This window comes from Mesorhizobium sp. ORM8.1, from assembly GCF_053005525.2.
The window spans coordinates 6,767,187-6,824,365 of record NZ_CM132600.1 but is presented as its reverse complement, the minus strand read 5'-3'; the positions used below and the strand labels follow the sequence as shown (position 1 = coordinate 6,824,365).

Sequence of the window (57,179 nt, the reverse complement as noted above, 5' to 3'; positions counted from 1 at the left end):
GGCTTCTACCATGCCTTTCGGGATCAATTTCAAAGCGCCTGAAATGATCTCCGCGGTGTAGGCCGCCGAATTCAGGCCCAAGGCAATAATGACACAGAAAAACGGATCGCGAAGGACAGGCCACAAGAAGGAGTCCCGAACGGTCTCCAACTGTCCCAATCCATAATAGATCAGGAACACCTGGAGCAAGGAAGGCACACCGCGCAGAACAAGAATATAGGTGTTGGCAGGGACCGACAGCCAACGTGTTTTGGAGTTTCTGGCAAAGGCCAGCGGGACCGCGAGAACCATACCGAGCAGCAGGATTAAAAGGGCCAGCTTTCCGGTCATGCCAACGCTTTTGATGAGCGACGGGAAGACGTCAGCCATTATCGAGAAATCGAGCATCGTGCCCTCACGCAAAACCGCGGTTGGCCCTGCGCTGCGCGAAGCGCAGGAGAGCCGTCGCGACCATCGTCATGACCAAATAAATCACCGCGGTGATTGAGTAGACATAGAATGGGGCGCGTGTTGACCCGGAGACGATGGCGGACGCGCGCAGCAGCTCCTCAAGGCCAATGACCGAGATCAGCGATGTCTGCTTCAGGAGGATGATCGCCAGGTTGCTGAAACCGGGCAATGCCAAACGCCAGGCTTGAGGGAGAATGACGGAGAAGAAGGCCACACGCTTCGAAAGCCCAAGCGCGTCCGCCGCCTCTTTTTGACCTCGGGCAACTTGCTGGATTCCACTTCGGAAGATGTCGGCCGCGTAGCCGCCAAAAATCAGCCCGAGCGCAAAAACGCCCGCCGTAAAGCCGTTGATGTCAATATAACTCCCGGTCAGCTTGGTCAAAGCGACCGTGCTGCCGTAATAGATCAAATAAATGACAATCAGTTCAGGAACGCCTCTGACGATCGCCGTATAGGCTTCGGCAACGTAACGGAACGGCCGCGAGCCATAGATTTTCGCGGCACCAAGACCCAACCCCAGAGCGGAGCCGAAAATCAACGCAAAGAATGTGACCGAGATCGAGACGACAGCACCCACCAGAAGCTGATAGGTGTACCCGGAAAAGAAGGTCATGTTGCCCCCCGCTCCGCCGATACCGCCCTGAGCGCTGCTTTGCTCCTGACGAACCTGGCTCCAGGGCTTTCATGCCAGGCTTGCAGCCTGCCGCCCGATGTGCGCTCCTTGCCATAGACGATCCACACATCGTCGGGCGAGCCGATGACCTGATCGACCCTCACCCGGTCAGGAAACTGTTCGGCATATTCCAGATACACGAGCGCCGAATCGTATTTGCCCTCCAGGAGGTTGTTGAAGATGATCGGAAGCGAGCGTTCCGATATTTTGGTTTCCCATTTGTTGATGTCGATGTAGCTCTCGGTGGCCGGCGCAAGCAAACCGATCGACTTCGGGTTGTCGATTTCCGAGCGCGTCAATACGGCGAGATCCTTGCTCCGCGATATAAACGTATCAATCGCGAAGACCTCATTGAAATAGGCGCCCATCGTGGTCGGAGTGGCTGGATGAACAGCGCATTGGACAACAAAGTCATAAAGGCCTGATCTCAGTCCCTCGATGGCAAGTTCGAAATTGTCAACAAGCGCGATCTCCGCGCCCTCTAACTGATTGAATTTGATATACTGCTTGGTGACAAGTTCATGGTTCGTGCCAACAGGGCCAAGTGTCGCAAAGCAAATCATGCGGTTCTTCCTAACAGGCTCTATTTATCGGTGCCCGGATCGTCCAGCGCCCGTCCAAGATCGGGGTTCACAGGTCAGGTTTGCCTCCGCTGGCAGGCAAACTTGAAATTGGAGGTCGCGATCCGAGCTTCCACCCAAGTCGCGGAACTGGCTGCGAGTCTGTTCGCAATCGGCTCTGCGGGTCAATTGCCCGGAAAATATTTTCATGAAAGGAAACCGAAAGCCTTTGCAAGGCGTCTTTGAGAAGTTACGAAGGCTTCGGCGCTGATGGCCTGGCGAAACTGTTGGCTCCAAGGCTGACAATTCACTTTTGCCCCAAGGCAAGGTCCATGTAGCACTCACGTCGCTTGAAATTGGAGGAACTTCGTTGGTTCTGAAGGCAAGTGGAAGGAAGGCTGCGGAGGCGAAGCGTGTGAAGCGTGGCGCTCTGTCCATGATGACGCGCCCTGGTCACGATAAGGCCGAACCGGGAGATGAAATATCGCCAGCAAACACAGCGGAGGTCAGGGCGAGGGAAACGGACGCCCTGGCTTTGGCAGTCGGCAAGGAAATTCGAAGCTTGAGATTGAGCCTCAGCATGGCAGGAAACGCGCTTGCTGAAGCTGCCGGCCTTTCCAACGGAATGCTGTCCAAGATCGAGACCGGCCAGGCAACACCATCCTTTGCAACACTGCTTGCCGTTGCCGGCGTTCTGAAGGTTCCCGTTGCACGGCTGTTCGCCGCCCACAATTCGCACGCCGATTATTCGATTGTTCGTGCTGGCCGCGGTATCGAGGTTCAGCGGCGGGGCTCGAAAGCGGGATTCAACTATCAACTACTGGGGCACCTGCTATCCGGGGAAAAATACGTCGAGCCCTATCTTGTGACAATCAATGATAGTGCGGCCCCGTCGCCGGGATTCCAGCATACCGGAATCGAATTCATGTACATACTGGAAGGCGCCATGGTCTACCGGTATGCAGACACGCTCGTCGAACTGCATCCGGGCGATACGATGATATTCGATGCGAACTCGATCCACGGTCACGAGCGTCTATTGGAGTCGCCAGTGCGGCACTTATCGGTGGTGTTCAACCTTCGTACGTAAGAATGCGATGAGCTCCGGGGCACTTTAGGACAACTGACCCCATCAAGTGTTCGGCGGTTGCTTGGCGCTGCTGATTTTTGAGAAGGCCGTCTCGATTGATTGAGAACCCGCCTGAAGGCAGCAGCAGCGGTTATCCCATTTTCTAGAAATGCCCTTTGGCTGCAGCGGCAATTAGATACTCGCTCGGAGGCTGGACAAATCCGGCGCGGTGCATCTCCCAAAGTGCCTCGACAATTGCCGACAGGCCTCTCGACTGGGCGAAATGCATGAGGCCACCTCGCCAGCGCGGAAACCCATAGCCATGCACTTGAACGAGGTCTATGTCCGCAGGCCGGCGGGCTACACCTTCTTCAAGGATGCGGCTCGCTTCGTCGATCATTGGAAAGACCACCATTTCTGCCAAATCGATTGCTGGCAGGCATACCGGACGTTTGGCAGCGGCAAGCTTTGCGATGGTCGAAGCGACCGCGGTTGAGGGTTTCGGAACACGAGCCCCGGGCGCGTAGTCGTACCAGCCCTTCCCGGTCTTCTGACCGAGGCGGCCATCGTTGACGAGACAGTCACTGATGGGCGCGAACGGCGTCTCGCCACGCCCGCGTGCGGCTTTGCGCTGGAAAGCTGCGATGTCCAAGCCGGAAAGGTCCTGCACCTCGAAAGGCCCCATTGCCAGGCCAAAGCTCCGCATGGCTGTATCGATCTCGGCCGGTGAAACGTTTGCGAGGAGCAAACGCTCAAGAAGTGGGCGGTTGCTCTTGAGAATTCGATTGCCAATAAAGCCGTCGCAGATGCCAGCAATGACGGGCACCTTGCCGAGGCGCTTTGCCAGGTCGAGACCGGTCGCCACGACATTCGGAGCCGTCTCGGCCGTAGCCACGATCTCCAACAGTTTCATCACGTTGGCAGGGCTGAAGAAATGCAGTCCTATCACGCGCTCAGGACGCGCGATCCCTGCCGCGATCTCGTTAGGGTCCAGATAGGACGTGTTGGTGGCAAGGACAGCGTCGTCCCGGCACGCCGAAGAAAGTGCCCTAAAGACGTCGCGCTTTACCGCAAGATCCTCGAACACAGCCTCGATGACCAGGTCAACGTCCGCCAAGTCCTCGTAGGCAGTTGTGGCTTCGATGCCCGCGAGGCGGACAGTCGCAGCTTCGGGCGCTAGCTTACCGCGCTTGATACTTGCCTCGAAGACACTTCGAACATTGTTCATACCGCGATCAAGCGCCTCTTGGTCGCGCTCGACCAGCACCACCGGCAGCCCGGCATCGCGCATTGCCGCGACGATCCCGGCCCCCATCGTGCCGCCTCCGACAACCGCCGTCTTCCCAACACGTCTTAAACTCAAGCCGTCATATTCACGCGGCTTGGCGGCGGCTCGTTCCGCGAAAAAGATATGCCGGAGGGACTGTGCCTGATTAGAATTGCGAAGCTCCAGGAACGTTTCCCGTTCGAACTTTAGCGCTTGCGCGAAATCCACCTCGCTGCTCCGGCGCAAGCACGCTAACGCCTTAAGAGGTGCAATCTCTCCGCGCGCGCGCTTGCTCAACTCCCCTTCGCGCTCGTTCCAAAAAGCGGAGCTCTCGGTCGGACAAGGGCGCTGGTGCGCGGCCGGCTGGTCGACGGGTGCCTTATCAAGGAAGGTGATTGCACCGAGCACAAGATCATCGTCGACGATTGCGTCTATCAGACCAATCTCAAGCGCTTTCTGAGCAGGCACCGGTTTGCCCCCGGTGACCATATTCACGGCATACTCCAACGGAACAAGGCGAGGCAGCCGCACCGTGCCCCCGGCGCCGGGGATGAGGCCCAGTGTGACCTCGGGGAGGCCAAACTTGGCGGAGCTAACCGCGACTCGCCAGCGGCAGCCGAGCGCGACTTCCAGGCCGCCGCCAAGCGCGCTGCCGTGGACCGCCGCGACCCAAGGTTTTGCTGCTCGCTCGAGGCGGGCGACCATGTCGGGCAGATGCGGTGGTTGCGGCGGCGTGTCGAATTCAGCAATATCGGCGCCGGCAATGAAGGTTCTGCCAGCGCAAATCAGTACGACACTCGTCACGTCAGGGTCGGCGTCCAAAGCCTCGGCGGCGGCCCATAATCCCTCACGCACGGCCTGGCTCAAGGCATTGACGGGCGCATTATCGACGGACACCACCGCACGACCGTCACTGCGTTTCTGAACGTTCACTGCCATGTTTTGCAGACCCAGATGTTTCCGGAGAAGATAAGGCGGCCAAGCTCTACGAGGCGCGGTCAGGCAGCCGATTGATCGAAGCCAGCCACGTTGTCACAGCCCAAGGTTCGAGACCGCACAGAATACTTGTGCCTACATTTATTATTGACCGACCGGTCGGATTATGCAAGACCTCTTCCACTGTCGAATGGGATGAGCCTTGGGAGGAAACCATTGAACCAGTCCGAGACAGTGCTTGTCGCGGTCAGCAACGGCGTTATGACGTTGACCCTGAACCGTCCTGACAAGCTGAATTCGTTCAATGAACATATGCACGCAGCGCTCAGAAGGCAGTTTGAGCGAGCATACGAAGACGGAGCAATCCGTGCACTGCTTCTGACAGGCGCTGGCCGCGCTTTCTGTGCCGGACAGGATTTGGGAGACCGCGACCCGCGCAAGTCGACCGAGGCTCCGGATCTAGGCTACACGATCGAGACCTTCTACAACCCTCTGCTACGGCTGATACGCAGTCTCAGCAAGCCCGTTATATGTGCCGTCAACGGGGTCGCTGCAGGGGCTGGCGCAAACATCGCACTGGCATGCGACATTGTTATCGCGGCCCGCTCTGCAAAGTTCATCCAGGCCTTCTCAAAACTGGGGCTGGTGCCCGACTCTGGTGGCACCTGGAGCCTCCCGCGGTTGCTCGGTGAGGCGCGAGCGAAGGGTCTGGCGCTGACGGCCGAACCGCTCCCGGCCGAAACTGCGGCCGCGTGGGGAATGATCTGGAAGGTGGCAGATGATGACAAGTTGATGGCCGAGGCGAACGCTCTCGCCAGGCAGCTTGCTGCTGGCCCTACATATGGCCTCGGCCTGATCAAGCACGCCATCCAGGCAGCAGCCAGCAACAGTCTGGATCAGCAGTTGGACCTCGAGCGCGACCTGCAGCGCAAGGCCGGGCAAAGCGCCGATTACGCCGAGGGCGTCGCCGCTTTCCTCGACAAGCGGCCGGCGGAGTTCAAGGGCAAATGACGGTCGACCGCAACGACCCGTTGGCGGTTGCGAAGGCATCCGGCGCAGCAATGTGGAAGAACGATCGTGCCTCGTGCCATCTCGGCATGACGCTGGAAGACGTGGCGCCAGGCAAGGCAACACTTTCCCTTACCGTTTCGGAGGTCATGACCAATGGCCATGGCATCTGTCACGGCGGCTACATATTCACGCTTGCGGACTCGGCGTTCGCATATGCCTGCAACAGCTACAACTACCACGCCGTCGCGCAACACTGTTCAGTGACATTCCTCCGCCCGGCCTTTGCCGGAGACAGGTTGCGCGCTGTCGCGCGCAAGATCTCGGCGATGGGCCGCAGCGGCATCTACGACATCCAGATCACGAACCAGAACGGGGAGCCTGTGGCTGAGTTTCGCGGCCATTCGCGAACGATCAAAGGTACGCATTTGCCCATGCCCGCCTAACGGTGGTCAAAAGAAATCTTGGAGGAGTTCAATGGAAGATCTTGCGCCGCGCCCCAGCGACCTCGAACCGATCGAACTGGCATCCCGCGACGAGATCGCGAGCTTGCAGCTCCAGCGGTTGAAGTCGACCTTGAGCCATGCCTATGCGAACTCACCGCACTACCGGGCGAAATTCGATGACGCGGGGGTACATCCAGATGATCTGAGCTCACTTGAGGATTTGGCCAAGTTTCCCTTCACGGCAAAGAAAGATTTGCGGGACACCTATCCGTTTGGCATGTTCGCCGTACCGCGCGAGAATCTGGTGCGCGTCCACGCCTCCTCCGGCACGACGGGTAAGCCGACGGTGGTTGGATACACCAGGAACGACATCGAAGTTTGGGCCTCGGTTGTAGCGCGTTCCATTCGAGCATCCGGCGGGCGGCCCGGAGACATTTGCCACATCGCGTATGGCTATGGGCTCTTCACCGGTGGCCTCGGGGCGCACTACGGCGCCGAGAAGCTTGGCTGTACGGTAGTGCCTATCTCCGGAGGCATGACCGAACGCCAGGTGACATTGATCCAGGATTTCAAACCGCGCATCATCATGGTTACCCCCTCGTACATGCTGTCGATTCTGGACGAGTATCGCCGCCTGGGCCTTGATCCGCGGGAATCGTCGTTGGCCGTGGGTATTTTCGGCGCCGAGCCCTGGACGAATGCCATGAGGCAGGAGATCGAGAAGGACTTCGACATGCATGCGGTCGATATTTACGGCCTTTCCGAGGTGATGGGACCGGGCGTGGCCAATGAATGTGTCGAGACAAAAGATGGGCTGTATGTCTGGGAAGATCATTTCTATCCCGAGATCATCAATCCCGAAACGGGAGAAGTGCTGCCGGACGGCGAATTGGGCGAGCTGGTCTTTACCTCGCTAACCAAGGAAGCTCTTCCGATTATCCGTTACCGTACGCGTGACCTGACGCGCCTGTTGCCCGGTACGGCACGCACGATGCGGCGTATGGAGAAGATTACCGGCCGCTCGGACGACATGATGATATTGCGAGGGGTCAACGTGTTCCCTACGCAGATCGAAGAACAGATACTGAAGTGCAACGGCCTTGCACCGCATTTTCAGATCGAACTGACGCGCTCAGGCAGGATGGACGATATGGTTGTGCATGTCGAAGCGATGCCGCACGCAATGGGTGAAGTCCAGCGTAACGCGTCGGCCAAGGAACTTGCGCACCACATCAAATCCGTGGTTGGGGTAAGCACCAAGGTCAAGGTTGGTGATCCAGATTCGGTCGAGCGGTCCGCGGGCAAGGCAAAGCGCGTAGTCGACAACAGGCCAAAAGGATAGGCAATGGCGAGGACGAAGGCTGCAGATTTCGATGAGAAACGCCGCAGCATTCTGGACAGCGCAGCCGCCGTCTTTGCAAAGCTCGGCATGGAACACGCCTCAATGGCGCGAATTGCCAAGGAAAACAATGTTTCCAAGGCGTTGCTCTACCACTATTATCCCAGCAAGGAACTTCTCATTTTCGACATCGGTCGCACCCACCTTGTCGAGCTCGAGGCTGCGATTGCTGGAGCGGATCTCCCCAATCAGCCGCCGGACAAGCGGCTTGGCTTACTGATCGCAGCGGTGCTTGAAAATTATCGTCACGCGGCAAACTATCAGCAGGTCTTGTTGAACGGAACAGGGTCTCTATCCGACGTCCAGAAGGGCGAGCTCAATCAGATCGAGCGACGCATCATCCGTGCCTTTTCAGCAATTGTGGAAGAAATCAATCCAGCGTTGGTTGATCGACGGGCGATGGTGATGCCCGTGACAATGTCGCTCTTTGGCATGTTGAACTGGGTGCACACCTGGTTCAAACCGAGCGGAGCGATGAGCCGCAAAGGATATGCGGAACTTGTGGCATCTCTCTTTTTGGACGGTGTGAAAGCCATTCGCTAGCCGAGGCTGGCGGCGTGGCAGGCTTACGCCAATTGTGGAATTCCGCGTAACAAGCGAAGCCAGCATACGCTCTCGCGCCACGCGCGACCGGTAAGGGCGGCTTTTTCCAATCCTAGGGCAAGCCGAGCAGCCAGAGCGGATGCAGCCGATTAACCCGCTCGATCGAAGGCGGCTTGTAGGCTGTCTCCGTGCAAGTTCGCACCGATCGCAAGCATCGCAAGGATGCGGGCCTTTTGCGGCGAAAGACATCCCGACGCGATATGCCCTTCCTTGCGGATGTCGTTACGCAGAAAAACCCGTCCGCACATTGAACGGCTGGACTGGATTATTTCGACGCCTCTCGTCTTTGCATAGGACAAGGCTTCATGCTGACGAACCGCCGAATAGCCGCCGCCAAAACCTGCCACCACAATCGCCTGTGCATTCTGATTCACGGAGGCAACGATCGCGGATCCGTCGGCGCCAGCGTACGACATCACGATATCAACCCTGGGCAAGGCCCGGAAACGGCAAATTTAGGCGAAGGCGCTGGTCGCGACGAGTAGTGCACCGAGGCATAAGCAACCTCTCCAATAGGGCCACCGACAGAAGAAGCGAAAGCCTCGAGGTTCGAGGTGTGAAATTTGGCTGCATAGCGCGCCGCGTGGATTGAACCGTTCATGGATACAAGTGTTCCCAACTCTCGACTGGCCGGATCCGACGCAACTATTGAAGCGTTGATGAGGTTAAGAGGCGCGTCCGAGCTGACGCCAGATATGGGACGCATCGCGCCAGTCAGGACAACTGGGCGGGGATCATCGATTGCGAGGTCAAGAAAGTAGGCGGTTTCCTCGAGGCTTGCACTGCCGTGCGTAACAACTACTCCCGCGATGTCCTCACTTAAAGCCGTGGAAATCACGCCCTTCAGGCGCATCCAGTCGTCGGGTGTCACGTTTGTGCTGTCGATCGCACCAAACGCTATTGGCACAGGGCGGCAATAGCGTTTGATATCGGGAGGCCGTTCCAGAAGCGACTCAGCGCCCAAAATCTCCTCGGAATCGGGATAATCAAGCAAGTCCATTGGGAACCTGCCAACCGAAGCGATCGTGCCTCCAGTCGCGATGATTGTAACCTTCGAGAGTTCCATACCTAGACCCTACTGTTACGTCGTACGCCAGCGCGGCGGCTAGTTCGGCCAAATCTTCGCCACCATGGTCAGCACATCATATTGCGCCACCACCTGCGTCTCCTGGTTGGTCACCGTGCAATCCCAGCGCACCTCGCCGTAATCCTCGGTCTCGCGCGGATTGATCTGCTTTGCGGTCAGCGTCACCTGCAGCGTGTCGCCCGGATTGACCGGGGTCAGGAAGCGCAGATTGTCGACGCCGTAATTGGCCAGCACCGGACCGGGTGCCGGATCGACGAAAAGCCCGGCGGCGAAGGAGACGATGAGATAGCCATGCGCCACGCGCCCGTCGAAGAACGGGTTGGCCTTGGCCGCCGCCTCATCCATGTGGGCGTAGAAATTGTCGCCTGTGAAGGCGGCGAAATGCTCGATGTCTTCCAGCGTCACGGTGCGCTTGGCGGTGACCAGCTGGTCGCCGATCTCCAGTTGCGCCAGCGACTTGCGGAACGGATGGACGCCGTCCACCTTCGCTTTCGCGCCCTGCATCCAGCGCCCGGTGACTTCCGACAACAGCCAGGGTGCGCCCTGCACGGCGGTGCGCTGCATATAGTGCTTGACCGAACGGATGCCACCGAGCTCCTCGCCGCCGCCGGCACGCCCCGGTCCGCCATGCACCAGCACGGGCAGCGGCGAGCCATGGCCGGTGGACGACTTGGCGCTGACGCGGTTGCCGATCATGACCCGGCCATGCCACGGCCCCAGCGCATGCACGGCGTCACGCGCGAATTTGGCATCGTTGGTGAAGACCGAGGCGACGAGGCTGCCCTTGCCGCGTCGCGCCAGTTCCGCTGCCTCCTCGACCGTCTCGTAGGGTATGATGGTGCTGACCGGGCCGAAGGCCTCGACATCGTGCACCGCCTGCGCGCTATCAGGTCTATCGCAATAGAGCAGCACCGGGTTGAGGAAGGCGCCGGCCTCGGGGTCGCCCGACACGAGTGTCGCCCGTTCCGGGTCGCCGGCGACGATCTCGGCATCGCGCTGCAAATCCTTGATGCGCTGGCGCACTTCGTCGCGCTGCGCCAGGCTGGCCAGCGGCCCCATCTTCGCTGTCTCCTCGCCCGGATTGCCAACGGCGGTTTTCGCCAGCCGCTCGCCCAGCGCCTTGATCAATGCCTCGACGCTTGCGCGCGGCACGATGACGCGACGGATCGCGGTGCATTTCTGGCCGGCCTTCGCCGTCATTTCGCGGGTGACTTCCCTGACGAAGAGATCGAATTCCTCCGTACCCTGTACCGCATCGGGACCGAGGATCGCGGCATTGAGCGAATCCGCCTCCATGGTGAAGCGCACCGATTTGTCGACGATCGAACGATGCGACTTGAGCTTGCGCCCTGTGGCCGCCGAACCGGTAAAGGTCACCACGTCCTGGCAGTCGACATGGTCGAGAAGATCACCCACGGAGCCGCTGATAAGCTGCAGCGCGCCCTGCGGCAGGATGTTCAGACCGATGATTCGCCGCACCATCAGCTCCGTCAGATAGGCTGTCTGGCTGGCCGGCTTGACGATGGCCGGCATCCCGGCGAGCAGCGTCGGCGCGAGTTTTTCCAGCATCCCCCAGCAGGGAAAGTTGAAAGCGTTGATATGCACCGCCACACCTTCCAGCGGTGTCAGAATATGTTGGCCTGAAAACGTATTGTCGCGCGACAGAGGTTCGACATTGCCATCCACCAGTGTGAGTGTGTTCGGCAGCTCGCGACGGCCCTTCGAGGCGTAGGAGAGCAGCGTGCCGATGCCGCCCTCGATGTCGATCCAGCTGTCGGTGCGGGTCGCACCGGTCGCCGTCGACAGCGCATAGAATTCTTCCTTGGCCTGCATCAGTGCCTGGCCCAGCGCCTTCAGCATCAGCGCGCGCTCGTGAAAACTCATCTTGCGCAGCGCCGGTCCACCCTTCTCGCGGCCATGGGTAAGCGCTGCCTTCATGTCGATGCCGCCGGCGTCGATCAGCGCCACCGTCTCGCCGATTGCCGCGTCGAGTAACGGCACGGCCTTGCCGGCGCCGCGCGCCCATTGCCCGGCGACATAGGATTCAAGCTGGCGAATGGATTTTACCGGTGCGTTCATGGTTGGCGTACTCGTCGTTGGGGTTCGAAGTCGAAGGGTGTCAGTCAGACCGCTCAGGTGAGCCCGACCTCGTCCAGCAGGGCGCTCACCTGCCGCTCCCATTCGCGGGCAAGGTCGGGATTGCTGGTGTGGCGCAGGCCGAATTTCTTCTGCGTCTCGAAATGCGCGGAAGTGCCGCCACCGAAACTCGCCGCCACACGCGGCCGCCAGTAGCCGATCGAGGTTTCAATTTCCGCGCGGCCAGACTTACCCGCCAGGATCTTGCGCAGGCCTTCCTCGCCGAGCTCCATATGCCGGCGTTCGCGCGGTGCAATGGCGCGGAAGACTTCCGCCAGAGGTTGGTAGGACAGGCGCGAAAACTCACCGAGCTGGATCACCACGGCACGGCCCATCAGCACATTCATCACCACCGCGTCGATCCAGCCTTGCAACGGATAATGCAGCACCGCCAGCCGCATATCCGAGCCGTGGTGCGCGGCACCGAGGTCGCTGTCGCGCGCCACGCGCCCCGTCCACGGGTGATGGTTGGCGTAGCGCGAGATGTCGGCGCCGAACTCGCCCATGATCTCCAGCACGCGCTCGGCATGGTCGAGCTTCTCCAGCACGATACGCGAGGCAGCGATGCGTGCCTTGATGCCCGGACCGAGATTGATGATGTCTGCGAAGCCCGCAGCACCCGCCAGCTCGCTGTCGACGAAGGTCGCCATCAGCCGCAGCAATTCGCCGCGATAGCGCGGCGGCGCGTTCTCCGGCGTCGTCAGCATGCCGCCCTGAGCCAGATAGGACTCCAGCGGCATAACGTCTTCGCTGTCGTCGGGCTCACTGGTCATAGGTCACCACCACCGTGTCGGAGAGCGGGAAGCACTGGCATGTCAGCACATAGCCGCGCCGCACCTCGTAGTCCTCGAGGGCGTGATTGGCCTGCATCTCGACCTCGCCCTCCAGCACCATCGCCCGGCAGGTGGAGCAGACGCCCGCCTTGCAGGCATAGGGCGCGTCGAGACGGGCGCCGAGCGCGGCCTCGAGGATCGTCTGCCCTTTCTTCGGCATGTCGATGACGCGGGTCGTGCCGTCGAGCGTGATCGAAGCCTTGCAGGTCTCGGCGGCGTCGCCGTTCACCACCGCCTTGACCACATGGGCGGCGCGGCGTGGTGCGGAGGCGAACAGCTCGAACTTGATCTGGTCGTCGCGCAGGCCATGCTCGCGCAGCGATGCAGCCACGCCCAGCATCATCGGCTCGGGGCCGCAGATGAAGGCCATGTCGATGCCGCTGATATCGATCCAGCTCTTGAACAACCGCGCGCATCTTTCGGCATCGATGCGGCCCGAAAACAGCTCGATCTCCTGCGCCTCGTTTTCCAGCACATGGATGACGTTGAAGCGGCCGAGATTGATGTTCTTGATGTCCTCCAGATCCTCGCGGAACATGATCGAGTTGATCGAGCGATTGCCGTAGATGAGTGTGAAGCGCGACCTCGGTTCGCGGGACAGCGTGGTCTTGATTAGCGACAGCACCGGCGTGATGCCGCTGCCGCCGGCAAAGCCGAGATAGTGGCGGTCGCGCTCCGGCTCCAGCGGAATATGGAAGGCGCCCATCGGCGGCATCGCCTCCAGCGTGTCGCCGGGCTTCAGCTCCTCGTTGGCCCAGGTCGAGAACGCGCCACCATCGACGCGCTTGATGCCGACCTTGAGCACGCCTTCATCCTTGCCGGCGCAGATGGAATAGGAGCGGCGCAGCTCCTCGCCATCGAACGAGCGGCGAAAGGTCAGGTACTGCCCCTGGGTGAAATCGAAGGCGGCGCGATGTTCTTCGGCAGGCATCAGCGTGACCACCACCGCATCGCGGGTTTCGCGGCGGACATCGGCGACTTCAAGCGGCAGAAAGCGGGCCATCGGTTTCTCAGAAGCTCTTGAAATAGTCGAACGGTTCGAGACACTCGGTGCAGCGGTAATGCGCCTTGCATGGGGTCGATCCGAACTGGCTGACGCGCTCGATCTTGCGCGAACCGCATTGCGGGCAGGAGACGTCGCGTGGCTGCAAAGCGCCGGCGCAGGCTGCAATTCCCTCGACCGGTGGCGCGATGCCATAGGCGCGCAATTTCTCGCGGCCTTCCGCGCCGATCCAGGCGGTCGTCCAGGCCGGCGAAAGCTGGCGTTTTAGCCGCAAGCTGGCGATGCCGCGCTCGCGCAAACGACGGTCGATCTCGAAATTGATGACGCCGGTTGCCGGGCAGCCGGAATAGGTCGGTGTCACCGTCACCTCGAGCGTGTCGTCCACCCAGGCGACGTCGCGAATGATGCCGAGATCGGTGAGCGAGATGACCGGGATTTCCGGGTCGGGTATTTCGGACAGCCAGGACCATATCACCGCCACGGACGGGCGGACGGCTCTGTCCATCGCATCCCTCAGCATGGGGCGAGGTGTCGGCGTGACCGGTGTCAGAAGGGGTTCAGCCATGACCGCGCCTCACCAGGCCGCGCCGGGATAGGCGCGCTGCAGATGCTGCATTTCGGCCAGGATGAAGCCTAGATGCTCGGAATGGACGCCGCGCCTGCCGCCCTTCTGTACATAGGGTTTTTCCGGCAGCTTCAGCGTTGCGTCGGCAAGCATGCGGCGGACATGCTGGTCCCATGCCGGGCGCAGCGTATCCGGCGCCGGCACGATGCCGGCCGCCGCCAGTTCTTCGTCGGCGGCATCGGCGAGGAACATCTCACCCGTATAAGGAGACAGGAAGTCCAGCGCCGACTGCATGCGGGCATGGCTTTCATCCGTGCCATCGCCGAGCCGCACCACCAGATCGGCGCTGCGCTCCAGATGATAGGCGACTTCCTTCGCGGCCTTCTCGGCAATTTCAGCGACTCTGACTTCGCGCGATTTTGACAGCGCCTTCAGCATCGGCAGGTGCCAGGCGTCGAAAAGATATTGCCGCATGATCGTGCGGCCGAAATCGCCATTCGGCTGCTCGACCAGCAACAAATTGCGGTATGCGGGAGCGTCGCGCAGATAGGCGAGATTGTCCGGCGTGCGGCCCTTGCCTTCGGCGTCGGCGGCCAGGCCAAGCCACAGCTGCGCCTGGCCGATCAGGTCCAGTGCCGTGTTGGCGAGCGCAATGTCTTCCTCCAGCGCCGGCGAATGCCCGCACCATTGCGAATTGCGATGCCCGAGGATCAGCGCCGTGTCGCCCATCGCGAGCGCGAATTCGGCTAGCGCCGGCATGTCGGTCGGCTGCATCACATATGCCCCACTTCTTCCGGCACATCGAAGAAGGTCGGGTGCCGGTAGACCTTCGAATTGGCCGGGTCGAAAAGCGGTCCCTTTTCTGACGGCGCGCTGGCGACGACGTCTGACGAGCGCACCACCCAGATGCTCACGCCCTCGTTGCGGCGGGTGTAGACGTCACGCGCATTGTGGATCGCCATTTCGGCATCCGGCGCATGCAGGCTGCCGACATGCCGGTGGTTCAGGCCGTGCTGGCCGCGGATGAAAACTTCCCACAGGGGCCATTCCTTGGACATTGGGTCACTCTTTCCTACGAGTTGCCTTTGCGCCGATCATTCGGCCGCCATTTTCGCGGCTTGCCGTCGCCGCGCCTGCTTGTCGGCATGGGCGCTCAAGCCGTCGCGGAACCATGCGCCGTCATTCCAGGCATTCTGGCGGGCAGTGAGGCGTTCGCGGTTGCAGGGACCGTTGCCGGCGATGATCTCGTAGAACTCGTTCCAGTCCGGCTCGCCGAAATCGTAGCCGCCCTTCTCGTCGTTCCAGGCGAGCTTGGGATCGGGCACCGTCAGGCCGAGATACTTCGCCTGCGGCACGGTCTGGTCGACGAATTTCTGGCGCAGCTCGTCGTTGGAGTCCTGCTTGATGTTCCAGGCCATCGATTGCGCTGAATGAACCGAGTCGCCGTCGGAGGGACCGAACATCATCAAGGACGGCCACCACCAGCGGTTCAGCGCATCCTGCGCCATTGCCTTCTGGTCGTCCGTGCCCCGGCACAGCACAGTCATGATGTCGAAGCCCTGGCGCTGATGAAAACTCTCCTCCTTGCAGATGCGCACCATGGCGCGCGCGTAGGGACCATAGGAGCAGCGCTGCAGCGGCACCTGGTTCATGATCGCAGCGCCGTCGACCAGCCAGCCTATGGCGCCGATGTCGGCCCAGGTCAGCGTCGGATAATTGAAGATCGACGAGTACTTGGCCTTGCCGGAATGCAGTTGCTCATACATTTCGTCGCGGCTGATGCCGAGCGTCTCGGCGGCGCTGTAGAGATAGAGCCCGTGGCCGGCCTCGTCCTGCACCTTGGCCAGCAGGATCGCCTTGCGCTCCAGCGTCGGCGCCCGGGTGATCCAGTTGCCTTCCGGCAGTTGCCCGACGATCTCGGAATGGGCGTGCTGGCTGATCTGGCGGATCAGCGTCTTGCGATAGGCCTCCGGCATCCATTCCTTGGGCTCAATTTTCTGGCCATCATTGACGCGTTCCTGAAAGGCGCGCTCGACCGGGTCCATCTCGTCGAGGCTGCGCACCCGGGCGGCATCGGTCTTGACCATCTGTGCATACATTGCCGTTCTCCTTCCTGGTCTGCGCGTCAGACGCGCTCGAGGATCAATGCCAGTCCCTGCCCTACCCCGACACACATCGTGCAGAGCGCATAACGCCCGCCGCTGCGCTGCAGTTGCCAGGTTGCCGTCGCCGCCAGACGGGCGCCGCTGGCACCGAGTGGATGGCCGATGGCGATCGCGCCGCCGTTCGGGTTCACATGCGAGGCGTCGTCCGGCAGGCCAAGCTCACGCAACACCGCCAGCGACTGGGCCGCAAAGGCCTCGTTGAGCTCGATCACGTCCATCTGGCCGACGGTCAGGCCGGCGCGATCCAGTACCTTGCGCATGGCAGGCACCGGGCCGATGCCCATGATACGCGGCGCCACGCCAGCGGCGGCCATGGCGATGACGCGCGCGCGGGGCGTCAGGCCGTTCGCCTTGGCCGAAGCTTCGCTGGCGATGATCAGTGCCGCGGCGCCGTCATTGACCCCCGACGCATTGCCGGCGGTCACTGAAAGATCAGGTCCGTTGACGCCCTTCAGCCTGCCGAGCTGCTCGATCGAGGCTTCGGTGCGCGGATGTTCGTCGCGGTCGACCACTACCGGATCGCCCTTTTTCTGCGGCACCGATACCGCGACCAGCTCATCGGCAAAGCGGCCCGCTGCTTGCGCCGTAGCCCAACGCTGCTGGCTGCGCAGCGCGAAAGAATCCTGATCGGTGCGCGAAATGTTGAAATCGGCGGCGACATTGTCGGCCGTCTCCGGCATCGAGTCGATGCCGTGGGATTTCTTCATCTTCGGATTGACGAAGCGCCAGCCGATTGTCGTGTCATAGACGGCATTGGCGCGCGAAAAGGCGGTGTCGGCCTTTGGCATGACGAAGGGTGCGCGCGACATGCTCTCAACACCGCCGGCAATCATTAGGCTGCAATCGCCGGCCTTGATCGAGCGCGCGGCAAGCCCGACCGCGTCGAGCCCGGAGCCGCACAGCCGGTTTATCGTCGTGCCGGGAACATTGACCGGCAGGCCCGACAGCAGCACCGCCATGCGGGCGACGTTGCGATTGTCTTCGCCGGCTTGGTTGGCGCAGCCCAGAATGACGTCATCGACCGCCGACCAGTTGACGCCGCCATTGCGTTGCATCAGAGCCGAGAGCGGGATCGCCGCCAGATCGTCCGCGCGCACGCTCGCCAACGCCCCGCCATAACGGCCGACGGGTGTGCGGACTGCATCGCAGATAAAGGCTTCGGACATCAACCACTCTCCCAAACCAATCACAGCATTATTTACCGACCGGCCGGTCATTGAATGGCATGTTTTGAGCCTAAGATCAACCGGGATGACTGAAATGGGCCGTGGGACTAAGCCGCTCGCGCGGCAATGGCGCTTGTAACAGGCGGTGCGCCTACTGATCGACCGTGGTTTTTTGTGACTCGGGGTTCCTGGCCTGACGATTGGGGTGTTCTCAATTATCAGACAGGAGGTTCCCGTGACGGAGGAAAGGACCACTCCACTGCGCGCGCGCATGATCGAAGACATGCGCATCCGTGGAATGGGCGACAAAGCCCAGGAGGCCCATATCCGGGCCATCAAAGACTTCGCCGGGTTTCTGAGGCGATCACCAGACACCGCGACACCCAACGACCTGCGCGCCTATCAGTTGCACATGACGAATGCCGGGGTGACGCCCTCGATGTTCAATGCCCGGATCGTCGCGCTGCGGTTTTTCTTCGGCGTCACCTGCGGGCGCGAAGAGATGAAGCGGCATATGCAGTTCCAGCGCAACCCGCGGAAGCTGCCTGTCGTCTTGAGCGTCGAGGAGATCGCCGAGCTGATGGCCGCGGTTCCCGGGCCCGGGCTGAAGTATCGCGCGGCGCTTGGCATCAGCTACGGTGCTGGCTTGCGGGCGTCAGAGGTCTGCAACCTCAGGGTCACCGATATCGACAGCGATCGCATGTTGATCCACGTCGAAGAGGGCAAGGGCGGCAAGGATCGCAAGGCCATGCTGTCGCCAGCCTTGTTGGATCTGCTGCGCGAGTACTGGCGCGAGGCGCGTCCGCAGGGATGGCTGTTTCCGGGCAAGCCGAAGATCAATCCGATCTCGCCGCGCCAGCTCAATCGGGCCTTCACCTCGGCCAGGCATACGGCGGGCATCGCCAAGCCGGCTACGTTGCACACCTTGCGCCACTCCTTCGCCACGCATCTCCTGGAGGCAAACACCGATGTGCGGGTGATTCAGGTTCTGCTCGGCCACGCCAAACTGAGCACGACCGCCCGCTATGCCCATGTCGCCACCAAGACGATCCGCAACATTGTTAGCCCGTTCGAGCGCCTGAAGCAGTTGCAGGATCAGACCCTCAGGCGGGTTGGAGTGAGGCACGGGCCGGGTGTCCCGGCCAAAGCTGGAGATCGCTGACATCTTCCGCGCCCATGGGCCTGCGTGGCGGCAGGCCAATGCCGGGCATGTCAGTCTGAGCCAGCTCAAGGTCATGTCGGCGATCGAGGCCTGCCGGACCGAGGTGCTCGGCGGGCATGTGGCTGCCTGCGCCAAATGCGGCCACCAGCATATCGCCTACAATTCCTGCAAAAATAGGCACTGCCCGAAGTGCCAAGGACCGGCTGCGCGCGACTGGATGGCCGCCCGTGCCGAAGACCTGCTGCCGGTCGAGTATTTCCATGTTGTCTTCACCATCCCCGCACAGATCGCGCAGATCGCCTATTGGAACAAGAAGGCGGTCTATGACCTCCTGTTCCAGGCTTCCGCGCAGACGCTGACCACCATCGCCGCAAATCCGCGCCATCTTGGCGCCCGCATCGGCATGACCAGCGTGCTGCATACCTGGGGCTCGGCGCTCACCCATCACCCGCACGTCCACATCATCGTGCCCGGCGGTGGGCTGTCGCCGGATGGCACGCGCTGGATTGGCTGCCGACCCGGCTTCTTTCTGCCCGTGAAGGTTCTGTCTCGTCTGTTCCGGCGATTATTCCTGGAAGGGCTGATAGCTCTGCATCGCGCAGGTGAACTGAGCTTCTTCGGGGATCTGACAGGATTGACAGAGGCGGACGCCTTCGGCGCCTGGCTTGCCCCCTTCCGCAAATCCGAATGGGTGGTCTACACCAAGCCTCCCTTCGGCGGGCCCGAGTCCGTGCTAGCCTATCTCAGCCGCTACACCCATCGCGTGGCCATCTCGAACAGCCGCCTGATCAGCGCCGATGCTGAGACGGTCACCTTCCGCTGGAAGGACTACCGCATCAAGACTGGCAACCGGCAAAAGGTCATGCGGCTCGCCACTGGTGAGTTCATCCGCCGTTTCCTGATCCACGTCCTGCCCGACGGATTCCACCGAATCCGCCATTACGGCCTGCTGGCCAGCGCGGGGCGCAAGGCCAATATCGCGAAGATCCGTACATTGCTTGGGGCGGAGACCGTCGTCCAGGATGAAGTGCCAAGCGCCGAGATCATCCCGCTCACGCTGACAGAGCCATGCCCAGCCTGCGGCGGCCCCATGCGCATCATCGAGATCTTCCGCCGCGGCCAGAGGCCCAGATCCCGTGCGCCACCGCGGGAGCAGGCAGCATGACGAACCGCCCCTCATATCGGCCAGGGCTGACCCGGAAAGACACGGCATTCCGGGAGGGCATCGGTTTGCACCACATAAGGCTGAGCACCGCAAAACGGTCGAAACCGTCAGGAAGGAGACCGTCAAATCTGCTGCCGATCAGGCCATCGCACGCTCTCAGGCCGGCCCGTTTGCTTCCGCCGTCAGCGCCGAACTCCTCAACACACACCCGCGGCCGCGCGCTTTCTCCATAGGTCCCGCGCGGCCCCCCGCGGCTTCCTCCTTCGGCCGTTTGTCAACGCGGGCCGCCAATGCCAGCGGCAAACGTTGCGCTGCGGCCCGCATCGAAAAACCTCCACGAAAGCTGCCCGTCTGATTCTCGGCGAAAAGTCGTCAGTAAGCAGCCATCCCGCTTAAGGTACCCGTCCGCTGGGCCGAACAATGGACCACCTAGCGAATAATCCTACACAGCAAGGATTGACAAATTATGAAACTGCATTCAGTTTCATAATTGGAACAGATGAGTGCTGCTGACAAGGCGGCCAACCATGGGGAACTGACATGAAGTCACTGATCGCACTGTCGACGGTTGCAGGTTTGACTCTCGCCTACTCGGGAACTGCCAAGGCGGAAGATGCAGCGCTTTCTGGCAAAACAGTCTGTGTGAACAGATATGCGTCAGCGCCAGTTATTGATGACATTCTAAAAGGGATGAACGACGGCCTGAAGGCTTCGGGTGGCGACAAGGTGGTTCAAAATATCCAGAACCCCGAAGCTGACGCCGCAACACAGCAAACCATAGCGCAGCAATTTGCCAATGGTGGTTGCGATCTGATTGTGGTCATCGGCACCGCAGCGGCTCAATCCATACAGCAGGCGACCAAGACTGTGCCTGTGGTATTCGTGGGAGTGTCGACACCCGTCGAGGCCGGCATTGTCCAGTCCCTTGAAAAGCCCGGCGGCAACATGACCGGAGTTTCGGATCCCCTCCCCGTCGAATCGGAAATTGACGGCATGCTGAGCATCCTGCCGACGATCGAGACAATCGGCCTCATCTACAAAGTTGGCGATCCTGCCGGCGATCCGCTGGCGGCGCGCGCTGTTGCGCATATCGAAAGCAGAGGTTTGAAGCACGTCACCGCGGGTATCGCAAATGCCGGTGAAACCACCCAGGCGGCGCAGTCGCTTGTCGGACGCGTTCAGGCGATCGAGTTCCCCTGCGACACGACAACAATCTCGGGCATGGCAGGAGCTCTCAAGGTCGCCAAGGATGCCAAGCTCCCGGTGTTCGGCTGCACGTCCGATGCGGTCAAAGGCGGTGCGGTTCTGGCGGGCAGCTATAGCTATGTGAATGTTGGAACGAGGGCGGCCGAGCTTGTGGTGGCGGTCCTAAAGGGCGCCAACCCCGCCACGACACCGGTCATCATTCCCAAGATTGCTGGCTTCGAGATCAACAAGACCGAAGCGGGCGCTTTGGGGCTCAAGATTCCCGAGGCTATGATGACCTCAGCAGTCAAAACCTACTGAGGCGGATTCGATGCTGATCGATGTGCTCGTGATCGGGGCCCAGATTGGGCTCCTCTATGGACCGTTGGCGCTGGGGATTTACCTCGCGATCAACGTGCTCAGCCTGCCGGATCTCACACTTGAAGGCTCGTTCGGCCTTGGTGGTGCGGCTGCAGCGAGCAGCCTTCTCATGGGGGTCGATCCGGTCAGCTCGCTGTTGCTTGGCATGTGTGCCGGCGCGCTCGCCGGACTTGTGACGGCGCTGCTGCACGTAATCCTTCAGATGAACGTTCTGCTCGCCGGCATTTTGATGACCACAGCGGCGTGGTCCGTTAGCATCGCCGTGATGGGCACAGGCAATGTGTCTCTGGTGCGGGTGGATACGCTGTTCACCTGGGCGGAGGATCTGGGGCTTCGCAACCAGTCCGCTTCAATCCTTGTGGCGGGCCTCGTGACGTTGATTTTTGCGACGTTCCTGATCTGGCTTCTGCACACCGGATATGGCTTGGCGACACGCGCAAGCGGGTTGAACATCCAGACCGCGCGCAGCCTCGGCATCCGCACGGAGATGCATCAGGTTCTTGGCCTGATGCTGGCCAATTCATTGGCCGCTGCATCAGGGGCACTGGTGGCGCAGAGCCAGGGTTTTATGGATGTCTCCATCCAGGGCGGCGTAATCGTCGTTGGCCTAGCGGCCCTGACGATCGGAACCAGTGTCATCCGTTCCGACAAGGTCGCCGTCGGGGTGGCTTCCGTGGTCGTCGGCGTGATCATCTATCGCTGTATCGTGGCGCTCAGCCTCAGAATGGGCATTCCGCCAAACTCGGTTCGACTGATCACGGCGCTCCTGGTGTTCGCCTTCATCGCCGCCCGGATCCACGGCAAGGGCACGCTCACGATCTCCGGATTCGAAGGCTGGCAGGCCCGCCGGCGCAAACATGTGCAATTCCTGGAGAATGATCGTGTCACCAGTCTTCTCTGAGCGACGCATTGGTGGCGCCCCACCGGCCATACGGCTTCGCCACGCGACGAAGCGCTTTGCCGGCCTTGGCAAGAAGGAAGTCTTCACGGCGCTCGATGATTTGACCCTTGATATCGAGCGCGGTTCCTACGTTGCATTGATCGGCTCGAACGGCGCTGGAAAGTCCACCCTGCTTTCAATCCTCATGGGGACACTGCTCCTTGATGAGGGGTCGCTCTCCATTGACGACGAGGACATGAGCGAGAAGCCCTCGTGGCAGCGGGCTTCAAAGATTGCGCTTGTTCGCCAGAACCCCGAGCACAACGTGCTTTCTTCGCTCAGCATCGAGGAGAATTTTGCACTGGCCGTCATGGGACGGCAGCGTGCCTTCCGCCTTCGCCGCTACGACCGCGATGGCGTGCGGTCGGCCGCCAGAAGCGCTCTGCAGCGCTTTGGCATGGGTCTGGAAGACCGGCTCGGTGAATCCACGGGCACGCTTTCGGGCGGGCAACGCCAGGCCGTGGCGATGGCAATGGCGGCGGTCCGCAATCCGCGCGTGCTGCTCCTGGACGAACACGTATCTGCGCTCGATCCCAAGCGTGCCAAAGTCGTGGCCGACGTCACCGAGGAGATCGTGCGCGCGCAAGACATCACGACGGTGATGGTCACGCATGATCTTGGTCATGCGCTCGCCCACACCGATCGGGTGCTGATGATGCATCGCGGCAAGGTGGTGATGGATCTGTCGGGCGAGAAAAAAGCAGCGCTCGACGTGGCCGAGCTTGCCCGCCAGTTCGAAAGACTGGTCGGCGAGGCGCTGCCGGACCGCACGCTGCTTGCGGCGGCTTCCTGATGAGAGACAAGATGATCAATCGCAACGCGCCAGACGCCTCGCCGGCTGGAACCTCATCGGGTCCGGGCCAGGCGGGTTCGGCAGGATCGCATCTGGCATTGGGGGATCGCTACGTCGCCGCGCTCAATGCACAGATTAAGGGCGCGGGTGGCGAAGGCAAGAGCGCGCACACGCGCAAAACTGAAGCGGGCGGCGTTCGACTGCCTGACAGAAAGCGATCTTGCCAGCCTCACCATCAGCTCGGTCACCGGCAAGGCAAAGGTCGCGTCAGGAACGTTCTACCTGCATTTCGACGGCATTCGTGACCTGGTGCTTGAAGTTTTTTCGGAGTTCGCTGCGGTCGATATTGCGCCGGCAATTCCCGAAGGCGACGAATTTGTCGACCTGTTCTCCCAGATGAAGGCGACATTCATCGAGATCGTCGGAGCGTTCCGCCGCCGCCGAATGTTCTTTCGCTCGCTGTTCCAGATGAAGCGGCAGGATGCGGAAGCCAACGCAGTCTGGTTGCAGCTGACGGCGCAGTGGGCCGAAATCCTTTCGGCCATTGCCAGGGATCATGCGAAGCAGCCGGTTCCAGCGGCGTTCGATCGGTTTATAGGACACGCAACGAGCGCGTTCGCCGATGAGATCATGACCCGCATCTATGTCGACGAGATTTTCGGGCCAGCGTTCCCAGACGATCCGCGCAATGACGAGCACGTGGCGGAGCTCCTGGCCTTCACGCGCCATCGGATGCTGTTCGGATGCGACCCCGACCCGAAGCTGCTGACGGCGAATTCCCCACTCAATGGTTTCTCTTACCCTGCCATGCGGTCCTGAAAAGACCCGTCCCGCAGGCAACAGTGCGAGGACTTTCATGACACTGCGCTATCAGCATTTCATCACGCCCGAAGGCACGAAAGAATTCCCGAAAGTCGTCCGTGGTGAGGGCGTCTATATCTGGGACAGCACCGGTCGCCGTCTGTTGGATGGATCGTCGGGTGCCATTTCTGTCAACGTCGGCCATGCCCATCCCAGGGTCCTGGAAGCGATGCGCGACCAGATGGGGCGCATCATCTATGCGCACAGCATGAGGTGGGACAACGACCCCAATGAGCGGCTGGCCGCCAGACTCGAGCGCTTGAGCAACTGGAACTATGGCGCCGCCTTCTTCGTCTCCGGCGGTTCGGAGGCCAATGAGGCCGCGATCAAATTCGCCCGTCAGGTGGCGGTGGCGCGAGGTCAGGCATCACGTTTCAAGATCATCAGCCGCATCCCTTCCTATCACGGGGCAACAACCGCGCTTCTGGGCATCACCGGTGACCCTGACTACGCGGCAGCCTACAGGCCGATGTTTGTCGACATGCCAAAGATCGACGCGCCGCTGATGTATCGGCGCCCGGCCGGCGAGAGCGAACAGGATGTCGTCGACCGTTGTGTGCGGCAGCTAGAAGAAACGATCCTTAAGGAAGGCCCCGAAACCATCCTCGCCTTCATGATCGAACCGGTCGGCGGCGTATCGACCGGAGCCCTGGTTTCCCCAGACAGCTATTCCACCCGCATCCGGGAAATATGCAACCGCTATGGCGTCATGCTGATCTACGACGAGATCATGAGCGGCGCTGGCAGGACAGGCAAGTTTCTCGCCGGTCATCATTGGCCGGATTGCCGGCCCGATATCGTCACGCTCGCAAAAGGTGTCAGCGGCTCCTACGCGCCACTCGGCGCGGTCCTGGCGTCGGCAGACATGGTGAGCGATGTGCGTCGATCGGGCGGCTTCAAGCACGGCCATACCTATTCAGCCAATCCCGTCAGTTGCGCTGCATCCGACATGGTTCTGAGGGTTGTCGAGGAAGATGGTCTTATGGAGCGGGCGCGGAATTTGGGCGCGCTGATCAAATCCCGATTGGAGGAAATCAAAGGCAAGACCGGCATCATCGGCGATATTCGCGGGCTTGGACTGCACATGGCCGTGGAGATCGTCGCGGATCAGGTAACCAAGCAACCGTTCCCGGCAGAGATGCGGGCGAGCGAGAGGATAGGAATGATCTGCCGCGACCACGGACTGCTCTTGTTCTCGCGGCGCACCGCCGGCGGCTCGTTTGGGGAATGGCTGATGGTCTGCCCTCCACTGACGATCAGCGAAGCGGAAATCGAGGAGCTGATCGAATCCCTCACCGCCGGCATTCGTGATTTCGAGAAGGAGATTTCGGCGAAGCCGGAACTGTGCGCGAGCGCCTGAGCGAAGTGGCGGCAGTGGATGCCGCAAGCAAAAGAACGGGCTGATTGGACGGTGCTCTTGGAGTGCCGAGAGGAACCGCTATGGCCAAAGCACAGATGATCGGTTGGGCTCACACCAATTTCGGCAAGTCCGCCGCCCCCGACACTGAGACATTGATGGCAGAGGTTGTTGGTCCGGCGCTCGACCATGCCGGCGTCCGAACGGCCGAAATCGATGGCATCTTCGTTGGCGTCTACAACAACGGCTTTTCGCGCCAGGATTTTCAGGCGGCACTTGTCGGTATGAGCAATGACGCGCTTGCCACGACACCTGCGGTGCGCTTCGAAAATGCCTGCGCGACGGGTTCTGCCGCGCTTTCTGGCGCACTCGATTTTGTCGAGGCCGGCCGTGGACGGATCGCTCTGGTGATCGGCGCCGAAAAGATGACTGGCCTGCCCAACAACGAGGTTGGCGATGTCCTGATGTCCGGCTGCTACCGCAAGGAAGAGGCAGACGTCGAAGGTGGTTTTGCAGGCGTATTCGCGCGCATCGCGCAGAATTATTTCCAACGCCATGGCGACAGATCGCAGGAATTGGCGATGATCGCGGCGAAGAACCATCGCAACGGCGTCGCCAATCCGGTTGCGCATATGCGCAAGGATCTGGGTTTCGACTTCTGCAATACGGTGTCGGAGCGCAACCCCTATGTCGCCGCCCCGCTACGACGAACGGATTGTTCTCTTGTCTCGGACGGTGCCGCAGCCATCGTAATTGCGGATGAGACCACGGCGGCGCAGATGTCTCGTGCGATCGCTTTTCGGAGCAGAGCTCACTCCAATGATTTCATGGCGCTGAGCCGGCGCGATCCGATCGCCTTTGAAGGCGCGAGGCGAGCATGGGCCACAGCGCTCGATACCGCGATGTTGACCATCAATGATCTCGACCTTGTCGAGACGCATGACTGCTTCACCATCGCGGAGCTGATCGAATACGAGGCCATGGGCCTGGCTTTGCCAGGCCAAGGTTTCCGCATCGTGCGCGAAGGCATTGCGGAACGTTCGGGGCGGCTGCCGGTCAATCCCTCTGGCGGCCTGAAGGCCAGAGGCCATCCACTCGGTGCGACCGGCGTCTCCATGCATGTGATGGCGGCACAGCAATTGATGAACGAGGCCGGTGGAATGCAGGTTCTTGATGCGAGCCTTGCCGGTGTCTTCAACATGGGCGGTGCCGCCGTCACCAACTACGTCTCAATCCTGGAGCGGGTTCGATGAACGGGGCGAGCGAAGGTTCAATCGAACCGGTGTCCAGGCGCGTGATGAACCTGTCGCATTTCGTCACCCAGGCGGCGCGCCGATTTCCTGAACAGATTGGATTTGTCTGGGGGGACAAAAGCTGGACATGGCGCGAGATTGATCGGCGTATCGATGCGATGTCTTTTGCCCTTGCTGAAACTTACGGGGTCAAGAAAGGCGATCGCGTTCTCGTGCAGTCGCAAAACTGCAACCAGATGTTTGAGTCCATGTTCGCCTGCTTCCGCATCGGTGCGGTCTGGGTGCCAACCAATTTCCGGCAGACACCTGAAGAGGTGGCCTATCAGGCACAGGTAAGCGGCGCCGTCGGGATGATCTGCGGCAACATGTTTGCACAGCACCAGGCTGCTTGTGCCGCCTCTTCCGCGGCTCTTGGCTTCTTCATATCCATCGGCGCCGCTGCCTTCGGTGCCGATTACGACGAGGTGGTTTCGCAGCACGACGGTAGCCGAGTCGAAACGGCAGCAGTTGAACGAGATGACCCCTGCTGGTTCCTGTTCACATCAGGCACGACAGGCCGGCCGAAGGCAGCCGTGCTGACACACGGCCAGATGGCGTTCGTCATCACCAACCATCTTTGCGATCTGATGCCGGGGACGACTGAAGACGATGCATCGCTCGTGGTAGCGCCACTGTCTCACGGCGCCGGCGTTCACCAGCTGACACAGGTGGCGCGAGGCGCCAAGACAGTGCTGCTGGCAACCGACCGCTTCGACATTGAAGCAGCGTGGGCTCTGATCGAAAAGTGGCGCATCACCAATGTCTTCACCGTCCCGACAATCCTCAAGATGCTCGTCGAGCATGCAGCCGTGGATCGGTATGACCACTCATCGCTTCGCCACGTCATCTACGCCGGAGCCCCGATGTATCGCACGGATCAAGAGCACGCCTTGACCAAGCTCGGGCCTGTTCTGGTCCAGTATTTCGGACTCGGCGAGGTGACAGGCAACATCACGGTGCTCCCGCCCAATCACCATCGAATGGGTGACGGTCCCGATGCGAGGATCGGCACTTGCGGCTTCGAGCGAACAGGCATGCAAATTGCCATCAAATCACCCGAGGGCAAGGAGCTAGAACTCGGCGAAACGGGAGAAATCTGCGTGATCGGCCCGGCCGTCTTTCCCGGCTACTTCGACAACCCGGAAGCGAATTCAAAGGCCTTCCGGAGCGGCTGGTTCCGCACCGGGGACATCGGGCACATGGATTCAGAAGGCTTTTTGTACATCACCGGCCGGCTATCGGACATGTATATTTCCGGTGGATCGAACATTTACCCGCGCGAAATCGAGGAGAAGATCCTCACCCATCCTGGCATCAGCGAGGTGGCGGTGCTCGGATTGCCAGATTCAGTCTGGGGCGAAATCGGGGTTGCCGTGTGTGTCGCAGCAACTGGCACCGACGTCGCAACGTTGGACATCGATGATTGGCTGGCCGACAAGATTGCACGTTACAAGCTGCCGAAGCGGTACCTGTTCTGGAGCGAGCTGCCAAAGTCCGGTTATGGAAAGGTTGCCAAAAAGGCGATTAGAGATTTGCTTGCCAGTCAAATCTAGTCGACGCCAACCATAAAAGGTTTCTGGCGAGAGGTCCGCGCTGATGGCGCCGGCATTCTCCTTCGGTCTCGATCCGACGGGGCTGCGGGTGCAACAAGCTGTTGCACAACTCTGCTATCCATAACGCCCATGCCTGACCCGAACTACCTCACCCCTGAAGAAGTCATCGCTCGCTATCGCGGACAGGTAAGCGAAGGGACTCTTCGCAACTGGCGTTGCATGCGGATCGGGCCATCGTTCCTCAAGATCGGCAAAGCAATCCTGGGACAATCGATCCTCGTCGTCTGCAGACCAACACACGAACTGCCGCGGGAAAAGGCGGCACCGCCAGAGTAGCAGAGGGTAGTTCAGTCGTTCCGAGGTCGTTGGCTAGATAGACAAGCGTTCGGAATCCGTGGTTGATCGGGACGTCGGAGTACTGAGCAAATGCGATCATGCCCAAGTGTGGAACATCATCAGTGGTCACTCGACACACGCCCCAGTTAACGGCCCCACCTCTTCAGCATTTGAATGCAAGCATTTGATAGATATGACGAATCTGATCCTGGTATTTTGATGCACAATGATCCCGCTGCATACCCGTCGGCATGCTGGATCACGCTGTGTCCAGCGGCAGTTGCACTGCAGTTTACAGGCAGGCGGTCCGACGCCGATGTAAGAATGGTACCCGCCAAACTACCTGGAGGCTTGGGTCCAAAAGGCCAACCACAATCGGCCGGCTGCAATGAAAGCCTTCAACGCAAGGCATGCAGATCAGATCGCCGCGCGCCGATCATGACGAGACAGTCGTCCGAGTAGGAAGTTTACGTCGGCGACGGTCTCGGAACTGAGCAACGGGCCGGGCGTACGCAAACTGCTGTGACCTATGGCCCCCCTTCGCGCAAGAATATGCTTGCGCACGGCCAAGCCGATCCATGGCTGTTGCTCGTATCGCAGCAGTGGCAGATGGGCGTCGTAAAGATCCTGAGCGGCCTCGCGGTTTTCCGCCCGATAATGTTCAACGACGTCTATCAGCATTTCGGGGAACGCGTACCCCGTCATCGCTCCGTCGGCGCCGCGTGTCATCTCGCGGTCGAGAAAAAGTCCCCCGTTCCCGCAGAGAATAGCCAACTCACGCATCTCCCCCGCCTTTTGCCAGCGCCGGAGTGCACTGAGCTTTTCGAGGCCCGGCCAATCCTCGTGCTTGAGCATCACGCAGGACGATGTTTCCTGCACAATGCGTCGGATCAATTGAGGGGACATGACCACTCCAGTAGCGGTTGGGTGGTCTTGCAAGACGAATGGGATGTCCGAACCAACGGCTTCCACAGCCTGACGCACGTAGCCCGCGATCTGCTCGTCGGTCCGCGCGCTCGGAGGCGGAGTGAACATGATCCCTGCCGCGCCCGCATCCATGGCTTCGTGTGCCAGTCGGCGCATGGCGAGTAACCCCAACGAGGATACACCGACTATTGTGGGACGGTTGCCGAGACCGGCAATTGCGCCCTTTATCACGCTGATCGCTTCCTCTGGGAGAAGCTTGTCCGCTTCCCCCAGAATCCCCAGAACAGTCAAGCCATCAACGCCGGCGGCAGCATAGAACTCGGCCATTCGCGAGATCGACGCTTCATCGAGCGCACCGTCAGGCAGGAAGGGCGTCGGAGCGATCGCGTAGACGCCCTTGGCTTCGGTGGTCAGCAACATCAAGCATCCCCGCGTTCGATAGCGCCGCGTTGGCGGAACTTGGCCTCATCATTCGTTGAAGAAGGCCGTATCAAAGATCCTCAGCGCGGGCGCGTACAGCGACACGTCACCACCGAGCGGAGCATCATTTCCTGAGCCTGGACCAAAACGACATCGCGCAGCTGGGTCCTAGAAGAGTTCGAGTCAGACGTTTGCGATATAGCCACCATCGATACGAATGCTGCTGCCGGTGATGTAGGATGCGCGGGTGCTTGCAAGGAATGCAACAGCATCTCCGTATTCCGCAGGATCGCCGTAGCGGCCAACGGGTATCGAGGCGATGCTTTCGCGGGAAATATCGTCGACGGTGCGCCCCTCGCGCGACGCCTTTTTCTCATCCAGGAAGGCAATCCGCTTTGTCGCGATGCGACCCGGCATGACAATGTTTGCCGTGATCCCGTAATGCCCCAATTCTCCGGCATGGCCTGCTGCCGGTTTTTCGGACACGAGGTTAAGCTAACATAGCTTGTTCCTCGAACTCCACGGGGCTCAGATAGCCCAGCGTCGAGTGCCTCCGCCGAGGGTTGTAGAAGCGCTCGATGTAGTCGAACACATCCGCCCTGGCGGCATCTCTCGTCCTGTAGACCTTGCGGGCCGTGCGCTCGGTTTTCAACGACGAGAAGAAGCTCTCCATAGCCGCATTGTCCCAGACGTTGCCCGACCGGCTCATCGAACACGTAATGCCATGATCGGCCATCAGGCGCTGGAACTGCTCGCTCGTGTATTGCGATCCCTGGTCGGAATGATGCAGCAGGCTGTCGGGCTTGCCCCTGCGCCAGATCGCCATGATGAGGGCGTCGGTGACGAGTTGTGCTGTCATCTCGGCCTTCATCGCCCAGCCGACGACCCGCCGGGAGAACAGGTCGACCACGGCGGCAACGTAGAGCCATCCTTCAGCGGTCCAGATATAGGTGAAGTCGGCGACCCATTTCTGGTTCGGCGCCGAGGCCTCGAAAGCGCGGTCAAGGAGGTTGTCCGAAACAACCGCTCGCTCGCCCATATCCTTCGAGAGTCCTCGGCGCCGAGGCCTGGCACGCAGACCGTTCTCCCGCATAAGCCTCTCGAGGCGATGCAGGCCGCAGGAAAGCCCCTCAGCCAGCACGTCGCGCCAGACGCGACGGGCGCCATAGGTTCGGTCGCTGCTCTTGAAGCTACGGTCGATCCGGGAAACGAGTATCTCGTCATGCCGGGAGCGAGCGCTGGGGTTACGGTTGAGCCAAGCATGGAAGCCCGAGCGAGAGACATCCAGCGCGTCGCACAGCCATGCCACCGGCCAGATGCTCCGGTGCCTCGCGATGAAAGCGAACCTCATGTCACTTCCCTCGCGAAGTAGGCTGCGGCCTTTTTTAGGATGTCGCGCTCCGCCTTCAGCTTCGCCACTTCCTTGCGCAGCCGGTCAATCTCCTGCTGCTCTGGCTTCATCTGCCCATGACCGGGAAACGCATGCTGCGGATCGGACGAGAGCTCGCGCACCCACTTGCGCAGCACATTCTCGTGGAGATCGAGGTCGCGGGCAGCCTGGGCCACCGCAACGCCCCGATCCTTGATCAATCTCACCGCCTCAAGCTTGAACTCGCGGCTGAATTTCCTTCTCTGCATTCCAACTCTCCAGTTCCGTTAAACACCTTATCTCGGTGTCCACGAAACCGGCAGCAGGCCAGAGGTGCGTCTTAGCAGCCCAACTTTCTGTCGGAACATCTGACAACTTCCGAGGCCACTGCGCTACAGAGCCGTTCGGTTGCAGGTGGATAGTGGCACTAGGAGATCTGCTCGCCTTCAACAGCCTGGGAAACTACTTGCAGGCCATGATTGCCGCGGTCCGGTGCCGTAGCACTGGATTTCGAGCATTGATAGAAAATCTCGAGAAAACGGGAATTCGGAGAAGAGCGGTTTGAAATAAATATGATCTCGCGATAGGGCTGGCCGCTTCCCAATGCAACCTTTGTAAGGTTGCCACTTAACTGCCTCAGCGGATACGAATTTGGTACCAGCGAGACACCCAGTCCCTTTTCAACTAGAGCAGCAATGGCATCGAGGCCATCCATTTCAAACCGCTCGTGAGGACTGATACCAAGTTCCGTTAAATAGCGGTCGGCGATTTGCCCGTCCCAATGGCGTCTATCATAGCGAATGAATGGTTCGTCACGAAGCAAGTCAACTCCGTCGTTGGATGCGATCGCCGCTGATTTCAGAACGATGAACTCTTCTTCGACCAGAAGCTGCCAGCTACAGGTCTTCGGTATGGTGAAATGGTGAGGCCGAATGATGATTGCGGCATCAAGCTCGCCTTCGACAACCTGCCGATAAAGAGCCTCCGAGATGCCGGGCGTCAGATGCACTGCGACACGCGGCAGTGTTCGGCAAAAATCCTCCAAGGCTGAGGGAATTATGCCGATCATCGCCGCCGAAATTGCTCCCAAGCGCAGTTCGCCAATGTTGGCGTCCTCCATTGCGACACATCGTATCTGCCGAACGGTGGAGAGTAGCTGCTGCGAGCGTTCGATTACTGAAAGGCCCGCCGAGGTAGGTTTTACGGTTTGACCAACGCGAGAAACGAGTGGCACTCCAATATCTCTCTCTAACGCTTTCAGGCGTTGAGCGAGGGCGGCTTGTGTCAAGTTCAAGCGCCGAGAAGCAGCCGCTATGGATCCGGTCTCAACCACCGCCAGAAAGCTCTCTATGAAGCGCGTGTCCATCGATACTCTCCAAGATGACATGAGTCCGGCATCTCTGCTTAGAGCCGAACCCGATGACACGGTTTTGCCCGTTGGGAACGTTGATGGCAATCGGCGCCACCATGGCCAGCCAGACTTCCGTTTGGATGATGTTATCCGAAGTAGGCATGAGGGTCGCGACAATGCGCAGAAGTAAGCTCCGGAATTCCTGCACAAGTGCCGCGGGAAAAGGCGGCACCGCCAGACTGCCTTGATGACGCCTTGCGAGCGCAATTCGTCGAGCGCCGGATAGGCGCCGTCCATGGCTTCCTTGAAGCGGCTCCTGGCATAGGGGTCCTCGCCGGGAGCGAAGTGAATGGCCTCGTCGGGATCGTGGATCGAGACCATGTCGACATAGTCGGTGTCCAGGCGCTTCAGCGTGCCTTCGAGCGAACGCATCACGGCGTCATGTGAATAGTCGAATTCGGCGCGGAATGAGCCGGGCTGGTCCCACAATGCCGGCTTCAACTCCTCGGGCGGGATCGGCACGAGGTCGTAGCCTATCTTGGACGAGATGACGATTTCGGCACGTGGCAGCGCTTTGATCGCCAGCCCGAGCCGGGTCTCGCTGACGCCAAAGCCATAGACGGGTGCGGTGTCGAAATAGCGGATGCCATTCTCATAGGCGGCATGCCCGCGCTTTGAAATCCCGGCTTCCGGTTGGACCCGCCGGCGCGAGTAAGCCAACCGATCGTCGTTCGCACCTCACGAATTCTCATAAGCGGTGGCCAGCGCGAGGTCTCGCCACCGCGCAACATCGTTGTCCACCGCGGCATGCTTTTCGGCGAACCGTTGCAGTGCATCCGCCCCTACGGGAAAGTGCACCGGTGGTACATCACTTCGCCGCGATGCTCTGGGCGGCGATGGAGGCGGAGCCTTCGGCTCCTCGGACGTCGACCATCTGATCGACACCGGCCTGAGGCAGATACCTAGACTGCCTGATCGCCAGGCTGATCGCCGATATCCGGGCTTGGCATAAAGCGCATTCGGATTGGCGCGATACCCGTCAGAAGATCGAGCAGCACTACGGCTATGACAAATATCCCGGCAACTGCCACGTCGTGCCGAACCATGCGCTAATGATCATGGCCGTCCTCTACGCGCCGCAGGATTTCCAGAAGGCGCAGATGATCGTCAACACATCGGGCTGGGACACGGATTGCAATGCCGGCAATGTCGGTTGCCTGCTCGGCATCATGAACGGGCTTGAAGGGCTGGACGAAGGCCCGGACTGGCGCGGGCCGATTGCCGACCGCCTGTTGTTCTCGTCCGCCGATGGCGGAAACTCGATCAACGACGCCGTTCGCCAGGCCTATTTCCTCACCAATCTTGGCTTGCAATTGGCTGGTAACCACAGGCTCGACGCACCTAAGACCGGCGCGCAGTTCCATTTCTCCCTTCCCGGCAGCCAGCAGGGTTTCCGACCGCAAACTGGACATGATGTCAGCCGCGCGGTGCGCGTCGGCAATGCTGAGTTCGAGGCAGTCGTGCTCTGACAATTGATTTTGAGTGAGATACACCGGCGCATCAGCTCATTGGGCGCCCTAGCAGGACCTTACGCCGCGATTGCCCACGGTGCATCACCAGACCTCAGACCTGAAGCCAGGCCTTGTCGAAATAGGTCTCTCCCGTCGGATGCATCCTGCGACCCTGCACGGCCGAAGCCGAGTGGCAAAACAGCTTGCGCCAGAACGGCTGGATGATGACGCCCGAATCCTGGAGGATCTTTTCGGCCTGGCCGATCAGCTCGCACCGCGCGGTGGGATCGGCGACCGACAACGCCTTGGTCACAAGCTCATCGAATGCCTTGTCGGAAAACGAACTCTCGTTCCACGCCTCGCCAGTTCGGTAAGCGATGGCCAGCGTCTGCACGCCCAGCGGGCGCATCGACCACACCGTCAGCGAGAATGGATATTTGGTCCAGTCGTTCCAGAACGTCGACCCTGGCAGCACCGTGCGCTTGATCTTGAAACCGGCTTCCCGCAGCTGGGCCGCAATCGCGTCGCCGGTGTTCTTGTGCCACTCCTCGTCGAGCGAGATCAGCTCATGCTCGAAATCCGCCTGGCCGGCCTCGGCCATGAGTGCCTTGGCTTGCGCAAGGTCGCGGGCGACCGGGGGCAGTTTGGCGTAGTCGGGCTGAATGGGGCAGACGTGATGATTTTCGGCGGCTGAGCCCAGCCCGGCATAGCCGAGAAGCAGCACCGCGGAATTGTCGACCGCCAGCTGCAGCGCCCGGCGCACCCGCACGTCGTCGTAGGGCTTCGCCAGCAACGACGTGCGCGCGACGATCGTCCCTGCGGTGAGAATCTCGGACTTCTGCAAGTCCATCCCATCCATCACGGCGACCATGTCGCCCGTCGTCTCATAGTTGGTATGGACTTCTTCCGCTTCGAAAGCGCTGACTATCGCCGTCGGGTCCGAGCCATAGTCGATGAACTCGACGCCATCCAGATAGGCTTCGCCGCCCCACCAGGAGCCCTTCTCGCGGCGTTTGAAGACCGCCTTCTGGCCAACGTCGTAGGAGACGAGCTCAAAAGGCCCGGTGCCGACGGGATGGGCCAGGAGATTGCCGCCGGACTTGTCGTAGTCGCGGTGCACGATCAAGGCCGGGTAATCCGAAAGGCTCGGGATGATCGAGATGTCGGAGGAAGCCAGTTGCAGCCGAACCGTATGGTCGTCCACTTTCGAGACGACGCCTTCGCGCAGCTTGCCGGTCTTCTCGTCGATCAACGCCCCCATGCGCCCGGCCATCGAATTGCCCGGGGCATTCTTTTCGCACCAGCGCGCAATGTTGAACATCACGTCGTCGGCGCTGAAATCGTCGTCATTGTTCCATGTCACGCCTTTGCGCAGATGAAGGACATAGTCGGTCGCGTCCGCATTGACCTCCCATCGCTCCAGCAACATCGGCTCGAAGGTGAAATCAGCTGTGTATTTCACCAGCGTTTCCAGGAACTGCCGCCCGGCATTGCCGAGTTCCGCCTCGTCGAATGTGCGCGGATCCTTCATTCCCTTGACCGCTGTCGCAACCTTCAGGACGCCGCCCTTCACCGGCTCCCCGGCGCGCGCCACCGTCGGCGCGGACAGGCCTATCATCGCGTAGGCCGCAGCCGTGGACATGCCGAAGGCACTGGCGATCGCCAGGAACTCACGACGGTCAAGTCGCCCGGCTTGCGTCTCGTCCGCGAAGGCCGTCACCTTCGTTCTGGTCTGGCAGTTGGTCTCTTCGCACGTCGACATGTGATGTTCTCCTCCCTTAACGCCTCTCAGGCCGAGAGCCGGTCGCAATATCCGTAGACGGACAGCCTCTCGACCCCGGTTTCCGTAATCAGCACCTGCTCCTCAAGCTTGACGCCCTCGCCACCGTCCTCGTGGCCAATGAAACTCTCGACGCAGACGGTCATGCCGGGGACAAACACCTCATTGTCGTCATTGCCGACATCGTCCCAGTCCGAGGCGTGCGCGATGATCGGGTACTCGCCGGTCATGCCGCAGCCATGCAGAACGGAGAGGTAGCGGTGCTTCTGGTAAGCGCCAGGGATCAGCCAGGCGCTCTCCGCGAACTCCCGGAAACCGAGCCCCGGGCGCAGCAGGCTGACATTCTTCTCGATCTGCTCCTGAGCCAGCCCATAAAGCGTCCGCTGCGCGGCGGAAGCCCTGCCGTCGCCGGTCAGGAAGGTGCGCGAGAAATCGCTGTAGTAGCCGTAGCAGCCGACCGCGTCGGTATCGAAAGCGACGAGGTCGCCGGCCTGGATGATCTTGTCCGAGGTCTCCTGGAACCAGGGGTTGGTGTGTGCGCCGGAGGTCAGAAGCCGCGTCTCGATATAGTCGCCGCCGCCGGCGATCAGCTTGCGGTGCAGCACCGACCAGAGCTCGTTCTCGGTGACGCCGGGAACCAGCGCCGCCTCCATTTCGCGCACTGCAGCCTCGGTAAGGCGCAAGGAGGCGCGGATCATGTCGACTTCGCCGGGAACCTTGAGGCCCCGCGCCTTTTCCACCGGGATCTGGGCATCGATGATGTCGAAACCTGCCGCGGCGAGCGCTAGCATCGCTCCGGTCGTCGTCGCCTCGACGCCGATGCGGCGGCCGTTGACGCCATGCCTGGCGACCAGCTCCTCGATGTCGGCGACGAATTCTCTGATGTGACCGACATGTTTGTGGCCGGAGTGCAGCGGCATGATCGGCCGCGCCGGCCGGATCTCGTCGACGGTGGGGCGGTTCTCGGCCAGATGCTCGCAGGCGCGGTACTCGAACAGAACCACCGGTCCAACCACGGGGATGAACACATAGCGCGCCGGATTGCGCGCCGAGTAGACCTGCATGTTGCGCACACCGGTGGCGTAGCGGATGTTCACGGGATCGAAGAGCAGCACTGCCGAGAGATTGTGGGCGGCGGCCTGCTGGCGAACGCGGTCGAGCCGAAGCATCTCGACGCTGCGCACGGTGTCCAGCGACAGCGTGGCGTATCGCTCGGCAGCGTCGTGTACGAGGCTAGACATGAAAAATGCTTCCCTCCCGGAGGGCGCAAACTGCGTCCGCCGTTAATTTGGTCGAATGACTTGATGCGGTGTCCGGGATGCCGGGCCCAACGCGAGGCGTTGCGGCCAGGCAAAATTGCGCTCGGGGCAGCGCGAATTCCAATTGATTATTCCTCGGCAAATCATTCTAAATTCTCATATGACCTACCTTGACCGCAGACATTACCAGTTGCTAATCGCCGTGCGCCGCCACGGCCAGCTCAGCGCCGCCGCAACATCTCTGGGCCTAACGCAGCCGGCCGCCAGCCATCAGGTCCGGGAGGCCGAGCGCCGGCTCGGCATTCGTCTTTTCGACCGGGTGGGTCGAGGGATCCGATTGACGGAAGCAGCCGAGCGGCTGCTGGAAGCCGCTGTCTATGCCGAAGATACGCTGAAGACCGCGGAAGCCGACGCCATTCAGCTGCATCGCGGCACATCGCCGGTGTTACGGATAGCCGTCGGCCACTACGATCATGTCCACTGGCTGCCAGCAGTCGCTGCCGCCATGAGCAAAGAGCAAGGCGCCCCCAAGCTTGAGCTTGTCAGGCTGGCAAACCACGATCTGCAATCGGCTGTTGTCACCGGAAGCGCCGACTTGTTTCTGTCGCCGGGCAGCCCGGAACTGGAAAGCCTGCCGTCAATACCGCTGTTCGACGACAGGCTGGTGGGCGTCGTGCCACTTTCGGATCAGACTGATGCACCTCTGTCGGCCGATTTCTTCAAGAAGCAACGCTACTTGGCCTTCTCATATCATCCGGCACATGGCTTCGAATACGAGCGGTTCTTCAGCCCGGCGGGCGTCTGGCCGAAAGAGATTGTTCGCATCGAGTCGACCAGTGCGATCATCGAACTGGTTGCCGCAGGTTTCGGGGCAAGCATTCTGCCTGCTTGGTGTGTCACGCAAGATGCGGCGCTACGGCGGGTCGCGCTCACCGATCTGGCCCCCGAGGCGCTACAGGTCACGTGGCATGTTTTCGGCAGGTCGAAACTCATGGAGGGCAATGTGAGCATCCTGAACACGCTCGCCTCGGCCATCAGGTCATTCAGGCATCCGTGAATTGCCAACAACGTGCCGGCGGACCTTCGTGTTGCTACTCCGGCACTGTCGCGCAGTGCGTGGGACTTTCAACAATATCTATCCACCCTGCGAGAGGCGCCATGCCTATTTCGCCTCAAGAATTGTCATAAGCGGTGGCCAGCGCGAGGTCTCGCCACCGCGCAACATCGTTGTCCACCGCGGCATGCTTTTCGGCGAACCGTTGCAGTGCATCCGCCCCTACGGGAAAGTGCACCGGTGGCGCATCACTTTCAGCGAGCATTACCAGCGCCTTGGCGAGTTTTTCCGGATCCCCCTGTTGCTTGTGGTTGGCGCTGGCCATGAAGCCCTTCATCGTCGCGGACGCCTCCGCATAGTCGCTGATGACCACGTCGCCAAATCGCACCGAGCTTGCGTCGGCGAAGTCGGTCCGAAAAACACCAGGCTCGACAACCGTGACTTTTATCCCAAACGGCGCGACCTCCAGAGCCAATGCTTCCGAGAAGCCAGATACCGCAAACTTTGACGCGACATAGATTGAAAGGCGCGGACGACCTATGTACCCGACGACCGACGAGATGTTGAATATCCGCCCCGCACGTTGACGTCGCATGATCGGAAGAACGGCGCGTGTCACGCCGAAAAGTCCAAAGACGTTGGTCTTGAACTGATCGTCTACATCGCGAACACTGACCTCTTCAAAAGCGCCAATCTGGCCGTAGCCAGCGTTGTTGACCAGGACATCGATCCGTCCAAAGCAGGCCTCTGCCTCCTTGACCGCTGCAGCAACCTCGGCTTCGTCGTTGACATCCATCCGAAGGAGCAACAGGTTTTCCAACGCCTTCCCCAGCGATGTCTCCAGTGCCTTCGTATTGCGGCCAGTAGCGACGATTCGGTCGCCGGCTGCCATGGCCGCTCGCGCGATGGACGCGCCGAGCCCGCGGGTCGCGCCTGTGATAAACCAAACCTTGCCGCTCGTCATTTCATCCTCACCACAGGTTGCGGTTCATTGAGGCGCTCGCGTCACTTATTGACGTGCACCAGTTAAGCTGGGAAGTTGTGTGGCGTCAGCGAAGTTGCCTGAAACGCAAAGCAGTCCTCTTCCCGGCAGCTAAGCTTCAGCTGCCGGCCAATCGGCGATATCTCTTGATTTGTTGCCGGGAGTTTTACGAGAACGCTCCTGTCGGCATCAAGCTTTCCTGTCACGCGTATGTGGTCGCCGAGATAGACCAGCTCATCCACGGTCACCTCGAACATATTCGGGCGCCCATCTTCCGCAGCCATCTGCAGGGATTCCGGCCTTACGACAAATCGCACCCGCGTCCCCGGATCGATCGATCCTTCGCATCTGGCACGAACGACCTTGCCTTCGCCAAGCTTGACCAGGCAGGAGTTCTTTTCCGAGCTCAATACATGGCCCCAGAACATGTTGTTGTCGCCAACGAACCCAGCGACGAATTCATTGCCAGGTTCGCTGTAGATCTGTCTGGGGCTGCCAACCTGCTGAACCTCGCCCTTGTCAAAGACCACAATGCGATCGGAAAGGGTGAGTGCTTCGTCCTGGTCGTGCGTGACGAACACGAACGTCATTCCCAGGGTCTTGTGAAGTCTTTTGATCTCCAGCTGCATCTGCTGGCGCAGGTTTTTGTCCAATGCGCTCAGTGGCTCATCGAGCAATACGAGATCGGGCTTGTAGACAAGGGCCCTGGCAAGCGCGACCCGTTGCTGCTGCCCACCGGAGAGCTGTGACGGGAGCCGATCGCCGAGGGTTCCCAACTCCACCATATCGAGGGCCTCACGCACCATCCGCGGGATCTCTACTCGAGGAAATCCATGGTGACGAAGTGGGAATGCGAGATTCTGATAGACATTCAGATGCGGAAACAACGCGTAGCTTTGAAAGACGACGCCAATCTTGCGCCGGTATGGGGGTACGTGATTGAGCAACTGACCATTCATGAAAATATCGCCTGACGTGGGCGATTGGAAGCCGGCCAGCATCATCAGGCAGGTCGTCTTTCCCGAGCCGGAAGGGCCAAGAAACGTCAGGAATTCGCCTCTATCGATGTCGATGTCGAGCCCTTTGACGACATCCAGCGACTTGCCATAGCGTTTGCTCACGTTGCGGAACTGGACGATCGTATCCGTCATGATTTTACCGCTTGATGCGCCGGCGCCTGAGGTACGGAAGCAAGACCTCGGCAATTACGGCAAAGAACAAGGAGATCGCGATCATGATGCAGGATGCTGCCACGATCGCGGGCGTGAGCTGAAACTTCAGATTTGAAAACAGTTGTATCGGCATGGTCTTCGTCGTCGGCGAGGCGATGAACAGAGCCACGACGACCTCGTCGAAGGAGATCACGAACGCGAACGCGGCACCGGAAGCCACGCCCGGCAGAATCAGAGGAAGCATTATCTCGAAGAATACCTTCAGAGGGCGGCCGCCCAGGCTCGCGCCAGCCTGCATCAATGTCCAATCAAAGCGTTGAAGCGACGCATGCACCGTGACCAGCACGAATGGCGCCGCCAAAAGCGTGTGTGCGGCAACCAGACCTAGATAGGTGCCCAGCAGGCCGACATGGGCAAACGCGAAATAGATACCCAGCGCGATGATGATCAACGGCACGACCATCGGCAGCAACAACATCCCGTAGACGGCTTTGAGCAGTCTCGATCTCAAGCTGCTAAGCCCGATCGCGGCCATTGTTCCCAATATGGTGGCAGCTACGGTCGTCAGAGACGCCACGATGATGCTGTTCTCAAGAGAGGCCTGCCACACAGGGGTCGACAATATTTCTGCGTACCAGCGCAGAGAAAACCCTTCCAGCGGGTAGCGGAGCGCACTCCCTCCCGAAAATGAGAGTGGAATGACGATCACGATGGGAACGATAAGAAATACGACCACCAGCAATGACGAGATGCAGAGCATCGCCTGCCAGAACCGCTGCTCGAAGTTGTATATCTTCGACATGGCCATCTAGGCGTATCGCTTCGCGCGCGAGAGTCTCAAGACGGACGCCGCGGACGTAACGACGGCGACACTGAGGATGAGCAACAGCGCCAGCGCTCCAGCCATCCCCCAATTTGCATTTTGCCCCGCGAACTGGGCAATGATGTAGCTGATCATCTGGTCCTTAGGACCTCCGAGCAAAGCCGGCGTGATGTAGAATCCAATCGACAATACGAAGACCAGGAGCGCGCCCGCGGCCACGCCGGGAAATGTCTGGGGAATGTATATCTCGATGAAGGCGAGCGTGGGCCTTGCGCCAAGACTTGCCGCCGCATGCAAATGGTCCTTCGAGATCGACCGCATGACGCTCAAAATGGGCAAGACCGCAAACGGCAGCATGATATGGATAAGGGCAAGGTAGACGCCAGTCCGGTTGAAGACGAGCTGGATGGGGGTTTCGATCAGGCCAAGCCAGGCCAGGAGCTCGTTTACAAGTCCATCCTTCTGCAGAAGGACCATCCATGCGGCTGTGCGGACCAGCAGCGACATCCAGAACGGGATCATGACCATCGCCAGGAGAACACGGGCGGTCAGGGGCGACGAATTCGCGATCAAAAAGGCGATCGGGTACGACAGCACCACGGAGACGACCGTGACAACAATGCTCATCCAGAAGGTTCGCAGCAGCGTTGAGAGGTACACGCGTTCGCTTTCAGGGACACGTTCGACGCTGCCGTCCGCAGTTCTCCTGAGGTCCAGCGCCGCGAGCAGGTAGCGGGCGGTATATTGATGCGAGGCCGACGCCGCGACCTTCCAATAAGCGGGGTCCGCCCATCTCTGGTCCACCGCGATCATTGCGGCCTGGTAGCGCGGCTGCAGGTCTTTCGATGCAGCCGCTGTCTTGGTCAGTAGGCTCCTGTAACCCGAAATCTCGTAGTTGAGCCGACGTGCGGCATCCGGCAATGTCCGGTCCTTCGCGGCCTTGCCCAATTCCCGGGCAAAGCTTTCAAAAACCTTCTCGTCCGGCAAGGCGCTCTGGTCCCAGTCAACAAGCAGTTTGCTAGTGCCGGGGAATGCCTGAACAAACTCAGGGCTGTGTATCGCAAAATAGATTATCGATAGAATAGGAACTATGAAGCATACCAGGTTGAATAACACCAAGGGTGCGGCAAGGTATTCCAATCGTCTTCCCGCCATCGTGGTAACCTTGCCTGCACGCCTTGGTTTCGATCGCTAGTCTCACCGCCTCATTGGTTGATGCTAGTTTGCCTTCCAGGCAGTCCATCGAGCCATGATGTCATCGTAATTGTCGAGCCAGAAGCCAACGGATTCGGCCGAACCCGTGTCGAGCGCGTCCCTCACATTGTCTCCGGCAGGCATATCGGCAAGCACCTTTGCATCAAGGTATTTTGCCGCTTCAAGACTCGGCACGCCGTAACCTAGAGTGTTGGCAAAAGCCGCCTGCTCTTTTGTATGGGTGGCGAAATAGCGCAGGAAGTCATACGCATTGTCGACATTTCCAGTTCCATCGACAATCACCCATTGATCGACGAAAAGCAGGCTGTTCCGCCACGTCATGCCCAATTCATGGCCGTCCTTTTTCGCGGCGTGAACGCGTCCGCTGTAGACAATGCTCATTGCCACGTCGCCGCTCTCCAGCCACTCAATGGACTGCGCGCCCGCTTCCCAAAATTGAAGATCCTTCTTGATGGTGTCCAGCTTCGCAAATGCACGATCGACCCCGCCTGGTGAGCCGAGGACCTTGTAGACTTCGCCAGGCGCGACGCCATCACCCATGAGCGCCATTTCGAGACTGCCCTTGGGGTCGTTGCGCATGGCGCGCTTTCCAGGGATCTTTGTCGTGTCGAAGAAGTCTTTCAAAGTCAGATTCGCACCCACCTTCGGGTTCCAGGCGACGACATGCGAAGCGATCGCGGCACCAATGCCGCACTCACTGACCGCCTGAGGCATAACCGACGACCTGTCCGCGATCCGGGACCAGTCCAACTTGACGAAAAGCCCCTGCTCACAGCCGCGCGCCAGTTCGGAACTTTCCACTTCGACCACATCCCATGGGCGCGTGTTCGTCTTGAGCATTGCCTCGAACAGCGCCCAACCTCCGGCGTAAGTGTCGTCCAGAACCTTTATCCCCTTCGCCTGGCCGAAAGGCGTAAAGAAGTTTTGCCTTTGCGAGTCACTGAATTGCCCTCCCCAAGACGCAATAGTGAAGTCGCGCGCATGGGCTGCACTCGCCGACACCAATGTCGAGACAATGGCGGCATGGACGGCATGCTTTCTGATAAAATTTCGCATTTTGTTCCCCTTTTTCTGGCGGTACTTTCCGCTGTTTTCGTCTTTGTAGGTCTCTTTAGAACCAGCTCCGAATTTACATCCGGGGTTGGCGTTAGACGCGCTGCACGATGGGGTCGTCAGAATCACCTTCGAGTCCCGGGCGCAACAGGCCAGGTCCTCCATATCCCTTGCAGGTCGGGCTCCTTAAACCACTTTGAACTTACGCTAATACAAATTAAATCGGCTATCAACTCAAAATAGGCGGCGTCCTTGCCGTATTTCTATGTATCACAGGTGAATTAGCAGATAATATTGCCGACTTTGAATCCGCAAGAGTATGCTGCCGGGTTCAGCACCCTGCCTGGTTCGGGAGATAAAGGCCGATGCGAAGGTCGACCTGTTTTCGATCACGACTGCAGCGGAGTTACACCTTCATTGGATCACCGGGGCCTGGCTTCATCAGCCGCAGTAATAGCTGGTTGGCGCGGGATCGTTTCGGCACGTGTAACTCTTCCCCTCATGCGGCTTGCCACCCGGCGCTCATGCCGGCGTCACACGGCAGGACTACGCCAGTTGTCCACCGCGTTTCCTCAGACAGCAGTAGGAGAGCAGCGCGCGCCATATCGTCGGGATGCGCAATGCCGTTCATCGGAAACGCAGCCGCCATCCGTTCCCGTGCCTCTTCGGTATCAATCCACCTGTCGAGCATCTCCGATCGCGTGGCTCCCGGAGCGATCGCATTCACTCGAATGCCTTGGCGGGCATAGTCAAGCGCGGCACTTTTGGTCAGGCCAGCCAGTCCCCATTTCGTGGCGGCATAAGCGCTGTTGCAACCGACCCCGACCAGACCGCCTATGGAAGACGCGTTGACGATCGCCCCTCCATGTCCCAGGCCGAGCATCGCAGCGATCTCGTATTTCATGCACAGGAACACGCCGCGCAGGTTCACAGCCACTACCCTGTCGAAGTTGTCCGTGCTGATCGTGTCGAGCTTGCCCTGGGCGCCGCCTTGGCCCGCGTTGTTGAAGGCGCCGTCCAGTTGACCGTAATGTTCGAGCGCGAGATTGACCGCTGCTGCAACGGAGGCTTCATCCCGCACGTCACATGATGCCGCGGTCGCAATGCCGCCTGCTCCCGTAATTTCGGCGACGAGAATATCAAGCCGATCCCTTCGTCTAGCGGCGCACACGACCTTAGCGCCTTCCGCCGCAAACAATCGGGCCGCGGCGTCGCCAATGCCGCTGGTAGCGCCGGTGACGAGAACGACCTTGCCGTCCAAACGACCGTGCGTCTTCGTAAGTTTCGGCGGGTGGTAGTAGGTCATTTTTTGTTCCCGGAGCAAAGGTTGGCCGAATGATTGAGCGCTTGGAGAAGGCACCGCCAGCGCGCCGGCTGGTGTCTAATAATATCGCGGCGGCTTATCAGGCCGATCGACGTGGTCGGGCAGAGGCGGTCGATTTGAGGGGCCGAGAAGCCGGTCATAGACGACCGCCTGGGCGTTCCATTCGATGCGCTCGGCAAGATCGAGACAGAGTTCAGGACTCCGATGGACGACAAGCACGCCATGGCGGGGGTAAAGGACGCCGCAGCCGCCTCGTGTATTCATCGCTGCATTTGCCTGCATTATGCCAACGATGTCGGCCACGAAGCCGGGGTGGAATACTTATGGGTGTCGGGAACGAGAACCGTATCTCCATAGCCGAGCATGCTATCGATCAGTGGTGGGATTGTTTCGGCACGTGCAGCCAGCAGCGTGGCAAAAGGCGAGTGGGTGTGCAGCACCATCTCTAGCTGGAGAAAATTTTTGAGGACCGTCGAGTGACAGAGGTATTCGATGGAGAGAGGGCCCTCGCCCTCGACGATATTTCCGTCGAAATCGGCCAGGATAAGATCCTCCGCCTGGAGCTTTCCAAGGCGGGCCTTTGTCGCTCCAGAGCGCGTGACATAAACTCTGTCAGGCCCGGCACGGAAGGTCATATTGCAGCCGGCCAGATTGCCGAGGTTCCGATCGAATGCCAGGTTGAAGGCAGCCAGGGCACGAGCGACGTAGTTCGTGCGATCCGGCGTCGGGAACGGCGATTGGCTGGTGTCACTGACTGAGGCCTTCATCGGGCTATGTCCTCGGTTGACGCTTTGCAAATCCACACAGAGGTCAGCCTTGAGCCAAGCTCAGAGCCGACGGATTGAGAATGCCCTGCGGGTCAAGTGCATGCTTGATCCCTCGAAGTGTTCTGAGGCCGACCTCGCCAAGTTCGCGCCGGAAGAAATCGCGTCGCACGGCGCCCACACCATGGTGGTGCGTGCATGTGCCGCCGAACGCCAAAGCCTGCGTCTGCACAATCTCCCAGACCGAGGTGTAGCGGGCAATCAAGCTTTCGGGGTCAGCGTCATCGATACCGAAAATGAAATAGAACATGCTACCCGTCGAGTAGAAGTGAGACAGATGCGCCATCGACCAGCTCGTCTTCGGGGAGATCATGGACATGACACGCTCATAGAGCGGCATCAAATTCGCCCAGGAGACGGACACCTCGATGGAGTCGGCGATTTGGTCGGCGCGCGCATTGCCGCGCTCCAACCATTCGGCATGATAACGCCCTGCATTCCAGGCCTCGGCGATTTCAGGTCCGAGGTAGCGCGCGCCGTGGCTCAGAAGGATGTCCTTCGTGACAGCCTCTTCAGCTTCGACGATGCGCGCCGCGCCTTCATGGCCGACGACCACCAGTGGTTCGTCTCCCTGCATCCCGGCTTTCTCGTAGAGATGCGACGATTCCGCCGCGTCATAGATGCGCAGCAGCGCCGGCACGGCGTGCTCGCCGAACAGATCCCTTGCCGCATCGATACCCGACCGCAATGTGGGGAACGCATAGGACCCGAGCAGCAAGGATTGGGCCTTGGGGAAAATGCGCAGCGTTACCTCAGTGATCACGCCGAACGCGCCTTCACTGCCAAGGAAAAGCTCGAGCAGACAAGGACCGGCCGCCGATCGTGGCGGCCCGCCAAGGCGGAGAGGGCTACCGTCGGCCAACACCACTTCACAGCCGACAACGAGATGTTCAATACCGCCATATTTGTTGGAGAACGTTCCGATACCGCGAGTGGCCAGCCACCCTCCGACTGTCGATATCTCCAAGGATTGGGGATAGTGCCCGCAGGTATAGCCCAACTCTCCAAGCTTCTGTTCCAGCGCACCACCCAAGACACCGGCCTCAACGGTAACAGTCCGGTTCGATTCGTCGATTGCAGTGATGCGATCCAGCCCGGTCATATCGAGCAGGACATCATACCGAGAGGCGACGAGGGCACCGCAAACCCCTGAGCGCGCTCCCGCCGCCACAACGACCTGCCCAGCGGCACTGGCCTCGCGCAAGATTTCGCCGACTTGTTCAACCGAGGCCGGCCTCACGCATCGGACGGGCGGGGTATTGTTGGCGATCTTGCCGAGTAACGGCCATGCGTCCCGGACCGACACTTTTCCATCAGCTTCTTGCGCGGCAGGGACCATGATCAGCGTACTCTCTCGGCAGTCATTCATTATACAGTTTTCTGTATTCTAAGACACCTCCGATGTCAACAAGCATCTCGATCGAAATCGAGCGAATGGGCGGCGACATGATCGAGCCTTCCGGGGATGACCAGCGTTCGCTGAAAAAAGCATCCCGCTAAATCCTCGGCTCTCCGATCAGTTTGGACAGAATTTCCATATGTGCAGCGCTTTCCTGTCGCGCTGCGATCTGTGCGGCCTGGATGGTCCGAGCATCGATAAGTCCGACCAAATTCCCAACGTCGAGACGCTCCTTGCGAAACACAAGACAGGCGATTTCGCATTCTTTGAGAAGCGCGAGCGTCCCCTCCCGTTCCGGGGCTCTCGCCATGATCGGCAGCAAATCAAACGACAGGCCGATATCGACGCGGTGCCAGATGCCGCAATCGATTGCCCCCGCCAGCAGAGCGGATAAGAGGTGTCCGTAAGGACAAGGAACAGCTATCTGATCGACTTTGCCTTCCGGAAATTCGGACCGGGTTAAAAGATAGTGATCCAGGGAAGTCGGGTCATAGCCAATTCGAAGCGGCGCTCGCGAAGGCTTCTCGCGAGCCAGCACCACGACGGATCCAGCTCGGTAATAATCGACTTTTTCAGGGCAACAGCGTCCAACTCGCCTGATTCAGGCCCGCGTTGGAACGCCAGATTGGAAACGACACAGGCGTCGTGGTTGCCTTCACGGACACTGTTCATCCGTGATGTTGCTCCTTGGCGGTGATCAATTCTCGCACGTATGCCGTGTTGTTCGAAGGTGCTGTCGATACCTTCGGAGAGGCCCTTGAATTCGACGGCATCGAGGTGCGGCAGAAGCAGTTTGATTGGACCATGTCCGGCGAAGCCCCAGAGCAGCGCATAATCGACCGATTCGACAAAGCTGCCCATATGTCCGCGCGCATTGATCGCCACGGCCTTGGAGCCGGTTAGAACGCTCAATGCTTTCTGGACTGTGCCTACGCCGACCTCGATCTGCCTGTTTATCGCCTGGATGGGAGGCAGCCGATCTCCAGGTTTCAAAGCCAACAGCAGTTGCGCAATAGACCTGATGGTCTTCTGATTACGAGTAAGTTGGTCCACGCTAATTCTCGCGACTCGATGCTGCCATGCGTTGGCGCCACCATATCCAGAAAATGCACGGAGAATGATCCGGTAACGTCCTCACCGCAAACCAAACAACGCCTGTCCGACAATACCGTAGCTTCAAAATACAAATGAGGCGTTCAGGTTGCGGCCGCCGGCAGGTGATCCCTCGAAGGGTCAGTGAACCGTCTTACCGGCTGCCAACTATCCAGATGCGGTTCAATTGAAATTGGCCTTCTCATATCCTGCAGGATTTCACTGAAGTCATCGGGATTACCAAGTTTTCCGGACTTCAGCATCAAGGCCACAGGCTCGGGCAGGTTGACGACGCCCCGGCAAACGCCGAGCCCTTGATAAGGTCCCATCGCGATACGCTCAATTCCGAGTGCCTGAACCACCGATCCGGATGTTTCCCCTCCGCGATGATAAGCCGTCGAACGCCAAGGTCCCGCACAAGGATTTTGGCGATGGCTGCCAGGATGGACTCAGCCTTGTCGGCCACGACCGCCCGTCCGTAGGCCTGCTGCAAGGCCTCGATGGCGTGTTGCGGGGCCGCGGTGGTGATGGCGATGGCTCGCCCCGGAAGATGCCTTTCAGCAAACTCTCTTGCCGACCGCACCACCTCTTTTCCGGCGAACGCGTCCATGAGATCGATGGTCAGCAAAGGATTGTCCAGTGCGAACCGCTCGAGCTGCGCGATGGTCTGGCCGGCGACACTGCCCGCCAGCACGGCGGCAGGCCCGTCAACGGCGGGCAGGCTTGCCGGAACCAGTGAATCCGTATCGATCAGTCTGGCGCGGAGCCAGGCTGTCGGGAGGTGCGTGGTCACGGCAGAGTTTCCGGTCAACAATGGGAGATCGAAACTGGCAGATGCGATCGCAGCGAAATCAGACTCATAGATCGTATCCGCAATAAACAGCCTCTCCCCTGCCCCGACACGCGCCTCGAGGCCGGCAAGGATAGCTTGGGGGCCGGCATTGATAACCGGATAGGGCAACAGCCCAACTTTCATCTTGCTTTGTACCTGCAATACCCGGACCAGATTTGAGTCCGTCATTGGCGTAAGCGGATCGAACCGCTTCGCCGACTCTCCCAGCAATTGGGTGCCGCCAAACATGTGGCCCTGAAAGACAGTTCGACCCGTTTCGCATGATGCGGGGACAAACAGCGTCGCACGCGCGCCAAGCCTGTCGAGAAGCGCCTCCGCACAAGGACCAATATTGCCATCTGGAGTGGAATCGAAAGTGGCACAGTATTTAAAGAAAATTTGAAGCGCACCGGCTTCGACCAACCTGTCAGCGGCCTCCAACACTTGCGCCACCGCCTCTTTCGGCGGGATCACCCGGGTCTTCAATGCTATGACGTGGGCGATATTGCCTGGTTGTATGGCCACCTTTGCACCAACGGTACAGTCAGTTGGCACGCCGCGGGCAACAAGCCTGGCTGCGAGGTCGACCCCTCCCGTAAGATCGTCGGCAATCGCTCCGAATATCAGCGGACGCACTCCATCCATCAGTCAGTTTCCTCCTGCCGTTGGTCGCGACCTGGCCGCAGGGTGGAGCCGAGTACATCCGAGACCTCTTTGCGAGCGGCTGCGGCCTTCGGAACCAGATTTCCCAGCGTCAAGAATCCGTGAATCTGATCGCCATAGTGTCTGTGCTGGACCTCAACACCATGCGCGCGCAACCGGTTGACGTAGGCGATACCCTCGCACATCAACGGATCACAACCGACAGTCAAGACGTAGGCTGGGGCCACCCCTCCAGGTTTGGTGCGAGCAATGGTGATGCTCTACAGTCCGATTGTTGTTCTTCGGAACTCAGATACAGGCCACGGAACCATGTCATGGTTTTGCCGGTAACCCGAAGGTTGGGGATTGAAATGTCGTGGCTGGGAGATTTCATCCTCAGATCGGTTGCCGGGTAGAGCAGCAGTTGAAAGCGCAGCTTCGGCAGGCCTCCATCACGGGCCAGGATGGCTGAAACGGCAGCTATGTTGCCTCCTGAGCTGTCGCCACCCACGGCGATACAGTAGGGGTCAACGCCGAGGCGTTTGCTGTTCTGGAACAGCCACTTTACGGCGAGTGTCGCATCTTCGATCGCAGCCGGGAATTTATGCTCCGGCGCGAGGCGATAGCCGACCGACATCACACAACACCCCGACGCGAAGGCTATCCCACGACAGAAGTCGTCATAGGATGCAATGTCGCCAACAACCCACCCGCCGCCGTGAAAGAAGACCAGGGCCGGAGCCTCGTCGTCGGCAGCGTCATTGGGATAGTAAAGCCTGACCGGGACGGTCCCACCCTCCTCGCAGATATCAATATCGACGGTCCGCAATGACAAAGCGGCATTGATGGCACAGCTCTCGCGGGCCTTGGCAAAGGCCTTCCGCGCTTCGGCTGGATCGAGGGTCTCGACCCGGGCAAGACCGGCTTCCGCCTGCTTGCGAAGAAGCTCTACTGTCGCATTGTCCAGGACTGTCGGTTTCATGCGATGACGAAGCCGGCATAGTTGTTTGCCGCTACGGAATCGCACCTCTGGAAATAGGCATCGAACCCTCCGGAATAGGGCAGGAACACCCTTGGCTTTCCCGGGACATTTGCCCCTGTGTACCAGGACTTCGCGTCCGCGCGCAGCGTCCGTTCGGCGGCCTGCCGAACGGTGTTGACCCATCCCTCTTCCGCGCTTGCCTCCGGCTCTACCCTGGTCAACCGTTGTCCGACCATTCGGGTGAGGAGATCCCGGATCCACTCGACCTGGTATTCAAGAACAACGATCACATTGCCCAGGATGGAAGGGCTCCCCGGGCCTGCCAGGATGAACAAATTGGGAAACCCGGATACCATCATTCCCAGGTAGGTCGTGGGCCCGTGCTTCCACTTTGCTCTGATACTTTCCTTCCCATCGATCGTTATATGGATCGCATCGATCGCCCCGGTCATCGCATCGTACCCCGTTGCGAACACGATGGCGTCCAGCGCGAACTCCCTTTGCGACGTTCTCAGCCCCTGAGGCGTGATCGACTCGATAGGATGTTCCCGGATGTCGACCAAGGTGACATTTGGTCGGTTGAACGTTTCAAAGTAGCCCGTATCGGAGCAAAGACGTTTGGCTCCGATATAATGGTCCGATGGCGCAAGAAGGTCGGCAGTGACGCTGTCATTCACAGCTTGCCGGATCTTGTTGCGCACGAATTCCGCCGCGACGTCATTCGCCTTTACATTGATGAGCAAATCGGGAAAGGCTCTCAGGAATTCGAGGCCGCCCTTTTCCCAGAACGCCTCCAACACCTCCTGGCGTTCGAATTCGTCCAGCTCAAGCGCCGACCAGGCCGTTGTCGCATAGAGGCCGATGCCCATTTTCGTGCGCCTGGCGTAGGCCCTCACCTCGGCAAATGTTTCTCGTGCATGGCGGATATCGTCGGCCGACATGGGCCGATTTCTAGCCGGCGCGCTGAAATTTGGCGTCCGTTGAAAGACATAGAGATGTCCGGCTTGCTGCGCGATCTGCGGGATTGCCTGGATGCCAGATGACCCCGTGCCAATCACTCCCACCTGCAAACCGGAAAAATCGACCGGACGATGGGGCCAGTCTCCGGTGTGGAAGTATTGTCCATCGAACTCTTCCATGCCGGGGATCACAGGCTTTTGCGGCTTGGACAGCGGCCCTGTCGCCAGGATGCAATATCTCGCCCTTATCGTGTCACCCTTGTCGGTGGTGACGGTCCAAGAATTTGATGCGCTATCGAAGTCCATACGCGTGACCGTTCTGTTCAGAACGACGTTGTCTCGAAGGCCGAATTTGTCAGCGACGAAGTTTATGTAATCCAGAATTTCCGGCTGCGCGGCGAAGCGCTCGGTCCACGTCCACTCATTCACCAGCGCTTCGGAGAAAGAGTAGGAATATTCAATGCTGGAGACATCGCAGCGCGCCCCGGGATAGCGGTTCCAGAACCACGTTCCACCGATGTCACTTCCGGCTTCGAGCGCAAGCACGGATAGCCCCATTCCGCGAAGTCTGTGTATTGCATAAAGTCCGCCGAAACCGGCGCCCACGATCACGACGTCAACGACGCGTCGGCCTGCCGCTTGAATGTCCATACGCCCTCCCGAAACGCTCCCGCCCTCAGACAGGGCGCGACGACCGCTACGTCCAGACAATCACGGTGCCGAATTGCAGACAGAGCGAATACCAATGACGAGGTCGAACCTTAGTGATAATTATATCGACTTTCAAGCGTGAATTCCCGTGAAATTCCTCCCTCCCTTCGAAGGGGCGCCGTATTGACGAACTAAATTATCGATATTTTCCCCTCCCTGGCGACATGACGCGGGCGTCAAGCATCGTGCCAAGACGTCGCACTTTAGCGCTCGGTGGCGGTGCCTCGCATCCACAGGCGCCACATCGAGGCTTGCGCCAGCACGCGCGGAGCCGATAACATGCTGGAGAATCCATTGGCTCCGCACGGCACTTGCCGGGAGATTCTGGATCGGGCAGGAAATAGGGGCGGCACAAGCGCAATAACGCATAGCGGGTAGTCGATTGTAGTGCCTCTATTGTTCCCGCAACCGAGAGCGATGCCGGCAGCTTATCTTTATGCAGAGAGATTATGAATTGAGGCGATCGGGAGAACTGCCATGAGTGAACCAGTGGCAGAGTCCAAGAGGGGAAGCGCGCGTCAGCCGCAAAGGCAGCGAGGGCGTGTGCGGTTCGAAATCCTTCTGAACGCCCTCGATTCGTTACTGGCCGAGGACAGCGTTCAAAACGTGGGTCTTTATCAGATCGCTGAAAGGGCGGGGTGCCCAGCGCCTCTGTTTATCACTTTTTTCCAAACAAGGAGGCTGCTCTTCTTGCCTTGGCGCAGGTGCACCACCAGGCCCTTTTTGATCTTTCGCGGGCGCCACTCGCGACGCCCCCCGCCACTTGGCAGGAAATGGTAAAACGCAAAATCGCCATTTCGGCGGATTACCACAACAAAAACCCTTCCGTACTTCGCCTGTTTTTAGGAGCGAACATAATCGAAGAGGTAAAGACCGCTGACGTTTCTCAAAACTTGAGACTTGCCGAGGCGCGCTCCGCCCTGTTCAACATGTATTTCGAAATGCCATTTATCGCCGACTGGACCAGGAGGCTTGCCACCTATCTATCAATCATCGATGGAATATTCAGCCTATCCTATAGCCAGCATGGCACAATAACTGAATACTATGTGGCTGAAACGCAAATGGCTACGGTTTCTTACTTGCGGTGCTACCTTCCAGAGGTGCTAACGCTTAAGGCTCTGCCTCATTCCCCGACCGAAAAGGGGAGTAATCTTCTAGGGCTGCCAGCGAAGTCAGTCAGATAATGTGGAAACCGACGCCGGGTCCCATCCGACCGGCACTGAAGTCCCCGGATCAACAAGCGGTATACCCGGGTGCGTTGCCACTCTGACGGTCAAGGGGATGTTGTTGCCGATGGTCACCCGGTAGCGTACCGATCCGGTCGTGAAAGTGGCTTCGGTGACAAGCCCTTGATAGCAGTTCTTGAGTTCCTTCGCTTTCACGCCAAGGACGATATTCTCAGGCCTCAGGCACAACGCGGTAATGGGATCCGCTCCTGATGCGACGCAGGCAAATGTCTTGAGTCCTCCCTCCAACTCGAACGGAGCCTGTCCGCCGGCCTCTGGTCCAATTGCCGTGGCCTCAAGGATGCTGGCCTCGCCCAGGAAACCCGCAACGAAGCGGTTCATCGGCCTTTCGTAGATCTCCCGTGGGCTGCCAATCTGAGTGACGCGGCCATGGTTCATTACCGCAAGACGATCGGCCATGAACGCTGCTTCGTGCTGATCGTGGGTGACGTAAAGAACGGTGGCGCCAAGCTTCGACTGAAGGCTTTTTATTTCCTCCTGCATCTCCTCGCGAAGATTTTTGTCCAGCGCTCCGAGCGGCTCGTCCATGAGCAACAGTGCAGGATTGTAGACGGACGCTCGGGCCAATGCGACACGCTGCTGTTGGCCTCCAGAGAGCTGTGACGGATGCCGATCCGCGAACTTCTCCAGACGCACCATGCCTAGCGCCCGCCTGACGCCCCGTTCAATCTCTTCGCGGCTCATGCGTCTCATCTTGAGCGGGAAAGCAATGTTGTCGGCTACGCTCATGTGAGGGAACAAGGCGTACCCCTGGAACACCATGCCGATATCCCTTCGGTAGGTTGGCAAAGAGACAACATCGATCCCGTTGACGCATATTTTGCCGCTGGTCGGGGAGTGAACCCCGCGACGATGCCCAGCAAAGTGGATTTGCCGGAACCACTCGGCCCGATTATCCCGAAGAACTCGCCACGGTCGATGGTGAGGTTGGTCGGCTGAAGAACTCTCAATGCTCCGTATGACTTGGACACCTCGGAAAATTCCACGGTGGCACCGGCCATGTTCGAAGCCTCATAGTCTGACAAGTTAGGGAGCGCGTTCATCTGGCTTCGACCTTGACCGCGATTTTCGATCGCCGTTGCACAAGCGCCCCCGCCGATAGAAGCACCAGAGTTCCGACCAATATGCAGCATGTTGCGGCAGCAATGACCGGAGTCACTTCGTAATTGAGCTGCTCCCACAGCATCCTTGGTACGGTACGCGTTGCCGGGCTCGTAAGGAATATCGCCAATATCAACTCATCGAACGAAAACGCGAAAGAGAATATGAAGCCAAGTATTATACCCGGCCCGATCAACGGATATGTAATGTGCGTGAATGTTCTCCACCTGTTAGCCCCCAGTGTCTCAGCTGCTGTTTCCAGAGCCTCCGGGTAATTGGCTAAAGCAGTCGACACTGTTATGAACGCCAATGGCATCGTGACCACCGCGTGAGCAAGCACTATGCCGAGATACCCCCCAATCAGTCCGATCTTAGCCAGAACCGGGAAGAGGCCGAGCGCCAACACAATCTGCGGCAGGATGAGCGGCGCTATGATCAACGCGGACAATGCGCGGCGAAATCGGATTCGCCCCCTGGCCAGCGCGAGCGCGGCCAGCGTTCCATTCACCGTTGCGAGTGACGCCGCAGGTATGCCGATCTTAAGGCTGTTCAGGACCGAGGTCATGAAATCCTTGCTGCTGAAGAAGGCCTCGTACCACTTCAATGAGAAGCTCTCCGGCGGAAATTTCATGAACTCCTCACCGCTAAACGACAGTGGCACGATGATCATCGTCGGCACGACAAGGAACAGCAGAACCAGGACCACGAACGCCACAAGCGCCATCCTGGCGACGCGCCATCTTTGGGCCCCGTTCATTTTCTGCCTCGCCGTCCTGAAGTTGTCGATACGGCGCGTTCATAGGCGAAGAACATGGCCGCGGTGATGACCAACAGCACCGTACCCAAGGCCGACGCCATTGGCCAATTTAGAAGGCGCGACGCCTGCTGCTCGATGACGACGGACATCATCTGCTGAGACCCACCCAACAAAGCGGGGGTCACATAGAAGCCGAGAGATGAGATGAAGACCAGCGCACAACCGGCCGTGACGCCAGGCATCGACAGGGGCAAAAAGACATGCACGAACTGCCTCAGGGGATTAGCGCCAAGAACGGACGCCGCCCGCAAATATAGTCGATCGATACCCCGGAACGAACTTAGCAGCGGCAGCAACATGAACGGCAGCATCAAATGAACCATCGCGATCTGGACCACCGGATCGGACCCGATCAATCTGAGCGGCCGATCAATAAGATGAGCAGCCACAAGCATATCATTTACAATTCCATTGCGCTGCACCAGCACCATCCACGCATAGGTTCGGATCACTGTGCTTGTCCAAAAGGGGATCAAAATGAGTGCAACGGCAACGTTCAGCCACCTGCCTGAGATGCCGCTCAACACGTAGGCCACCGGATAGCTGATCAGAAGCGCCGTTACCGTGACCGATGCGGCGGTCCGAAACGTGTAGATCAGCGGCCAAAACAGCGCAGGGTTTGTGGCAATACTCACGTATGTCGACAGCGCGCCGCCCTCACCCGAGAAGCTCTGTCTCACCATGATCGCCAGGGGCAGAAGAAACAGAACGATCAGCATCGAGACAGGCAGAGCGAGCAGCCAGCCGCGACCCGTTCGGAAAGATGCCCCTCGGCCGAGTCTCAAGACACGGCCGAGGGAGATCGGAAGTGATGTCTGCTCAGGGACCAAGGGGGTTACCCGACGAGCCATTTGTTAAATCGATCAGTGATCTGTGGGCCGTTTTCAGCCCAATAAGTGTAATCCTGGGTGACTGCGGTTTTTCCATTGCCAGGAGAGTTCGGAAGCAGCTTCTTTGTCGCTTCGTCAAGCAGGTCGAACGCCTTGGGGTTGGTCGGCCCATAGGGAATGTTCCTCGAGAAAATCGCCTGGTTTTCGGCCTTCACCATATTTGCGATGAATTCCATCGCTTCCTTCTTGTGAGGAGATCCCTTGGGGACGATCATGCAGTCCGACGTGTACAAACACTGATCGTATGTGTAGTCGATTTTTGCGCCATTCTTGATTGGCTGATAGATACGGCCGTTCCAGACAGAGCCAAGGTCGACCTCTCCGTCAATCAACAACTGAGCGCTCTGCGCCCCAGATGTCCACCACACCAGATCCTTCTTGACCTTGTCTAGCGTCGCGAACGCCTTGTCGAGGTCGAGCGGATAAAGCTTTGCGGGATCTTGACCACCGCCGAGTGCCGCGATGTCAAGCGTTTGCGAAGCCGACTTCCAGAGGCTGCGGGTGCCGGGCTTTCCCGCGCTGTCGAAAAATTCAGCCCAGTTTTTTGGTCTAGTTTCGCTGTTGAAGCTATTGGTGTTCCAAGACATCGCCAATGCCGCCACATCGGTGAGCACGAAATATTCATGGGCATAGCCTGAGCCCAGGTTCGACTTGTCGATGATGTCGTAGTCGAGAGGCTCGAGAAGCCCGAGTTTGGCCATCGCGGCGGCTTCCGCTGGGTCGGCACCGATCACGTCCACGTCGACTGCGTTGTTTTCGACCATCGCCTTGATGCGCGCCGCCTCCATCCAGGGAGCGCCAATAATGTCGATTCCGGTCGCCGCCTTGAAGGTGTCGTAGTACGCCGGCTTGAAAGCGGCCTCAAGCGCGCCACCCGAATTCGGAAATGTGAGTGCGGCGGGCGCGCTACGCGCGATCGATGGAAACCCGGTGATGGCAGCGGTGCCAGCCGCCGCTGCGGTGGATAGAAACGACCGACGCGTGAGCGACGTCTTGCCGCGTTCTCTGTCTGCACTTCTTGCCATTTTAATTCCCCTTTCTTTTTTGCT

Annotated in this window: 52 protein-coding genes and 5 pseudogenes (1 of these 57 only partly in view); 18 read left to right on the top strand and 39 right to left on the bottom strand. The window is 59.7% G+C overall.

What is annotated here, in order from left to right; genetic code table 11:
* The 3 genes in view from ACVDG8_RS34045 to ACVDG8_RS34035 are tightly spaced (at most 7 nt apart) and all read right to left on the bottom strand, a layout consistent with a single transcriptional unit that may run on beyond the window.
* On the bottom strand, positions 1–387 hold the 5' portion of the coding sequence (locus ACVDG8_RS34045) for an ABC transporter permease (RefSeq protein ID WP_447252386.1). The gene continues 348 nt to the left of window position 1, outside the view; 387 of the gene's 735 nt are visible here — the first part of the coding sequence; its start codon is at positions 385–387; the stop codon falls past the left edge of the window.
* A gap of 7 nt (positions 388–394) precedes the next feature.
* Positions 395–1,063, bottom strand: a complete 669-nt coding sequence (locus ACVDG8_RS34040) for an ABC transporter permease (RefSeq protein ID WP_447252385.1) — start codon at positions 1,061–1,063, stop codon at positions 395–397.
* Positions 1,060–1,686, bottom strand: a complete 627-nt coding sequence (locus ACVDG8_RS34035) for a hypothetical protein (RefSeq protein WP_447252384.1) — start codon at positions 1,684–1,686, stop codon at positions 1,060–1,062. Before ACVDG8_RS34035 ends, ACVDG8_RS34040 begins: the two co-directional genes overlap by 4 nt.
* Positions 1,687–2,053: 367 nt before the next feature.
* Between ACVDG8_RS34035 and ACVDG8_RS34030 the strand changes: the two genes are divergently transcribed.
* Complete coding sequence (locus ACVDG8_RS34030) at positions 2,054–2,773, top strand: helix-turn-helix domain-containing protein (protein ID WP_447252383.1); 720 nt, start codon at positions 2,054–2,056, stop codon at positions 2,771–2,773.
* 142 nt (positions 2,774–2,915) lie between these two features.
* Here ACVDG8_RS34030 and ACVDG8_RS34025 read toward each other — a convergent pair whose 3' ends face one another.
* Positions 2,916–4,958 carry a 3-hydroxyacyl-CoA dehydrogenase NAD-binding domain-containing protein gene (locus ACVDG8_RS34025; RefSeq protein WP_447252382.1) on the bottom strand — a complete coding sequence of 681 codons (2,043 nt, stop codon included), beginning with the start codon at positions 4,956–4,958 and terminating at the stop codon, positions 2,916–2,918.
* Positions 4,959–5,171: 213 nt separating this feature from the next.
* Between ACVDG8_RS34025 and paaG the strand changes: the two genes are divergently transcribed.
* Genes paaG through ACVDG8_RS34005 form a run of 4 tightly spaced genes read left to right on the top strand, consistent with a single transcriptional unit; the run spans position 5,172 to position 8,351 of the window.
* A complete protein-coding gene (gene paaG / locus ACVDG8_RS34020) occupies positions 5,172–5,966 on the top strand; it encodes a 2-(1,2-epoxy-1,2-dihydrophenyl)acetyl-CoA isomerase PaaG (protein WP_447252381.1) in 795 nt (264 codons plus the stop codon).
* Entirely contained in the window at positions 5,963–6,409 is a 447-nt protein-coding gene (paaI, locus tag ACVDG8_RS34015; protein ID WP_447252380.1) for a hydroxyphenylacetyl-CoA thioesterase PaaI, read from the top strand. The genes paaG and paaI overlap by 4 nt, the downstream gene beginning before the upstream one ends.
* A gap of 31 nt (positions 6,410–6,440) precedes the next feature.
* Entirely contained in the window at positions 6,441–7,751 is a 1,311-nt protein-coding gene (gene paaK / locus ACVDG8_RS34010; protein ID WP_447252379.1) for a phenylacetate--CoA ligase PaaK, read from the top strand.
* 3 nt (positions 7,752–7,754) lie between these two features.
* Positions 7,755–8,351 (top strand): TetR/AcrR family transcriptional regulator, encoded by a 597-nt coding sequence (locus ACVDG8_RS34005; protein WP_447252378.1) that lies wholly within the window; start codon positions 7,755–7,757, stop codon positions 8,349–8,351.
* 149 nt (positions 8,352–8,500) lie between these two features.
* Here ACVDG8_RS34005 and ACVDG8_RS34000 read toward each other — a convergent pair whose 3' ends face one another.
* From ACVDG8_RS34000 to pcaF, 10 genes are all read right to left on the bottom strand, one after another.
* Positions 8,501–8,827, bottom strand: a complete 327-nt coding sequence (locus tag ACVDG8_RS34000; protein WP_447252377.1) for a hypothetical protein — start codon at positions 8,825–8,827, stop codon at positions 8,501–8,503.
* Positions 8,827–9,411 carry an asparaginase gene (locus tag ACVDG8_RS33995; protein WP_455707410.1) on the bottom strand — a complete coding sequence of 195 codons (585 nt, stop codon included), beginning with the start codon at positions 9,409–9,411 and terminating at the stop codon, positions 8,827–8,829. Before ACVDG8_RS33995 ends, ACVDG8_RS34000 begins: the two co-directional genes overlap by 1 nt.
* Before the next feature lie 105 nt (positions 9,412–9,516).
* Positions 9,517–11,577 carry a phenylacetic acid degradation bifunctional protein PaaZ gene (gene paaZ, locus ACVDG8_RS33990; RefSeq protein WP_447252375.1) on the bottom strand — a complete coding sequence of 687 codons (2,061 nt, stop codon included), beginning with the start codon at positions 11,575–11,577 and terminating at the stop codon, positions 9,517–9,519.
* A gap of 53 nt (positions 11,578–11,630) precedes the next feature.
* Positions 11,631–12,407: a Phenylacetic acid catabolic protein gene (locus tag ACVDG8_RS33985; RefSeq protein WP_447252374.1), complete on the bottom strand. Its 777-nt coding sequence runs from the start codon at positions 12,405–12,407 to the stop codon at positions 11,631–11,633.
* Positions 12,397–13,470, bottom strand: coding sequence for a 1,2-phenylacetyl-CoA epoxidase subunit PaaE (paaE, locus tag ACVDG8_RS33980; RefSeq protein WP_447252373.1), 1,074 nt, complete (start codon positions 13,468–13,470; stop codon positions 12,397–12,399). Before paaE ends, ACVDG8_RS33985 begins: the two co-directional genes overlap by 11 nt.
* A gap of 7 nt (positions 13,471–13,477) precedes the next feature.
* Entirely contained in the window at positions 13,478–13,975 is a 498-nt protein-coding gene (gene paaD, locus ACVDG8_RS33975) for a 1,2-phenylacetyl-CoA epoxidase subunit PaaD (RefSeq protein ID WP_447257167.1), read from the bottom strand.
* 69 nt (positions 13,976–14,044) lie between these two features.
* Positions 14,045–14,809, bottom strand: coding sequence for a 1,2-phenylacetyl-CoA epoxidase subunit PaaC (gene paaC / locus ACVDG8_RS33970; RefSeq protein WP_447252372.1), 765 nt, complete (start codon positions 14,807–14,809; stop codon positions 14,045–14,047).
* Complete coding sequence (gene paaB, locus ACVDG8_RS33965) at positions 14,809–15,093, bottom strand: 1,2-phenylacetyl-CoA epoxidase subunit PaaB (protein ID WP_447252371.1); 285 nt, start codon at positions 15,091–15,093, stop codon at positions 14,809–14,811. Before paaB ends, paaC begins: the two co-directional genes overlap by 1 nt.
* A 36-nt stretch (positions 15,094–15,129) precedes the next feature.
* A complete protein-coding gene (paaA, locus tag ACVDG8_RS33960; RefSeq protein ID WP_447252370.1) occupies positions 15,130–16,134 on the bottom strand; it encodes a 1,2-phenylacetyl-CoA epoxidase subunit PaaA in 1,005 nt (334 codons plus the stop codon).
* 26 nt (positions 16,135–16,160) lie between these two features.
* Complete coding sequence (pcaF, locus tag ACVDG8_RS33955) at positions 16,161–17,366, bottom strand: 3-oxoadipyl-CoA thiolase (protein WP_447252369.1); 1,206 nt, start codon at positions 17,364–17,366, stop codon at positions 16,161–16,163.
* Positions 17,367–17,601: 235 nt separating this feature from the next.
* Between pcaF and ACVDG8_RS33950 the strand changes: the two genes are divergently transcribed.
* The 6 genes and pseudogenes from ACVDG8_RS33950 to ACVDG8_RS33925 form a co-directional block, all read left to right on the top strand.
* Positions 17,602–18,528 carry a tyrosine-type recombinase/integrase gene (locus tag ACVDG8_RS33950; protein WP_455707409.1) on the top strand — a complete coding sequence of 309 codons (927 nt, stop codon included), beginning with the start codon at positions 17,602–17,604 and terminating at the stop codon, positions 18,526–18,528.
* Positions 18,500–19,693 (top strand): IS91 family transposase, encoded by a 1,194-nt coding sequence (locus tag ACVDG8_RS33945; protein WP_447252368.1) that lies wholly within the window; start codon positions 18,500–18,502, stop codon positions 19,691–19,693. The genes ACVDG8_RS33950 and ACVDG8_RS33945 overlap by 29 nt, the downstream gene beginning before the upstream one ends.
* 540 nt (positions 19,694–20,233) lie before the next feature.
* Positions 20,234–21,199, top strand: coding sequence for an ABC transporter substrate-binding protein (locus ACVDG8_RS33940; protein ID WP_447252367.1), 966 nt, complete (start codon positions 20,234–20,236; stop codon positions 21,197–21,199).
* Positions 21,200–21,209: 10 nt separating this feature from the next.
* A complete protein-coding gene (locus tag ACVDG8_RS33935; protein WP_447252366.1) occupies positions 21,210–22,160 on the top strand; it encodes an ABC transporter permease in 951 nt (316 codons plus the stop codon).
* A complete protein-coding gene (locus ACVDG8_RS33930) occupies positions 22,135–22,992 on the top strand; it encodes an ABC transporter ATP-binding protein (RefSeq protein WP_455707408.1) in 858 nt (285 codons plus the stop codon). Before ACVDG8_RS33935 ends, ACVDG8_RS33930 begins: the two co-directional genes overlap by 26 nt.
* A 126-nt stretch (positions 22,993–23,118) precedes the next feature.
* Positions 23,119–23,253: pseudogene (locus ACVDG8_RS33925) on the top strand (hypothetical protein); the annotation flags it as partial.
* 6 nt (positions 23,254–23,259) lie between these two features.
* Here the strand turns inward: ACVDG8_RS33925 and ACVDG8_RS33920 are convergent.
* Positions 23,260–23,850, bottom strand: a complete 591-nt coding sequence (locus ACVDG8_RS33920) for a hypothetical protein (RefSeq protein WP_455707890.1) — start codon at positions 23,848–23,850, stop codon at positions 23,260–23,262.
* Between ACVDG8_RS33920 and ACVDG8_RS33915 the strand changes: the two genes are divergently transcribed.
* The 4 genes from ACVDG8_RS33915 to ACVDG8_RS33900 all read left to right on the top strand — a co-directional run bounded on the left by ACVDG8_RS33915 (position 23,780) and on the right by ACVDG8_RS33900 (position 28,391).
* The gene (locus ACVDG8_RS33915; protein ID WP_455707407.1) at positions 23,780–25,213 is read left to right on the top strand and encodes an aminotransferase family protein; all 1,434 of its coding nucleotides are present in this window, start codon (positions 23,780–23,782) and stop codon (positions 25,211–25,213) included. The two genes, ACVDG8_RS33920 and ACVDG8_RS33915, sit on opposite strands and share 71 nt — an antisense overlap.
* Positions 25,214–25,293: 80 nt before the next feature.
* Entirely contained in the window at positions 25,294–26,463 is a 1,170-nt protein-coding gene (locus tag ACVDG8_RS33910; protein ID WP_447252362.1) for an acetyl-CoA acetyltransferase, read from the top strand.
* Positions 26,460–28,055 carry an acyl-CoA synthetase gene (locus tag ACVDG8_RS33905; protein WP_447252361.1) on the top strand — a complete coding sequence of 532 codons (1,596 nt, stop codon included), beginning with the start codon at positions 26,460–26,462 and terminating at the stop codon, positions 28,053–28,055. The genes ACVDG8_RS33910 and ACVDG8_RS33905 overlap by 4 nt, the downstream gene beginning before the upstream one ends.
* Positions 28,056–28,184: 129 nt before the next feature.
* On the top strand, positions 28,185–28,391 hold the full coding sequence (locus ACVDG8_RS33900) for a DNA-binding protein (RefSeq protein ID WP_447252360.1): 207 nt from the start codon (positions 28,185–28,187) through the stop codon (positions 28,389–28,391).
* A 417-nt stretch (positions 28,392–28,808) separates the two neighbouring features.
* Here ACVDG8_RS33900 and ACVDG8_RS33895 read toward each other — a convergent pair whose 3' ends face one another.
* The 4 genes and pseudogenes from ACVDG8_RS33895 to ACVDG8_RS33880 form a co-directional block, all read right to left on the bottom strand.
* Positions 28,809–29,738, bottom strand: coding sequence for a dihydrodipicolinate synthase family protein (locus tag ACVDG8_RS33895; RefSeq protein ID WP_455707406.1), 930 nt, complete (start codon positions 29,736–29,738; stop codon positions 28,809–28,811).
* 183 nt (positions 29,739–29,921) lie between these two features.
* Positions 29,922–30,197, bottom strand: a pseudogene (locus tag ACVDG8_RS33890) (SDR family oxidoreductase); the annotation flags it as partial.
* A gap of 31 nt (positions 30,198–30,228) precedes the next feature.
* Positions 30,229–31,376 (bottom strand): IS3 family transposase gene (locus ACVDG8_RS33885; RefSeq protein ID WP_455707405.1). Its coding sequence is split into 2 segments (ribosomal slippage): positions 30,229–31,127 and positions 31,127–31,376, totalling 1,149 coding nucleotides; the frame shifts between segments, so codons are not numbered across the junction.
* A gap of 158 nt (positions 31,377–31,534) precedes the next feature.
* A complete protein-coding gene (locus tag ACVDG8_RS33880; protein WP_447252358.1) occupies positions 31,535–33,178 on the bottom strand; it encodes an aldo/keto reductase in 1,644 nt (547 codons plus the stop codon).
* Positions 33,179–33,429: 251 nt separating this feature from the next.
* Between ACVDG8_RS33880 and ACVDG8_RS33875 the strand changes: the two genes are divergently transcribed.
* Entirely contained in the window at positions 33,430–33,987 is a 558-nt protein-coding gene (locus tag ACVDG8_RS33875) for an ADP-ribosylglycohydrolase family protein (protein ID WP_447257166.1), read from the top strand.
* A gap of 94 nt (positions 33,988–34,081) precedes the next feature.
* Here ACVDG8_RS33875 and ACVDG8_RS33870 read toward each other — a convergent pair whose 3' ends face one another.
* Together ACVDG8_RS33870 and ACVDG8_RS33865 are read right to left on the bottom strand one after the other, a co-directional pair.
* The gene (locus ACVDG8_RS33870; protein ID WP_447252357.1) at positions 34,082–35,731 is read right to left on the bottom strand and encodes an ABC transporter substrate-binding protein; all 1,650 of its coding nucleotides are present in this window, start codon (positions 35,729–35,731) and stop codon (positions 34,082–34,084) included.
* Positions 35,732–35,757: 26 nt separating this feature from the next.
* Positions 35,758–36,990 carry a M24 family metallopeptidase gene (locus ACVDG8_RS33865; RefSeq protein WP_447252356.1) on the bottom strand — a complete coding sequence of 411 codons (1,233 nt, stop codon included), beginning with the start codon at positions 36,988–36,990 and terminating at the stop codon, positions 35,758–35,760.
* A gap of 178 nt (positions 36,991–37,168) precedes the next feature.
* Here ACVDG8_RS33865 and ACVDG8_RS33860 point away from each other — a divergent pair, with 178 nt between their 5' ends.
* The gene (locus ACVDG8_RS33860; protein ID WP_447252355.1) at positions 37,169–38,065 is read left to right on the top strand and encodes a LysR family transcriptional regulator; all 897 of its coding nucleotides are present in this window, start codon (positions 37,169–37,171) and stop codon (positions 38,063–38,065) included.
* Between the two features lie 115 nt (positions 38,066–38,180).
* Here ACVDG8_RS33860 and ACVDG8_RS33855 read toward each other — a convergent pair whose 3' ends face one another.
* The 13 genes and pseudogenes from ACVDG8_RS33855 to ACVDG8_RS33795 all read right to left on the bottom strand — a co-directional run bounded on the left by ACVDG8_RS33855 (position 38,181) and on the right by ACVDG8_RS33795 (position 52,012).
* Entirely contained in the window at positions 38,181–39,026 is an 846-nt protein-coding gene (locus ACVDG8_RS33855; RefSeq protein WP_447252354.1) for an SDR family oxidoreductase, read from the bottom strand.
* Positions 39,027–39,088: 62 nt separating this feature from the next.
* On the bottom strand, positions 39,089–40,195 hold the full coding sequence (locus tag ACVDG8_RS33850) for an ABC transporter ATP-binding protein (RefSeq protein WP_447252353.1): 1,107 nt from the start codon (positions 40,193–40,195) through the stop codon (positions 39,089–39,091).
* Positions 40,196–40,199: 4 nt separating this feature from the next.
* The gene (locus ACVDG8_RS33845; protein WP_447252352.1) at positions 40,200–41,024 is read right to left on the bottom strand and encodes an ABC transporter permease; all 825 of its coding nucleotides are present in this window, start codon (positions 41,022–41,024) and stop codon (positions 40,200–40,202) included.
* The gene (locus ACVDG8_RS33840) at positions 41,025–42,179 is read right to left on the bottom strand and encodes an ABC transporter permease (RefSeq protein ID WP_447252351.1); all 1,155 of its coding nucleotides are present in this window, start codon (positions 42,177–42,179) and stop codon (positions 41,025–41,027) included.
* A gap of 78 nt (positions 42,180–42,257) precedes the next feature.
* Positions 42,258–43,310: an ABC transporter substrate-binding protein gene (locus ACVDG8_RS33835; RefSeq protein WP_447252350.1), complete on the bottom strand. Its 1,053-nt coding sequence runs from the start codon at positions 43,308–43,310 to the stop codon at positions 42,258–42,260.
* 496 nt (positions 43,311–43,806) lie between these two features.
* On the bottom strand, positions 43,807–44,613 hold the full coding sequence (locus tag ACVDG8_RS33830) for an SDR family NAD(P)-dependent oxidoreductase (RefSeq protein WP_447252349.1): 807 nt from the start codon (positions 44,611–44,613) through the stop codon (positions 43,807–43,809).
* A gap of 299 nt (positions 44,614–44,912) precedes the next feature.
* Positions 44,913–45,398 carry a class II aldolase/adducin family protein gene (locus ACVDG8_RS33825; protein WP_455707404.1) on the bottom strand — a complete coding sequence of 162 codons (486 nt, stop codon included), beginning with the start codon at positions 45,396–45,398 and terminating at the stop codon, positions 44,913–44,915.
* 43 nt (positions 45,399–45,441) lie between these two features.
* Positions 45,442–46,824: an FAD-binding oxidoreductase gene (locus tag ACVDG8_RS33820; protein ID WP_447252347.1), complete on the bottom strand. Its 1,383-nt coding sequence runs from the start codon at positions 46,822–46,824 to the stop codon at positions 45,442–45,444.
* A gap of 127 nt (positions 46,825–46,951) precedes the next feature.
* Positions 46,952–47,392 carry a YhfZ family protein gene (locus ACVDG8_RS33815; RefSeq protein ID WP_455707875.1) on the bottom strand — a complete coding sequence of 147 codons (441 nt, stop codon included), beginning with the start codon at positions 47,390–47,392 and terminating at the stop codon, positions 46,952–46,954.
* Positions 47,314–47,907 carry a helix-turn-helix domain-containing protein gene (locus ACVDG8_RS33810; protein ID WP_455707403.1) on the bottom strand — a complete coding sequence of 198 codons (594 nt, stop codon included), beginning with the start codon at positions 47,905–47,907 and terminating at the stop codon, positions 47,314–47,316. The genes ACVDG8_RS33815 and ACVDG8_RS33810 overlap by 79 nt, the downstream gene beginning before the upstream one ends.
* Before the next feature lie 143 nt (positions 47,908–48,050).
* Positions 48,051–49,423: pseudogene (gene otnK, locus ACVDG8_RS33805) on the bottom strand (3-oxo-tetronate kinase).
* Positions 49,423–50,402, bottom strand: a pseudogene (locus tag ACVDG8_RS33800) (alpha/beta hydrolase). Before ACVDG8_RS33800 ends, otnK begins: the two co-directional pseudogenes overlap by 1 nt.
* Entirely contained in the window at positions 50,399–52,012 is a 1,614-nt protein-coding gene (locus ACVDG8_RS33795) for a flavin-containing monooxygenase (protein ID WP_447252343.1), read from the bottom strand. Before ACVDG8_RS33795 ends, ACVDG8_RS33800 begins: the two are co-directional and overlap by 4 nt.
* Before the next feature lie 698 nt (positions 52,013–52,710).
* On the opposite strand from ACVDG8_RS33795, the gene ACVDG8_RS33790 reads away from it, so the two are divergent.
* Entirely contained in the window at positions 52,711–53,259 is a 549-nt protein-coding gene (locus ACVDG8_RS33790) for a TetR/AcrR family transcriptional regulator (protein WP_455707402.1), read from the top strand.
* On the opposite strand, the gene ACVDG8_RS33785 is transcribed toward ACVDG8_RS33790, so the two are convergent.
* The 5 genes and pseudogenes from ACVDG8_RS33785 to ACVDG8_RS33765 form a co-directional block, all read right to left on the bottom strand.
* On the bottom strand, positions 53,248–53,643 hold the full coding sequence (locus ACVDG8_RS33785) for a TOBE domain-containing protein (protein ID WP_455707874.1): 396 nt from the start codon (positions 53,641–53,643) through the stop codon (positions 53,248–53,250). The genes ACVDG8_RS33790 and ACVDG8_RS33785 overlap by 12 nt on opposite strands.
* A 252-nt stretch (positions 53,644–53,895) precedes the next feature.
* Positions 53,896–54,323 (bottom strand): annotated as a pseudogene (locus ACVDG8_RS33780) (ABC transporter ATP-binding protein); the annotation flags it as partial.
* A 38-nt stretch (positions 54,324–54,361) separates the two neighbouring features.
* Complete coding sequence (locus ACVDG8_RS33775; RefSeq protein WP_447252340.1) at positions 54,362–55,180, bottom strand: ABC transporter permease; 819 nt, start codon at positions 55,178–55,180, stop codon at positions 54,362–54,364.
* Complete coding sequence (locus ACVDG8_RS33770) at positions 55,177–55,959, bottom strand: ABC transporter permease (protein ID WP_447252339.1); 783 nt, start codon at positions 55,957–55,959, stop codon at positions 55,177–55,179. The genes ACVDG8_RS33775 and ACVDG8_RS33770 overlap by 4 nt, the downstream gene beginning before the upstream one ends.
* Before the next feature lie 116 nt (positions 55,960–56,075).
* Positions 56,076–57,155 (bottom strand): polyamine ABC transporter substrate-binding protein, encoded by a 1,080-nt coding sequence (locus tag ACVDG8_RS33765; protein ID WP_447252338.1) that lies wholly within the window; start codon positions 57,153–57,155, stop codon positions 56,076–56,078.
* Between the last annotated feature and the right edge of the window lie 24 nt (positions 57,156–57,179).

Bases quoted from the DNA above. Each gene is read 5' to 3' on its own strand.
- ACVDG8_RS34040 (WP_447252385.1), bottom strand. From the start codon at position 1,063: ATGACCTTCTTTTCCGGGTACACCTATCAGCTTCTGGTGGGTGCTGTC.
- ACVDG8_RS34035 (WP_447252384.1), bottom strand. From the start codon at position 1,686: ATGATTTGCTTTGCGACACTTGGCCCTGTTGGCACGAACCATGAACTT.
- ACVDG8_RS34025 (WP_447252382.1), bottom strand. From the start codon at position 4,958: ATGGCAGTGAACGTTCAGAAACGCAGTGACGGTCGTGCGGTGGTGTCC.
- paaI (WP_447252380.1), top strand. From the start codon at position 5,963: ATGACGGTCGACCGCAACGACCCGTTGGCGGTTGCGAAGGCATCCGGC.
- paaK (WP_447252379.1), top strand. From the start codon at position 6,441: ATGGAAGATCTTGCGCCGCGCCCCAGCGACCTCGAACCGATCGAACTG.
- ACVDG8_RS34005 (WP_447252378.1), top strand. From the start codon at position 7,755: ATGGCGAGGACGAAGGCTGCAGATTTCGATGAGAAACGCCGCAGCATT.
- ACVDG8_RS34000 (WP_447252377.1), bottom strand. From the start codon at position 8,827: ATGTCGTACGCTGGCGCCGACGGATCCGCGATCGTTGCCTCCGTGAAT.
- ACVDG8_RS33995 (WP_455707410.1), bottom strand. From the start codon at position 9,411: ATGGACTTGCTTGATTATCCCGATTCCGAGGAGATTTTGGGCGCTGAG.
- paaZ (WP_447252375.1), bottom strand. From the start codon at position 11,577: ATGAACGCACCGGTAAAATCCATTCGCCAGCTTGAATCCTATGTCGCC.
- ACVDG8_RS33985 (WP_447252374.1), bottom strand. From the start codon at position 12,407: ATGACCAGTGAGCCCGACGACAGCGAAGACGTTATGCCGCTGGAGTCC.
- paaE (WP_447252373.1), bottom strand. From the start codon at position 13,470: ATGGCCCGCTTTCTGCCGCTTGAAGTCGCCGATGTCCGCCGCGAAACC.
- paaD (WP_447257167.1), bottom strand. From the start codon at position 13,975: ATGGACAGAGCCGTCCGCCCGTCCGTGGCGGTGATATGGTCCTGGCTG.
- paaC (WP_447252372.1), bottom strand. From the start codon at position 14,809: ATGCAGCCGACCGACATGCCGGCGCTAGCCGAATTCGCGCTCGCGATG.
- paaB (WP_447252371.1), bottom strand. From the start codon at position 15,093: ATGTCCAAGGAATGGCCCCTGTGGGAAGTTTTCATCCGCGGCCAGCAC.
- paaA (WP_447252370.1), bottom strand. From the start codon at position 16,134: ATGTATGCACAGATGGTCAAGACCGATGCCGCCCGGGTGCGCAGCCTC.
- pcaF (WP_447252369.1), bottom strand. From the start codon at position 17,366: ATGTCCGAAGCCTTTATCTGCGATGCAGTCCGCACACCCGTCGGCCGT.
- ACVDG8_RS33940 (WP_447252367.1), top strand. From the start codon at position 20,234: ATGAAGTCACTGATCGCACTGTCGACGGTTGCAGGTTTGACTCTCGCC.
- ACVDG8_RS33935 (WP_447252366.1), top strand. From the start codon at position 21,210: ATGCTGATCGATGTGCTCGTGATCGGGGCCCAGATTGGGCTCCTCTAT.
- ACVDG8_RS33930 (WP_455707408.1), top strand. From the start codon at position 22,135: ATGATCGTGTCACCAGTCTTCTCTGAGCGACGCATTGGTGGCGCCCCA.
- ACVDG8_RS33915 (WP_455707407.1), top strand. From the start codon at position 23,780: ATGGTTTCTCTTACCCTGCCATGCGGTCCTGAAAAGACCCGTCCCGCA.
- ACVDG8_RS33920 (WP_455707890.1), bottom strand. From the start codon at position 23,850: ATGAAAGTCCTCGCACTGTTGCCTGCGGGACGGGTCTTTTCAGGACCG.
- ACVDG8_RS33910 (WP_447252362.1), top strand. From the start codon at position 25,294: ATGGCCAAAGCACAGATGATCGGTTGGGCTCACACCAATTTCGGCAAG.
- ACVDG8_RS33905 (WP_447252361.1), top strand. From the start codon at position 26,460: ATGAACGGGGCGAGCGAAGGTTCAATCGAACCGGTGTCCAGGCGCGTG.
- ACVDG8_RS33900 (WP_447252360.1), top strand. From the start codon at position 28,185: ATGCCTGACCCGAACTACCTCACCCCTGAAGAAGTCATCGCTCGCTAT.
- ACVDG8_RS33895 (WP_455707406.1), bottom strand. From the start codon at position 29,738: ATGTTGCTGACCACCGAAGCCAAGGGCGTCTACGCGATCGCTCCGACG.
- ACVDG8_RS33870 (WP_447252357.1), bottom strand. From the start codon at position 35,731: ATGTCGACGTGCGAAGAGACCAACTGCCAGACCAGAACGAAGGTGACG.
- ACVDG8_RS33865 (WP_447252356.1), bottom strand. From the start codon at position 36,990: ATGTCTAGCCTCGTACACGACGCTGCCGAGCGATACGCCACGCTGTCG.
- ACVDG8_RS33860 (WP_447252355.1), top strand. From the start codon at position 37,169: ATGACCTACCTTGACCGCAGACATTACCAGTTGCTAATCGCCGTGCGC.
- ACVDG8_RS33855 (WP_447252354.1), bottom strand. From the start codon at position 39,026: ATGACGAGCGGCAAGGTTTGGTTTATCACAGGCGCGACCCGCGGGCTC.
- ACVDG8_RS33850 (WP_447252353.1), bottom strand. From the start codon at position 40,195: ATGACGGATACGATCGTCCAGTTCCGCAACGTGAGCAAACGCTATGGC.
- ACVDG8_RS33845 (WP_447252352.1), bottom strand. From the start codon at position 41,024: ATGGCCATGTCGAAGATATACAACTTCGAGCAGCGGTTCTGGCAGGCG.
- ACVDG8_RS33835 (WP_447252350.1), bottom strand. From the start codon at position 43,310: ATGCGAAATTTTATCAGAAAGCATGCCGTCCATGCCGCCATTGTCTCG.
- ACVDG8_RS33830 (WP_447252349.1), bottom strand. From the start codon at position 44,613: ATGACCTACTACCACCCGCCGAAACTTACGAAGACGCACGGTCGTTTG.
- ACVDG8_RS33825 (WP_455707404.1), bottom strand. From the start codon at position 45,398: ATGAAGGCCTCAGTCAGTGACACCAGCCAATCGCCGTTCCCGACGCCG.
- ACVDG8_RS33820 (WP_447252347.1), bottom strand. From the start codon at position 46,824: ATGAATGACTGCCGAGAGAGTACGCTGATCATGGTCCCTGCCGCGCAA.
- ACVDG8_RS33795 (WP_447252343.1), bottom strand. From the start codon at position 52,012: ATGGACATTCAAGCGGCAGGCCGACGCGTCGTTGACGTCGTGATCGTG.
- ACVDG8_RS33785 (WP_455707874.1), bottom strand. From the start codon at position 53,643: ATGAACCGCTTCGTTGCGGGTTTCCTGGGCGAGGCCAGCATCCTTGAG.
- ACVDG8_RS33775 (WP_447252340.1), bottom strand. From the start codon at position 55,180: ATGAACGGGGCCCAAAGATGGCGCGTCGCCAGGATGGCGCTTGTGGCG.
- ACVDG8_RS33770 (WP_447252339.1), bottom strand. From the start codon at position 55,959: ATGCTGATCGTTCTGTTTCTTCTGCCCCTGGCGATCATGGTGAGACAG.
- ACVDG8_RS33765 (WP_447252338.1), bottom strand. From the start codon at position 57,155: ATGGCAAGAAGTGCAGACAGAGAACGCGGCAAGACGTCGCTCACGCGT.